Genomic DNA, 54,877 nt, shown 5'->3' on the forward strand with positions numbered 1-54,877 from the left:
CGCCACTTGGGGAATGCAGGCAGACATAAGGACCACGTCCGCGGTTTCAATCGCGATATCGGTACCGGTACCGATGGCAAGGCCCACATCTGCCTCTGCCAGCGCCGGTGCATCGTTTATCCCGTCCCCCACATAAGCGAGGCTGCCATATTCGGCCTTCAGACGACGCACCGTTTCAACTTTGCCTTCCGGCAGGACTTCGGCAACCACTTCGTCAATCCCGAGCTTTGCCGCGATCGCCTCGGCAGTCCGCCGATTGTCACCGGTAATCATTGCCACCTTGATGCCAAGTTCATGGAGCGCCGCAATGGCCGCCGGGGTTGAGGGCTTTATCGGGTCTGCGACGGCCACGATAGCAGCGAGCCGCCCGTCAATCGCCACATAGAGCGGCGTTTTGCCCTCATTCCCAAGCCGCGCGGCTGTGTCGGAAAACTCATCTACATCCAGCCCGAGCTTGATCATATAGCGGTCAGCGCCGACTTCGATCCGGTCCCCGTTGACGGTGGCGCGGACACCATAACCTGTATCGGATGCAAAGTCGGATACGCCAGGGATGGCAAGCCCCTCCTTCCGGGCGGCATCGACGATCGCGCGCGCGACGGGATGCTCGGACTTCGCTTCGACTGCTGCCATTCTCGCGAGAACATCGTCACGATCAAAACCTTTGGCCACCGCGATATCCGTCAGGGCCGGATGCCCCTCGGTCAGGGTTCCGGTCTTGTCCACGGCGACCACTTTGGCATCGCGGAGCAGTTGCAAGGCTTCGCCCTTGCGGAAAAGTACCCCCATTTCAGCGCCGCGACCCGTCCCCACCATGATAGAAGTCGGGGTGGCTAGACCCATTGCACATGGGCAAGCAATGATCAGGACCGCGACCCCATTCACAAGGGCAAAGGTCAGGGCTGGTTCCGGACCAAGCACCAGCCACACAAGAAAGGTCAGGGCCGCAGCCGCCATGACCACAGGAACAAACCACATCGTCACTCGATCGACCATTGCCTGAATCGGCAGCTTAGAGCCTTGCGCAGATTCGACCATCCGGATGATCTGCGAAAGCACTGTCGCGCCGCCCACTGCGGTGGCACGCAGCGCAAGCGCTCCCTTCTGATTTACCGTCCCGCCGACAACAGTGCTTCCGGTCGTCTTGCGTACCGGGATTGGCTCGCCGGTCATCATGGATTCATCAACGTAGCTTTCGCCCTCAATGACCTCCCCGTCGACCGGTATCCGTTCGCCAGGGCGCAGTTCCACAATATCGTCGTGCGCGACATCGGAGGTTGCGATCTCGACAGTCTGCCCGCTGCGCCGGACACGGGCAGTACGGGCCTGCAGTTGCACAAGCCGCTTGATGGCTTCTGACGTCTTGCCCTTTGCTTTCGCCTCAAGATACCGGCCGAGAAGGATCAGGGTGACGATGACAGATGCAGCTTCGTAATAGACATTCACCGTTCCGGCGGGCAGCAGGGACGGAAGGAAAGTTGCGACGACCGAATAGGCGTAGGCCGCCATCGTACCGACTGCGACCATCGAATTCATATCGGGCGCGAGGCGGAACAGAGCCGGAAACCCTTTCTGGTAGAATCGAAGGCCAGGAAAGAACAACACCAGAGTCGTGAGCGCGAACTGAAAGTACCAGCTTGTCTGTGTTCCGACAGTCTGCATGACCAGATGGTGGACAGCTGGGATGAGGTGTGAGCCCATTTCCAGCAGGAAAACCGGCAGTGTCAGAATGCCCGCGACCAAAAGGTCGTGCTTCAGGCCTGCCCGCTCTGCGTCCTTGCGTGCGCTTGCTTCGGCTTCGGCGGCTCCGGTGTCCCCGATCAGGGCTGCATCATAGCCCGCATTTTCCACCGCTTTCACAAGGTCTTCCGGGGATGCTGTCCCTTCGACCGTCGCCCGCTCGGTTGCGAGGTTGACATGCGCAAAACGGACACCTTTGACACCCGCGAGCGCACGCTCAACCCGACCAACGCATGAAGCACAGGTCATGCCCTCAATCGACAGTTCGGTGTTGGCCAATGGCACGCCATAACCGATATTCTCAACGGTCCTGACCAGAAGATCATATGTCACAGGATTGGAAAAACGGACTTCTGCCTTCTCTGTGGCAAGGTTCACATGTGCCTGTGATACGCCCGGGACCGCCTGAAGCGCCCGCTCTACCCGCCCCACGCAAGATGCGCAGGTCATCCCTTCAATCGGCAATACCACCGTCTGGGCGGTTGATGTCTCCGCCTTCATCTGAACGTTCATGTGGTATCTCCTTCATGCCGCGAATCGTGCGCCTCGCATTTGTGGCGGTTCCAACGGTGTCAAGGTCAACCTATTTTCTCATATTTTTTCGCATGGGCCCTCTTGACCTTCCAACGGTGGAAAGCCCCATATCGCTTGGCATGAGTGGCACAAAGGAGGTTCTCATGCAGCTCCACATCCGGAACATGACCTGCGGCGGCTGTGCACGTGGCGTCACCAAGGCCGTTGAATCAGTGGATCCGCAAGCGCAGGTGAAAGTTGATCTGCAAAAGCGGAACATCGACTTTGCATCGTCTCAACCGGCCAGTGCTTTCGTGGCGGCGCTCTCGGCGGCCGGCTATACCGCAGTGGCCTCGGCCTGACGCGACACCCTTGAAATCGAGATGCCGGGCGACGCAGTTGCCGGGCATCTCTTTTGCGATCACACTTTTCCGCAGATGCGGGGGAGAATAACGCCGTACAAGGGTGCCGTTCTGTAACAGCAGGGTGGTCGCCCTTTGTTTTGTTACATGGTGGCGTCTTCGTCCTTCTCTTTCACTTTCGCCCGGAATTTGCCCATGCCCCCATCTGATCAGAACCACCATGAGCCCCATGCGCATGCCCACCCGCCGGGAGGTCACCACCACCATCATGTCGGGCACGCAGTCAAAAACCACGGTCCGCAGCCCGCTGGTACGGTCTGGACCTGCCCGATGCACCCTGAGATCCGTCGTGACGGGCCCGGCAGCTGCCCAAAATGCGGGATGGCGCTGGAGCCGTTGATTGCCAGCGGCGAGACCGGCCCCTCCGCCGAGCTCGTTGACATGACGCGGCGGTTCTGGATCGGCCTTGTGTTGGCGCTGCCGGTGTTTTTCCTCGAGATGGGCAGCCATCTTGTTCCCGGGCTGCATCATCTGGTACCCCAGTCCTATTCGATCTGGATCCAGTTGGTGCTCGCAACGCCGGTGGTTCTGTGGTGCGGCTGGCCCTTCTTCGCACGGGGCTGGGCCTCGATCGTCAATCGAAGCCTGAACATGTTCACCCTGATCGCGATCGGCACCGGTGCGGCCTGGATCTACAGCATGGTCGCTGCCCTGTTTCCCAGCGTCTTCCCGGCGACATTCCGGGCGGCGGATGGTTCGGTCGATGTCTATTTCGAAGCGGCCGCCGTCATCACGGTTCTGGTCCTTCTGGGGCAGGTTCTTGAACTCAGGGCGCGCGAGCAGACATCGGGTGCTATCCGGGCGCTGATGGATCTGGCCCCCAAGACGGCGCGGCGGATCGCGCCCGATGGCAGCGAGGAAGACGTGGGACTCGATCAGGTGGTGATCGGTGATCTGCTGCGCGTCCGCCCCGGCGAGGCGGTGCCGGTCGATGGTGCGGTGGAAGAGGGCCGGTCTTCGCTGGATGAATCGATGATCACCGGCGAATCCATGCCCGTGACCCGGACAGTCGGCGACCATGTCACTGGCGGCACGATGAACCAGACCGGGGCGCTCGTGATCCGTGCTGAGCGGGTCGGGCAGGACACCATGCTGTCGCGTATCGTGCATATGGTCGCGGATGCACAGCGATCACGCGCCCCGATCCAGCGTATGGCCGATCAGGTTTCGGGCTATTTCGTGCCAGTGGTCATCGCCATCGCGCTGCTGGCCTTTGCCGCCTGGGCAGCCATTGGCCCCGAGCCGCGGTTCGCCCATGCACTGATCGCTGCGGTGGCCGTGCTCATCATCGCCTGCCCCTGCGCCCTCGGCCTTGCAACGCCGATGTCCATCATGGTCGGCGTTGGTAAAGGAGCGGGTGCGGGAGTTCTGATCCGCGATGCGGAAGCGCTGGAGCGGATGGAGAAGGTCGATACGCTGGTCGTAGACAAAACCGGCACCCTGACCGAAGGCAAGCCGGCGGTGACCGGGATCGTCGCCGCTCCGGGCTTCGCCGAGGCGGATATCCTGCGGCTGGCGGCAAGTGTCGAGGCCGTGTCCGAGCATCCACTCGCCCTTGCCATCGTCGCGCGCGCCGAGGCCGCCGGGGTCAGTATCCCTAAAGTTGCGGATTTCGACTCACCCACAGGCAAGGGCGCTTCGGGAACAGTGGACGGGCAGCGCGTCTTCCTCGGCAATGCCGCATTTCTGGCCGAGAACGGGGTGGATGCATCGCCGCTAAGCTCCGAAGCCGATGCGCTGCGCAAGGATGGAGCGACAGCGATCTATATCGGCGTCGACAGCCGTGCCGCCGGGATCTTTGCCATTGCCGATCCTGTCAAGGAGACCACACGAGCCGCGCTGAACGCACTGCACGAGGAGGGGATCCGCATCGTCATGCTGACCGGTGACAACCGGACCACGGCCGAAGCGGTTGCCCGGCAGCTCGGGATCGACGAGGTGGAGGCCGATGTCCTGCCCGATCAAAAGAGTGCGGTGGTCAATCGCCTGCGGGCCGAAGGGCATGTCGTCGCAATGGCCGGGGATGGTGTGAACGACGCGCCCGCCCTCGCCGCAGCTGATGTCGGCATTGCTATGGGACAGGGCACGGATGTCGCCATCGAGAGTTCGGGCGTGACCCTCCTCAAGGGGGACCTGATGGGGATCGTGAAGGCGCGCCGTCTGTCGCAGGCGGTGATGCGCAATATCCGGCAAAACCTTGTCTTCGCCTTCATCTACAACGCTGCGGGCGTGCCGCTGGCGGCGGGGGTGCTCTATCCGCTGTTCGGCCTTCTGCTGTCGCCGATTGTCGCGGCGGCGGCGATGGCGCTCTCTTCGGTCAGCGTGATCGGTAACTCGCTGCGGCTGCGTTCAAAGCGGTTTTGATCGCAGAAAAACCAGCGCGGACCGGGGTGAACCGGTCCGCTGTCTCTCTCAAGGCGCGGAAGACGTCCGTACCTTTGCTTCGGTCAAATAGTTTTGCCGGATTGAAGGCAGTGGAAAAGCTCCCGACACTTCATTCGATCCCGTTTTCTCTCTGCACCTCGCGCACATAGGCGATAATATCTGAAACCTCGGCTTCAGAGAGCCCCGGTTGTGGCGGCATGTTCCCGAACCGCCAATGGTGAGCACGCACACCATTGGACACCGCGAGTTGGAACGCATAATCGCCGTGATGAGGCGGTTCATAGATGCGATGGATCAGGGGCGGACCAGCATCCGTCCCGGCCCCGTTGACGCCATGACAGGCGGCACAGGTGCTGTCGAAGGCGGTGCCCCCCCGTGCAGCAGCCTCCGAGAATTGGGCCGGCACCCGGACGCCTGTCGCTGTGGCTGCGGTCGGTGCGGTGGTGGCATCCGGTTCGCGGCCTACCCAGAATGTGGCTCCGACTACGGCAAGTATGAGGCCTGAGAGGACCCACGGCATTTTTTGTGACTTCATATCCAGTTTCCGTTTAAGGTTCATTGCGCCGGATTTGCCCGACACAGCCGGGCCCTCGCCGAGGCTGATGCGATCTGTTTGCGTCCGACGACCGTCTAGTTATTCAACGCCTGATACCCGGCGCTGATACTTGGCCTCACGCTCTGGCCATGTGCTTTTGATGAATGCCAGCACCGCTTCCATGTCCTCGGGCGTCAGGGCACCCGCGAAGCCTGGCATGTCGCTTTCGTAGCCGTCTCCGACGACAGCGGCGGTGCCGAGCGCGATGATGGAGAGCAGCAAGGCATCGGAATGATGCCAGCTATGCCCGGTCTCATCATGTGGCGGAGCAGGCAGGCGGCCGTTGGCGGCAGGGCTTTGCCAGTCCGGCTGGCCTTCAAGCTGCGCGCCATGGCAGGGCGCGCAGTTTGCAGCATAGACCTGCCGCCCGCGCGACACAGCCGGGTCTGGCCGTGCGCCGGGATCCCAAAAGACCCCGACCCCGGCCAGAATGCCCAGCAGCGCAGCCCCGCCAATCAGACGATGACGCCTCACGCCTGGATCGAGAATGCCGTCATCATGCCTGTCGCCAGATGCGGCATGTGGTGGCAATGCAGCATCCAGTTCGCGGCCTCACCGGCGTCGACGGCAACGGTCACCATCGACATCGGCGGAACATAGACCGTGTCGCGTCGTGCACCCGCCATCCGCCGCCCGTTGACCTCTACGACCTGGAAGCTGTGGCCGTGCAGATGCATCGGGTGACCCATCATCGACATATTGTGGAACATCAACTCGACGCGTTCACCGCTTCTGGCGCCAATCAGGCGGTGATCGCCCCACACCGCGCCATCTATGGTCCAGCGATAGGGCTGCATGCTTCCGCCCAGCATCACCATATGGCTGCGATCGACCGACCGGGACGGCAGGGCATCACGGGCAAGCAGTTGACCTTCCTGCGCCAGATCCACGTCGAAGGCTGCGGCTTCCGTCTCGCCCGTTCCGGCGATCCGGCTGATGCTGGCCCCCGGGGCGGCGAGCACAATGCCGGTGCGCTCGCGTGCACCCTCCCTCAACGCAAGGATCGGCCAGGCCGCGTTTTCACCGGGCAGATCCAGCTCGATATCAAGGCGTTGGCCCATGGCCACGCCAAAACTGGTTCCCGCGCGCGGCCGGATTTCATGGCCATCGACCGCCACCAGCCGCCCTGCGACAGTGCCTGTGTCAATCCAGAAGACGGTTGCGGCTGCGCCGTTGATGATCCGCAACCTTACCCTGCCACCGCGCTCGACCTGGATGATTTCGGGATCGGCAAGCGTGCGGTCATTGGCCAGATAGGCATCCCAGTCATAGTCGTTGAGATCCATCTCCATACCGGACATGCCACCATGCTGCATGTCCGCCATGGTGCCATGTCCCATGGAACTGTGGTCCATCCCCTGCATTGGCGCCGGCGCAGCGCCGCCATGACCCTCTGCGTGACCGCCTCCGTGACTGACTCCATGTCCGCCGGTGATTTCCGCCATGACCTCTTCGGGGGACTTGAACGAGAAATCATGCAGCAGGATCACAACCTCCTGCCTGTCGGCACGGACATCTTCGGGGCGGCGCACGATCAACGGCGCTGCAAGCAACTGCATTTCTTGGATCGGGATATGACTGTGCATCCAGTGGGTTCCTGGCTGCGGCGCAAAGTCGTAACTCCGCTTCTCGCCGGGCGAGAGCGCTGCCATCGGCGCGTCCGGCACCCCGTCCTGTGCATTCGGAGGGATCTGTCCGTGCCAGTGGATCATCGTCGGCACCGGCAGATCGTTGCTCAGATCCACCCTGAAGCGCTCGCCGGGGTTCAGAACAAGGCCTGAGCCCTGCGGCCCGGTCAGGCCAAAGACCGTCGCCGCGCGCCCGTTGATGTCCAGGCTTCGCGTGGTCGCAGAAAGCCCGAGAGCGGTCTCCCCTTGCGCAAAGGCGCGGGAGTTGAATTGAAATGCGGCTGCCATGGCAGCACCTGCGGCAAGGAAGCCGCGTCTGGATACGAAAGGCATGATCTCTCCTCGGGATGTGATCCCGCTTTGCAAGAAAGGGAAAACGGCAGGAATCCCCTGCCGGTCACTCACAGGAGAGAGGAAATGGGAGGGCGACTATCCTCATCGGGAAGGGTTTCCCGGAAGTCGGCGCCGGGCCCCGCGACATATACATCGGTCCTCGGGGCGTATTGCGAAGCATCGGCCAGAACAGGGAAGGGGACCGGGAGCCCGGCGCATACCGCCTTGCACAGGGACACACCGACATTGCAGTCGCTTTGGTCGTCACAGAGCACCGCAGTGCTGCCGAAATGACCTTCCTCATACAGTGCCATGTGGTGATCGGTGTTGTCGGACATGCGGAGCTCATGCGCAGTCGCCGCGACGGGTGAGAGCACAAGAGAGAGCCAGGCAGCAAGGATCAAGACCAAGCGAAGCATGCCATCATGGTAGTTTTCCACTGCCACCTTGTCCATGCGACACTGCCGCCCTGCCGCACACTATAAAGCGAGGAGTCTATGACCGCGTCAGAGCGGCAGTTCAGAGGTGAGCTAGATCTTTTGCATAGGGATGTCGGATTTTACATTCTGAACACCCTTGATCCGGGTCAGATGATCGATCTGGAACTGCCGATAGTCATCGAGATCGCGGGCCACAACGCGCAGCAGAAAGTCGCAATCGCCCGCCATCAGGTGGCACTCGACAATTTGCGGCAGGGCGCTGACGGCATTGGTGAAGTGGTTGACGGTTTCGACATCCTGCCCGGTCAGCCAGACACGGGCGAAGACCGTCATACCCATCCCGATTTCCGCCGGGTCAAGTACCGCGACGTAGCGCTGAATGACACCAGCTTCTTCTAGCGCCTTGACGCGCCGCAGACAGGGCGAGGGCGAAAGCCCGACCTGGGCTGCCAGTTCGATCTTCTGCATCCGACCATCTTTCTGCAATGCGCGCAGAATACGTCGGTCTGTTTCGTCTAGTCTGGTCATGGAAGAGGCGGCGGCGGGAATCTGAACAGCCGGGATAAGTGGATTTTCCGCGTAACGGCAGCATGATGCTGCGAGCGAGGAGAAGACCAAGGCAAGACGACCGCGCCGGAACCACAGCCCGGCTTTCAAGGCGAAAGTAGCGGTAGCCGCGATCAAGGGCGAGAAGACCATGATCGAGCTGGCGCAGGAGTTCGACGTTCACCTGAACCAGATCAAACGGCCATAGCCTTCAAGCTGATGATGTCGGCCCAGAAGAAATGGCGAAAACTCGACGGCCACCACCGCCTCCCAGAAATCATACAGGGGGTTGAGTTCCGCGACGGCCTCCGTCAACTTCAAACCGCCGCCTGATCAAGCGTCACCAACTTTCGACCATAGCTCAGCGAAAATTCCGCTACACATCGGGCCGCCAAGATCCGATGAATGGATCTGGCACTCACTGATGTGAGTTCATAATTCTTATGATGGCCGGGCCACGTTAGAAGCCATGCGCAGAGGAAACGCTCGTAACACAGAGGCCGGTGAAAGGAGGCCAGTATGAATGCGCGTAGGTTTGACATTACCGCCGAAGAAATCGGCGTGGTGGTCGCTCGCTTTTACGCAGACATTCGCCACCATCCAGTTCTTGGGCCAGTTTTTGCGCGGCACGTCACGGATTGGTCAGAGCATGAAAGCAGGATCATGTCTTTCTGGCGTAACGCGATCCTGCGCGAACAGGGCTACGATGGAAACCCCATGTTCGTTCACAAAGAGGCAGGAGACATACGCGCTGAGATGTTTCCAATATGGCTGGACCTCTTTGATACAGTGCTGGCTGCTAACCTCACAATAGATCAGGCCCGCAATTGGTCAGCCCTCGCGCACCGGATTGGCAAGGGCCTCAGCTATGGGCTTGCGCAGGCTGGCGATCCCCCAAACCTCCGCCGCTGATAGAGAGGCTGCAGTTTCATCAACCAAATCTTCGACAATGCCAGAGCCGTTAAACCGGGCCCTTTTGAACTCTAAAATACCTTTCCCCCGATCCCCAAGAAGGGGGGATAGCCCCCCTGCCTGCCTAAACCGCGACCCCAAATAGTTTCCCGATAGCGGCGGTCACTGCCATCGCGGCACCGCCCCAGAAGACCACACGCAGTGTTGGTCGCAACAACTTGGCTCCGCCGGCCCAAGCCCCGAGAGCCCCGAGAACGGCAAGCGCGAGCAGCGTTGTCACAGTAACCACGACGGCGACAGTTTCTGCGGGTGAGACGAGCGCAGCAACCATCGGCACAGCCCCGGCCAAAGTGAACGTGAGCCCAGAGGCAAAGGCAGCCTGTAAGGGATTGGCGCTATGCACCTCAGAGAGGCCGAGTTCATCTCGCACATGGGCCCCAAGCGCGTCAGCTTCGGTCAACTCGCGCGCGACAAGCGCTGCCGTCGCGGGCGAGAGACCTCGGCTCTCCCAGATAGAAGCCAGTTCCGCCTCCTCCTCCGCGGGTGTCTCGCGCAGAGCCTGCGCCTCACGGGCGATGTCAGCACCTTCAATATCCGATTGTGAGCTAACCGAGACATATTCCCCCGCCGCCATGGACATCGCCCCGGCGGCCAATCCCGCGGCGCCTGCGATGAACACCGCCTCTGCGGAAGGATTGGCGACCGCCACGCCCACGATGAGCGCCGAGATCGAGACGATCCCATCGTTGGCGCCGAGCACCGCGGCCCGCAACCAACCGCTGCGGTTGACGAAATGTACTTCTTCATGGGCTGACTGATAGGTCATGGCCGTCCCGCTCCAATTTCATACTGTCGATCTGACCCTGTAGATTCCAGGCCGCGCCAAAGCTTCACCGCTCATCCGCGCTCGATGGATTGAAACGCTGACGAGGCCATCGACTTCCTTAAACTTCCGGTAACAATGTAGGGTGAACCGGATCATTGCAATTGATCTGGGTCATAGCCGACGTTGGACGGAATGAATTATCGGCTCCTCATGCGCCGAACCCGCCGCATGCGTGTCAACACAGGAAGCTTCCTATGCCCAGCACCGCCCCTGTAAGTCTTGAAGAACGCCTCATGCTTCCCCTCACGCTCGCGGCGAGTTTCGGCATGGCGGCCGCCTTCTTCGGCACCTTCGTGCTGCCGGGGATCTGGCTCACGGCAGGGCTTGCACTTGTCTATCTTGCGGCCGGGCTTCCGACGGGGCTGCGCGCGCTTGGTGCACTTTTCAAGGACCACGTGCTCGACATCGACCTGTTGATGATCATCGCGGCTTTGGCCGCGCTTGCGGTAGGCGCCCCACTGGAGGGGGCGGTTCTCCTCACGCTCTTCAGCATTTCTGGCACGCTGGAGCATCGCGCTATGGGCCGCGCCCGCCGCGCGATCGAGGCGCTGATGGCGCTGCGCCCCGAGACTGCACTGCGGCTGAGCGCCACGGGCGCGACAGAGGAAATCCCCGTCGCGGCGCTTCGCGAGGGGGATTTGCTTGTCCTGCGTCCGGGCGCGCGCGTGCCCGTGGATGGCGTGCTTGTCACCGGCGAAGGCACGGTCGACGAGGCGACGATCACCGGAGAGTCGATGCCCGTCTCAAAGGTGCCCGGAGCGAAGCTTTTCGAGGCGACGGTCAACCTCAATTCCGTGCTGACCATGCGCGCAAGCGCCACCGTCGAAAGCAGCACCGTGGCGCGGATGATCGACATGGTGACCGAGGCCCAAGCCGCCCGCGCGCCGTCCGAGACCTTCAGCGCCTGGTTCGGGCAGCGCTACACCGTGGCCGTGCTTTTGGGGGCCATGCTGGCCTTTGTGGTTCTGTGGGGGATGGGGGCTTCCGCCTCCGACGCCCTCTACCGCGCTGCGGTGCTGCTGGTGGCGGCAAGCCCTTGCGCCGTGGTGATCTCGGTGCCCGCCGCCATGCTGTCGGCGCTGGCGGCTGCGGCACGGGGCGGCGTGTTGTTCAAAGGTGGCGCGGCGCTTGAAGCCTTGGCAGAAGTGAAGAGCTTTTCCTTTGACAAAACCGGCACCCTGACCACCGGAGTTGCAGAGGTCACCGACCTCACCTCAGAGATCCCCGAGGGGCGCATGCTGGCGCTGCTCTCGGGTTTGGAGGCGCAGTCCGAGCATCCGATCGCCGCCGCGATCCGGCGCCGGGCAGAGGCCGAGGGGCTTGCCCCCGCCGCCATCCGGGATGTCGTGACCCATCCCAGTGAGGGCATCACCGGGATCGACGAAGAGGGGCCGATCTGGGCCGGAAACCAGCGCATGCTGGAGCGGATGGGGGCGCGGGTCGATACGGCCGGGGCGCAGCGGCTGAAGGCCTCGGCCCAAACCGTCACCTGGATCGGGCGTGGCGAGCAGCTGATCGGCGGCGTCACGGTGGCAGACCGCCCGCGGCCAAGCTCTGCCGCCGGGCTTTCGCAACTGCGTGCGGCGGGGGTGGCGCAGCTGGCCCTGATGACCGGGGATCGCCGCCCGGTGGCCGAACGGATCGGGCGGGAGCTCGGCTTTTCCGATGCGGAAATCCACGCCGAATTGTTGCCGGAAGACAAGGTCAAACTGGTTGCCGCGCTTGCCGAAAAGGGCCGGACGGCCTTCGTCGGCGACGGGGTGAATGATGCCGCTGCCCTTGCCCGGGCGGATGTCGGCGTCGCCATGGGGGTTGCGGGCAGTGAAGTGGCGCTGCAGGCCGCAGATGTGGCGCTTCTGTCCGAGGACATGACCCGCCTTGCCGCCGCCCGGACACTGGCCTTGCGTACCCGCCGGATCATCCGGCAGAACCTCGGCTTTGCCTTGGCGATGATGGTGCTTCTGGTGGTCTCGGCGCTATTTTTCGAGCTGCCTTTGCCGCTTGCCGTCATCGGCCATGAAGGGGGCACGGTTCTGGTGGTGCTAAACGGGTTGCGGCTGCTCGCCGATCCGATCCGCAATGATCGCGGCGCGGCGCGAAAAGCGGCCTCGCATCCCTCCTCCCAACCTCAAGAGGTTTCTCATGTATAACCACATCCTTATCACCACCGATGGCTCTGAGAACGCGGGCCTCGGCCTTGAGCATGGCATTGCACTTGCATCCAGCATCGGCGCTGCGGTGACGATCCTGACTGTGACGCCGCCCTTCCCGATTGCAGCAGCGGCGATGGGGGCCGGGGCATACACGCCAGCGGCGGTTCTCGAGGGCTATGATCAGGCGCAGCGCGAAACGGCAGAGCGGATCCTTGAGGCCGCCGCAGAGCGTGCGAGACATGCGGGCGTTTCTGCAACCGCCCTGCATGTGCCTGATGCCACGCCTGCTGATACTATCTTAGAGCGCGCCGAGGCACTCGGTTGCGATCTCATCTGTATGGCCTCTCACGGGCGGCGCGGGCTGAAGCGGATGCTACTTGGCAGTCAGGCAACCGAGGTTGTGACCCGTTCCGCAATCCCCGTCTTGGTCGTGCGGGCCTGACACCCCTTGGCCCGCTGCGAAGCGGGCCGGGCCGAATACAGAAGGTTGGGATGACCCGAACACCTGCAGAATTCTGGCGAGAGCATTAGATTTTCCTTCCTTTCGAGGAGAAAGAGAGTTCGCATGGAGCTCTGAAGCCTGCGGAAAAGCAAATGAGCGATGCGTGGCTATCAGATGCTACGAGCCCGCATGGTGTTCGCGGTAAGGCCAAGTCAACGCCGCGAGCTCGATTGTTCGTGGTGCACATCTGCTTCTCCTGATCTGTCCGCGACCGTTGCGCCAAAAGTCTCCTTGTCGTGTTCGAATGAATTCTGCAACAAGCCCGGCTGGCCCGGATCAACCGTTCCGGCGCGATCGAGGGGCGGCCAAAATCGACATAAAGGTGATCAAAATCTTCATCGAGGCTGGCCAGCGCATCGTTCACGACCTGCCGGATCTTTCGCAGCGGATGCCGAGCGGGGATGCGCTCTTCAAGATCGACATAGCTGAACAGCGACCCGTTCTTCTCGTCCGTTCCCCGCATAATTCACCTCCGACGCTGTCCTGCCGGAGGTGAATCATGCTCTGCAATCCACGTCGAGGACGGACTAAGCGATATGGCTTGAGGGGCTGCGTTCTTCTCTACTATAATAGAGGCGCTCGACGATCCTGTCTCCTCGAGCGCCTCTCGTGACCGTCAGCCAATCAATAAAAGGCCTTTAGCGGTCAGCGCAGCGACAGAAACGCCCCTTGCATCCACTTACAAACGGTCGATTATTGATGGCATATGAAATTGCAAATGGCCTGTTTTGATGCCCCTGATCGGCTAATCTCGTTCTCGACCGCATGGCGCGCGTCGCCCTCGCCGATAATCATGCCGGCCGCAAATGCGGCGAGTGCCGGAGAAAGGCCGGCGGTGGCCGCGACAATCGCGGAGCCTAGTGCTATGGTGAGCGCGAGGAGTTGGGCAAGTTCCGGATCGCCACGCGACGCTACCCAACGGGCAAGTATCTGCACCGGGCCACGGGCAATGAACAGAGCTGCAACCAATGCCGTTGCACCGGCGACGACCGTTATCACGGCATACCCTTCGGCGGCCCCGCTCATTGCATCGTGAAGAATCAGAAATGCGACGGCTGCCAAATCCTGAAACAGAAGCACTGCAATGGCGAGGCGCCCTTGGGCCGATCCTAGAGCGTTCACGCTTGCGAGCACCTTGAGGCACATGGCCGTGGACGACATGGCAACGGCCCCGCCGACAAGGATCGCGGCGACGGGCGCGAGGCCGAATGCCAGACTTCCCACGACCGCAGCGAGTATTGTCGTGATCGCGACCTGCGCGCCGCCGACACCGAAAACGTGATGCCTGAGCGTCACAAGCTTCTCGAACGAGAATTCGAGGCCGAGCGCGAACAGCAAGAGTATCACGCCAATCTCGCCGATGTTGGTGAGGGCGGTGCTTTGAGCAAGCAGGCCGAAACCGGCCGGCCCAATCAACAGACCGGTCAGGATGTATCCCACGATGCTGGGCACGCCGATCCGTGAGCACGTCGTGACGAACACGAATGCCACTCCGACCAGCAGGGCCGCACTTTCGAGAAATCCGGTCACGCTGTGCATTTGACTTATCCAAATCGCATGGCGCAGGGAAGGCCAGGAGCCAAAATCATCAGAGCCGGGATTGCGTCCATTGCGCAATCTGGGCGGCAGACATCGCGCCGCTCTGGCGCACGATTTCCTTGCCGCCTTTGAAGAGGATCATGGTGGGAATGCCGCGGATCTCGTAGCGGCCGGCGATCTGCTGTTCGGCTTCCGTATTGAGCTTGCCCAGGCGGACACGGGGTTCGAGCGAGCGCGCCGCCGCTTCGAATTGGGGCGCCATCATCTTGCATGGCCCGCACCACTCGGCCCAGAAATCGACGAGCAACGGCAGGTCGGCATTAGCGTGGCGGTCGAAATTCGCCGCCGTTAGCGTAACCGGATGGCCCTGAAAGAGGGCGCCGCCGCAGCGTCCGCAATTGGGATTGTCGCCCAGGCGCTCTTGCGGCACCCGGTTGGTGGAATTGCAGTTCGGGCAGATAACGGTCGTCATTTGGTTTCCTTTGCTGAGCAGGCCCGGTCTTCCGGGCGGTGGATGGTTCTCTCGACGTCAGTGGCCAGACAGGCCGCGGCGCGCCTCGCGTTCTCGCGGCACGGGCAGATATTCGACGCCGCTGCCCTGCCGCCGGACAGGCTGCGGGTAAAGCGTCATCAGTTCCAGGACTTCCTTGGGCATGTCCGTTCCGACGGGCAGGCCCAGCTCGCGTGCCTCATCGGCGGAGATCGGATAATCATGGGTCCAGGTGCCGGTCGCCAGTTTCGCCGCCACATCCGCCGCCCGGGCCTCATCCATTTTGTCCGAGAGAAGCCGCTTCGCGAAGGCCTCGATCTGCGCGATGGCCTTGCGACCGACATCGGCCATGATCAGCGTCTGGTCGTCGATCTCGGCGATGGGTTTTTCCTCGACGACCTTGATCAGCGAGGCGGCGGGCATCTGGCCGAGTTGCGGATCGACGGGGCCCAGCACGGAATGCTCGCACATCACGATCTCGTCGGCGGCAAGCGCGATCAAGGTGCCGCCCGACATCGCGTAATGCGGCACGAACACGGTGACCTTTCCCTTATGGCCCTGAATGGCCCGCGCGATCTGGGTTGCTGCCAGCACCAGCCCACCCGGCGTGTGCAGCACGATATCGAGCGGCACCTCGTCGTCGGTCATCTGGATCGCACGCAGGACTTCCTCGGAATCGTTGACGTCGATGTAGCGCATCAGGGGAAAGCCCAGCAGGTTCATGGTCTCCTGCCGGTGGATCAGCGAGATGACGCGGCTCGCGCGTTTCTTCTCGATCTGGGCAATCTTGCGGGTGCGCATCGCCTCCAGATATCTGCGCTGAAGCACCGGTTGCAGCGCAGAGAAGATGAAGAAGAGCCAGAAAAGCTGCGTTATGTCCATGGACCTTGTCCTCCTTGCCGTCGGCCGTCGGGCAAAAAGCCGTAGATGCCTTCGTCGCGGTAATAGTTGCGATAGCCGTCGGCGCGCCTTCGAAGGAATGGCGTGACGAGCCAACCGGCGACGAACCCGCCGATATGCGCCCACCAGGCGACGCCGCCCATGGCCTGATCGCCCAGCGACAGGATGCCGGGGATCACCTGCAGGCCGAGCCAGATCATCGCGAAGCCAAGGGCCGGGACCTCGAAGAACAGCGGCAGGGAGAGAACCGGCACCATCACCACCAGCTTCGCCGCCGGAAACATGCGCGCATAAGCGCCGATCACGCCCGCGATCGCGCCGGATGCGCCGAGCGCGGGAATTACGGAATCGGGGTTGGCCAGGGCATGCGCCAGGCTGGCCGCGATACCGCAGAACAGATAGAACAGCGTGAACCGGCCCGGCCCAAGCCGGTCCTCGACCGCGGGGCCGAAAATCCAGAGCGTCCACATGTTCAAGATGAGGTGAAGCCAGCCCCCGTGCAGGAAGATATTGGTCAGGAATGGGGTCCAGCCGGACGGGGCGATGAGGCTTAGCTGTCCGAAGAAGCGCGAAGGCACCAGCGCGAACTCGAAAAGGAACCTGTCTACCACGCGCGGCGGCAGGCTTGTCTGATAGAGAAACGCGAGGACGTTCGCAGCAATGAGCGCCCATATGATGACGGGCGGGTAACGGCGTGCGACGCTGTCAAGATAGGGAAACAGTGGCAGTCTCCGCGTTCATCGGGGTGTCTGGCGGTCGTGGCGGAGCAAGGCGCGCGCGCGCGCGCGCCTTGCCCCTCGCCGTCACGCTTTGGCCTTGGTCTCATCGAGGAAGCGCAGGCTGTAACTGGCCTCGCCCAGCCTTTCGATAAGCTCGAGCTGCAACTCCAGCCAGGCCTTGTGCCCTTCCTCGTCGAGCACGATTTCCTCGAACAGCATTCGCGATCCGATGTCGTTTTCCTCTGCCGCGGCGCGTGCCGCCTGGCTGTAGAAGGCAATCGCCTCTTCCTCGTCCTTGAGGTCGGCTTCAAACATCTCGCGCAGGGTCTTTGCCCGAACCGGCGGCTTGTCGAAAGCCACCTCGGGCTCACCCTTGAGAAACAGGATCCGCTCCAGAAAGCGGTCGGAATGGCCGCCTTCCTCGGTCTGTTCCTCGCGCATCTGCGCGGCGAGACCGACAAGGCCCCAGTCCTCCAGGACATGGGCATGAAGCTGATACTGGTGTGTGGCGCTGATCTCCATCCTGAGCGCCTTGTTCAGGTTATCGATGGTTTTGGCGTTGGACATTCCATCTCTCCTCGGTTGGGTTATGGTAAAGTATCAGCTCCGCAGGCGGGGCGTCACGTCTTGCGCCGCCCCGCCGCGACGGTCACGCCCGTCCAGGCCGGCGGATCAGAAGCGGGGAAGGATTCGAGCGAGGCTTCGAGGACCGGATCGAATTCGGCCTCTTCTTGGGACGACAGGTCCACCGTGCCTTTCTGCTCGACTGCGCGCCGGATTGGGTGGTCCGTGCGACCCCGATCCAGGCGGAACGGTATGCGAAAGGCGTTCGGGGCGTCGGCGCCGTTATAGAGGCGATGCCGCTCCTCTCCCCGCCAGGGGTTAGGCGTGGGGCGGCGCGGGGCGTCCTCACGCACGATATAGCGCCAGTCCTGCCGCTCGGCGAAGTCCACGGCGCTATCACGGTCGGGGAATTTCAGCCGGATCGGGCGATAGGGATCGTCGCTGGACGTGTATCCCATCAGCGGCTCGATCTGCGGCGGCCGGGACGGCTCGAACTCGAGGATCCAGTAGTTGGGCCGAGGCGCCGATGTCATCGCGGAACGGGCAGGACGGTAGATGATTGCCGTCGGCACGTCCCAGGATGGCAGATCGGTTCCAGGAATTTTCGGCGGGAATGGTGGGCGATTATGGCCGCGCATATCAGTTCTCCCGGGTGTCGGTAGATACGAGAAGGTGACGGTCGAGATCGCCGAGTTTTTCCATTCGCCTCGAATTCAGGCGAACGGCGCGTTCGGTGTTCTGCGAAGGAAAGGCAGCAGCGTGCAGGACGTCCGACCGCATCGCTATCGTGAGATCGGCGACGGCATTCATCACGCCCTCTCCGTCCCCGTCCGAGAGCGTGCCGTCAGCAAAACCGGACTGCAAGCTCTCCAGTACCTGCTCGAAGCTGGACACGCCCCCTGCACTCGCGACCACAGCCAGCTTGTGGCTGAGAACACGCAGTTCATCGATCAGCTTCGCATCGTGCCTTGCGGTTTCCACGATCTCTGCGACCTTCTCGATGCAGGCCATGTAAATGTCGCATTGCTGCTGGAGGATGATGACCCTTCCTTCCTTGCGAAGCTCGAGATCGGTCTGGCGATTGAGAAGCGCCGCGGTCAGAATGATCGTCACGACAGCGCCGAGGAAGATGAGTGTCATCTCCTGCGCGAAAGGCAGTATGTCTTCGGCAAGATACATCGAACGAAAAACGAAAACGATGCCGATGCCCAAGGCAGCAGCCGCAGCAGCAAATGCCAAGTCAGGCAGGCGGCTCGACATCAGCACCTCGCATTTTCGGTGTCAAGGGGGCATGCACGGCCTTGCATCGGCGCGCGCCTCTGCGTCCGGGTGCCGCAGGAAGATCGGCGTCGGACCGCTGCCGAACGGATTGAAGCCGGCGCTAAGGCAACGGTCGAAAATCGTTTCGTCCCATCGGGTGAAGTCGTTCTCGCCGCCGGCAAGGCGCCGGTCATCTGCCACAGCGCACATCACATCTGCGCCGACCGGGGCTGGCCGGCGATGGTGCCGTCATTCGGGCGATCCGCCTTGCGCAGCCGCAGCCCGAGGAGGATCATCATCACCCCGAAGATCGCGGCGTAGAAGCCGATCAGCCAGCCGAGCGCGAGGAAGCTTTCGAGCGGGCGCGTCAGCAGCATCCAGGTCACGACGACACCGAGAACGACCGAGACGAGGCCGCTCAGGATCAGCCAGATCTCGCCCTCGATTTCCTTGCGCAGGCGGATCGCTGCCGCGATCTCGAGGGCACCCGAGAACACGGACCAGAATGCGATGCTGGCCCAGAGGAATGTCGCAAGCACAAGCGTCGCGACAAAAGGCGAGACAACCACGACGACGCCCGTGGCGATGCTAAGAATGCCGCTGAACATCAGCCAGCCCCAGCGTTCGCCCTTGCGGATGTTACGTATCGCGGCGACGAGGCCGAACACGCCGTCGGCAAAGGCGAACGCGCCGAAGACCAGCGTGAGCGCCAGAAGCGCTTCCGCGGGCATGACGAAGGCTAGCACTGCGATGATCAATGCGAGCACGCCGCGTAACACGAATGCCCACCAATTCCGGGACAGGCTGCACAGCATGTCCTGCATCTTGTCGGTCGGGTTTTCAGAGGCTGTGGTCATTGGTCGATCTCCTATTCAGTTCGTGTCTGGTGTCGGAGCCGGCGTCCTCGCCGGTTAGGGCGGCGGCCACGCGGCGGCGATCCTCGATCGGCTGAGGTAGACGCTGCGTGTGAGCGATTTCCCGTTCGATGGAAGCGCGGCCTGATGGATCTCTGACCAACCCGGTTTCGGCAAGCCTCGCGCGTAGTGTCACGCCCGCATTTTCTGCGATCTCGGCGACCTCTGTCTCGGTCAGGCCGAAAAGGTCTGCCGTCTCCGCGATCGTAGCGTTGTCGAGGTGGAGCCGATAGAGAACGCGGCGTTCGACCGACGGAAGATCGGCGATTGCCCGGTGCAGCACCATGGCGATCTTATGCCGATCCGCTTGGCTCTCGGGGTCTGTGCCGCCGTCGTCGGCGAGGAGGTCCTCCAGCATCAGCACTTCGTCGGGCTGGTAGAACTCGAACATCGCCTGATCCGCCTCGGTCGGATCCTCCGCCGGGGCCTCGGGTTCCGCCTCGATGGAGGCGGCATCCTCAGGCACGGCGCGGCGGGCGGCGCGGGATTCTTCCTCGATGGTCTCAAAAGCCAGCCGTTTCAGCCAGTCGCCGACGGAAAACTCCGAAGGCCGATCCTCGAAGCGGGCCAGCCCCTTGAGGATCGTCGCATCGACGATATCGCCAACGCTCAGGTAGCCAGCCGGCACAGACCCGCTACACTCGAGATAGGTCAACTCGCGCCTGACGGTATCGTAGACCGTATCGAGATGATCCTCGATCAGGTCGAAGAAGAGTTGGCGCCGGTCCGCTTCCGCCGCATCCCGCGCGGGCGGCAGCGGGGCGCCGATCCGGCGCCGGCGGGCGGGACGCTTGTATTCAGGCTCGTGCTTGAGGCGCGCCACATGCCGATCGACCTGGTGGCGCAGGTCGGCAAAGGCCTTGCGCAGGACAGGCTCGATCTCGAATCCCTCTTCCCGCGCCGCGATCACGCCCGACGGCAGTTGCAGGCGCAGGCTGACTTTGATGCGCTTCTTGCCCCTCGTCTGCGAGGCAACGACTTCGAGCCGGACCAGATCCTCGCGAAAGCGCGCAAGGTGCGGTTCAAGTTGCCGCACTTCTTCCTCGATGACCTCAGGCGCGCGCTGTTGGCCGTGCCGGTCGAGATTGCGGAATGATCTAATGACGTTCATGCCGTGGACCTTCCTATAACTCTCCGAAGAGATGGCCCGGCGCGACCGATATCGCGCCGGGCCAGTCATTTGCGCTGTCACTCGGCGGACTTGTCGTCCTTGGACTGCACCTCATCCTCAACGCTGGGCTTTGGAACGTCCGTCTTGTTTTCGGCAACTTCGATGGACTCGCCGATCCCGGCTTGGGCCGGATCGTCCGGGCTGTCGTCACTGGTGTCCTTTACGATCTTTTCGAACACGACCCTCTGTTCGTCCTCCGACCAGGCGACGCGGACCTTGTCACCATCCTCGATCCGCCCGGAGAGCATCTCGCGGGCCAACTCGGTCTCCAGCTCCGACCGGATCAGCCGGCGCAGCTCGCGGGCGCCGAATTCGGGGCGGAAGCCGACCGCGCCGAAGTGATCCACGACGCTCACATCGAGTTCGAGTTCGACGCCCTGGGTAAGGGCGGTCCGCTTCACCCGGTTGAGCTGCAACTCGACGATCTGGCGGATCTCCGACTGATTCAGCGAATGAAAGACGATGATCTCGTCGATCCGGTTGATGAATTCGGGCCGGAAATGACCGCGCAACACCTCCATCAGTTCGGATTTCTGCTTGGCCTGGTCGAACTCCCTGCTGCCGCGTTTCGTGAGGTTGCGCTGGATGATGTCCGAACCGAGGTTCGAGGTGGCGATGATGATGGTGTTGGTGAAGTCCACCACGCGGCCCTTGCCATCTGTCAGGCGGCCATCGTCGAACACCTGAAGCAGGATGTTGTAGACATCTGGATGCGCCTTCTCGATCTCGTCGAGCAGCACCACCGAATAGGGCCGGCGGCGGACCTTTTCGGTCAGCTGGCCCCCCTCGTCATAGCCGACATATCCCGGAGGCGCGCCGACGAGCCGTGCCACCGCGTGACGCTCTCCATATTCCGACATGTCGATACGGATCATCGCGTCCTGATCGCCGAAGATCACCTCGGTGAGCGTCTTGGCCAGTTCCGTCTTGCCAACCCCGGTCGGCCCGAGGAACAGGAAGGTCGCGGTCGGACCGGAACCTTCGCGCAGACCCGCACGCGCCAGGCGCACCGCATCGGCTACGGCGCGGATCGCTTCTTCCTGGCCAATGACGCGCTCGTGCAGCTTCTCCTCGAGCTTCAGGAGCTTGTCCTTCTCCTCGGCGGTCAGCTCCGTGACCGGAACACCGGTGATCTTGGAGACGATCTGCGCGACATGATCGGCGCGCACCTCGGCGGTCGCCGAAGCTTGGTCGCGCTTCCAGATCTCCAGAAGCTCGTCAAGCTCCTTCTGCTTCTGCTCGAGTTCCTTCTTCAGTTCCGCTGCCCGGTCGAATTGCTTGCGGGCTGCGGCATAGTCCTGCTCGCGCTTGATCTGCGCGGCTTCGGCCTCCAGCTCCTGCACGTCCACGGGCCGCGCAGTGGCCGAGATCTTCACCCGCGCCGCGGCCTGGTCGATCAGGTCGATCGCCTTGTCGGGCATGAAGCGACCGGTGATATAGCGATCCGAAAGCTCCGCGGCGGCGATGATCGCCTCGTCGGTGATCGTCACCTTGTGGTGGCTTTCGAGCGTGTCGCGCAGCCCGCGCAGAATCATGATCGTCTGTGCGACAGTGGGCTCGTCCACATAAACCGGCTGGAACCGTCGCTCGAGCGCCGCGTCCTTCTCGATGTATTTCTGATACTCGTTGAGCGTCGTCGCACCGATCAGGTTCAGCTCGCCCCGCGCCAGCGCCGGCTTGAAGGTGTTGGCAATGTCGAGACCGCCTTCGCCGCCGCCCTGGCCGGCGCCGACGATGGTGTGGATCTCGTCGATGAAGAGAATGAGGCTGTCCTTCTCCTCGGTGATCTCCTTGAGGATCTTTTGCACGCGCTCCTCGAACTCGCCGCGGTACTTGGACCCTGCGACCATCGAGTTGATGTTCAGTTCAACCAGCCGCTTGTCGCGTAGGGCCTCGGGCACCTCGCCGGCCACGATCCGCTGGGCGAGCCCCTCGATGATGGCGGTCTTGCCGACGCCGGGCTCGCCGATCAGCACGGGGTTGTTCTTCTTGCGCCGCGCAAGAACCTCGATCGTCGTCTCGATCTCGCGGGCGCGACCGATCACCGGATCGAGCTTGCCCTCGCGCGCGACCTTGGTGAGGTCGCGGCTGAACTGGTCGAGATCGGGGGTGTTCGACGGAGTCTCGACGCGGCCTTCCTCGGCACCCTTGCCGACCACCTTCGTCACCTGCTGGCGCAGCGCCTGCGGCGTCAACCCCAGCTTGCGCAGCATCGCCGCGGCCAGGCCTTCACCTTCCTCGGCAAGTCCGATCAGAAGGTGCTCGGGACCGACATAGGAATGGCCGAGTTCGTTCGAGGCGATGAAGGCCCGGTTCAGCGCGTCCTTCAGGCGAGGGCTTACGCCGATTTCGCCCTCCGTCTTGGCGTCTCCACGCTTCGCTTCCTTCTCGATCTGGCGCCGCAGATCATCCACATCGACCTTGAACTGTTCCAGGATCGTCTTGACGACGTCAGACGGGGTCAATGCCAGAAGCAGATGTTCGGTGTCGACCTCGCTGCGCCCGAATTCCCCGGCCTTCTGTGCTGCATCCTGCAGCAGCTTGTTGCCCTGTTCGCTCAGCCGGTCGGCGATGGTGCGTCCGCCGCCGCGCCGCGATCCACGCCGCGGCGCGCCCTCGCCGAAAGTGGCGTCGACGACAGCGTCATCGCCATCACCCATAGAGCCGAGCGTGCCGCCTCGCAGCGGACTGTCACCAAAGAGGCTGCCGAAACCGCTCTCGCCGAAGAATTCGTCAAGAAGGGAACGCCGCCCGAACAGGGACTCCAGCGGCGAGGCGCTGCGTCCCGACCGGCGCGCTATTTCGCTGTAGTGCTGATCGCACAGCTCCATGTTCTGAACCCTGCCGTTCACCGAGGCGCGCACGCGCGCCGTCGCCGGGCGACCGCAAATATCGCAAGCTCCGTTTGCCATTCGTCTTCTCCGTTTTCATTATCCAGTCAGGGTTGTTCGCCGATCATCTGCGCCAGTGACAGTGTCACGCAGCGACCGCTTCCGTTCTTTTCACCTTGGACGCAATTGCCACCAGATCGGGCTCGTCCAGTGTCTCTCGTTGCAGGAGATCTTGCGCCGATTGCTCGAGAAGATCCAGATTGGTTTCAAGAAGGGTGAGGGTGCGCTTGAAGACGCCATCCACGATGTCGCGCACCTTTAGGTCCATTCGCTCGGCCGTGGCCTCGCTGTAGCGGCGGTTGAGCCAGGACGCCTGATCGCCGGTGCCGAGAAAGCCGGGCCGATCGGTGTCATAGCTGACATGCCCGAGGTCTTCGTCCATCCCGTAACGCGCGACCATGGCGCGGGCGATATCGGTCGCCTTGACCAGATCGTCCGCCGCCCCAGTCGAGACATGATCGTAGATGATCTTCTCTGCCGCGCGCCCGCCAAGCAGGACTGCGATCTTGTTTTCGAGTTCCTCCCGCGTCATCAGGAAGCGGTCCTCGGTCGGGCGCTGGATGGTGTAGCCGAGCGCGCCAATCCCGCGCGGTATGATCGAGACCTTGTGCACCGGGTCCACCCCCGGCAGAGCCATCGCGACCAGCGCGTGCCCCATCTCGTGGTGCGCCACGATCTCGCGTTCGCGCGGATTGAGCACGCGGTTCTTCTTTTCCAACCCGGCGATGATGCGTTCCACCGCATTGTTGAAGTCGTCCATCGTCACCGCATCAGCCTTGCGGCGCGTGGCGAGCAATGCTGCCTCGTTGACGAGATTGGCAAGATCCGCGCCGGAAAAGCCGGGAGTAAGCGCTGCGACCTTCTCGGAATCGACGTCTGGGGCGAGCTTCACCTTTTTCATGTGAACGCCGAGAATCTGCACACGTCCCTTCTTATCCGGCCGATCCACCAGCACCTGCCGGTCGAAGCGTCCCGCACGCAGCAGCGCGGGGTCGAGGATCTCTGGTCGGTTGGTGGCGGCCAGGAGCACGATGCCAACCGAAGGGTCGAAGCCGTCGAGCTCGGTCAGAAGCTGGTTCAGCGTCTGCTCACGCTCATCGTGGCCGCCAGCGATCTGGCCGGAGGAGCGCGCCCGCCCGAGAGCGTCGAGTTCGTCGATGAAGATGATCGCCGGCGCGGATTTCCGAGCCTGCTCGAAGAGGTCGCGCACCCGCGCGGCACCGACGCCCACGAACATCTCGACGAACTCGGAGCCCGAGATCGAAAAGAAGGTCACGCCGGCCTCGCCTGCCACTGCGCGCGCTAGAAGCGTCTTGCCGGTGCCCGGCGGCCCAACGAGCAATATGCCTTTGGGGATATGTGCGCCCAGCTTTCCGTATTCGGCGGGGTTCCTGAGGAACTCTACGACCTCCTCGAGCTCGGCCTTGGCCTCGTCCACACCGGCCACGTCGGCGAAGCTGACGCCGGTTTCTTTTTCCATGTAAACCTTGGCCTTGCTGCGGCCGACCTGCATGAACCCGCCGAAACCCTGTTTGTCGGCGAACTTACGGAACAGCAGCATCCAGATTCCGAAGAAGACAAGCGCTGGCGCCACCCAGGAAATCAGCGTGCCGAGAAAGGTGTTCTGAGGAACGCCCGTGATCTCGACGCCGGAGCGGTCGATCCGCTGCAGGATCGCGGGATCCACGACCGTGGTGACGAACTGGCTCTTGCCGTCGACGGGGTCGGTGAAGGTGCCGGTGATGGTGTCCGCGCCGACCGCAACGGAGGCGACCCTGCCATCCTCGAGATAGCTCTCGAACTGGCTGTAGCTGATCGGTGCGACGGATTGCCAGCCGGCGATCAGGTTCTGGATGAAAAGCACGGCTATGAAAGCCACCACCCAGTACCAGATGTTATATTCGGTCTTCCTTTCCATGCCGCTTGTCCCTTTCACTGGCGCCCGAGCCGCGCCCTGATCCGCTCGAGCAGCGCCAGCAGGATGCGCCTTTCGTCTGCCGACAAATCCTGCAGGATTTCATGTTCGAGCGCCGATTGCCGCGGCGCGAGTTCCTCCAGCATCGCCCGGGCCTTCGACGTTGCGGCGACGATCTGCGACCGCCTGTCGTCGAGCGAGGGCGACCGCTCGACCCAGCCGCCCCGGACCATGCGATCGACGAGCTGGCCCGCAGTGGCCGGGCCGACCTCAAGTCGGTCGGCCAGATCGCCGATGGTCAGCCCGGGCGCATCCTCGACATGCGCCGCCGCCATCCAGGACAGGCGGGTCAAGCCGCTGTCGCGGATGTCTTGGTCGATCCGCTGCTGGATGAGCTGCGCGACCCGGTGGATCGTCGTCCCGATCAGCGCGATGTCCGAAGAGATCATAGGTATCCTTCCTCCGGTTGCATGAGACACAGGATAGACCGCACTCCATCCGAAGTGCAATGCTCGCATCATATATGCTTGCATAATAAATGGAACCGCTTATCTTGATGAGCGGTCTCCGAACCCACATCCGGCCGGCACCGTTGCCCGGTCCCTCCATGCCGATGGTTCGGGGGCATCGATCAGCAACAGGAGGCCAGTAATGCTCTACCCGACATATCTGCGCCGCAGCGATCCCTTTGCGCTGATGCGCTCCATGATGCGCGATCTCGACCGCGGTTTCTGGCCGCCGGCCCGCGCGGCGTTCCCGGCGGTGAATGTCTGGCAAGGCCCTGAGGCCGTTGCCATCGCCGCTGAACTTCCCGGCATCGAACCGGGCGACATTGAGATTTCGGTTAAGGACAACGTCCTGACGCTTTCGGGCGAACGCAAGGTGCCAGAGGTTCCCGACGGTGCGCGCTGGCACCGCAACGAACGCGGTTTCGGCAGGTTTTCCCGCACTATCCGCCTGCCGTTCGCGGCCTCGGATGACAAGGTCGAGGCGAGGATGACAAACGGCGTATTGCGGATCGTCATCTCCCGGCCCGAGGAAGAAAAGCCGAAGAAAATCGAGATCAAGGCAGCCTGAGAAAAGCTGGAACGATGAGCACCAACATCACGCAAGCCGCCGAAAAGACGCCGACCGATTCGCCCGAGACCACCGGCAGCGGACGCATCTACCGCCCGTTGACCGATATCGTCGAGACCGATCAGGGTGTCTCCATGATGCTTGGAATGCCTGGGGTCGCCGCCGATGCGGTCGAAATCACGCTCGAAAATCGTGTGTTGACGATCCGCGGCAAGGTTGACCCGGTGCGGCCGGAAAACCTCGAACTTGCCTATGCCGAATATGGCGAGGGCGATTTCGAGCGTGCCTTCACGCTTTCCGAGGACTTCGACCTCGATAGGATCGAAGCCGAGATGCGTGGAGGTGTCCTCACCCTGACGCTCCCCCGAGCCCCTGAAGCGCAGCCGAAAAAGATCGCCGTCAGGGGCGCCTGAAAACCGAAGGAGACCATATCATGCAGATCAAAGACCTCATTCCCTGGGCGCGCAAGGACGGCGCGCCAGATGCCAAGAGCAGCGAAGACAACCCGATCGCGACACTCCAGCACGAAATGAACCATGTGTTCGAGAACTTCTGGAACCGTGTCGGTCATTTCGAATGGCCCTTTGGCAGCGGCGAAGCGAAATCCGACGTGGTCGAGACCGACAAGGCGATCGAAGTATCGATCGAGCTGCCGGGCATGGAGATGAAGGACATCGAGGTGACGGTCAACGATGACATGTTGACTGTGAAGGGGGAGAAGAAGATCGAGCGCCAGGAGGAGAAAAAGGGGTATTACCTGTCCGAGCGCAGCTACGGCGCGATCTACCGGACAATTCCGCTCCCTCCCGGTGTGGATGGCGAAAAGGCGCAGGCATCCTTCAAAAACGGGGTTCTGACGATCAAGCTGCCCCAGACTCCCGAGGCGCAGGCGAAGGTCAAGCGCATCGAGGTCAAGAACGGCTGATTTGCCACATTGGGTGTCGCCGGTTTGCGGCGTCCCCTCCGCTCCGTGCGATATCGCACCGTCTGGAGAAGCCCCGGGGAGCTTGTCTCTCCGAGGCGGCCTTCGAGAGGCAATCATGAAAGACTTGCAACGATCCGGGCTGACCCGTGAACAATGGTCGGCGATGACGCTCTACGAGAAGTTCGAGCAAGTTGTCATCTTCGTCCTCAGCGTCATCATTGCGGCGATCGTCGTGGCGTCGGTCTGGGCGCTGATGCGCGAAGTCGTGAACCGCTTGCTTCTGGGGGCATTCGACACTCTCGACTACGCCACCTTCCAGGTGGTGTTCGGCATGATCTTCACCGTGGTGATCGCGCTCGAGTTCAAGCGCTCCCTTCTTGTTGCGACCGAACGCAGCTTCGGGATCCTCCAGGTCCGCACGATCGTGCTGATCGCGCTGCTGGCCATCGCGCGCAAATTCATCATCCTGGACGTCGGCGAGACGGAATCATCCAAGATTGCCGCACTCGCGGGCGCGGCGCTTGCGCTCGGGGTTGTCCATTGGCTGGTGCGCGATCAGGACCGGCGCGAAGTCCGGGACCGTGAGGAGCCATGACAGGGGTCTCTGCCCGCCATCGCTTGCTCAATCTGGCGCAGTCGGCGCTGCTTCTGGGGCTCATGGCGGCAATCGCCTGGGTGTCGGTCACTGCGATCCTCGGGCCAGAAACGGGGGCGATGGTGGCCCTCGGCATGGTCGCGGGCCTCATCCTGGCGCCCGCTCTGCCCCGCCGCATGATCCTGTCCGGCTATCAGGCGCAGCGGCTGACAGGGCGCGATGCTCCCGGGCTCGTCGGTGCGCTGGCCGAGCTCGCCCGCCGCGCCGGTCTGCCACGCGCCCCGGCGCTCTATCGTGTGCCGAGCTCGCTGCCAAATGCCTTCGCCATGGGCACGCCCGAGGACAGCTCGATCTGCGTTACCGACGGGCTGCTCGAGCTGCTCGACGGACGTGAACTCGCCGGGGTGCTGGCCCACGAGATCGGCCACATCGCCAATCGCGACCTGTGGGTCATGGGTGTAGCCGACATGATGTCGCGCCTCGTTTCGCTGGCAAGCTGGCTCGGACAGTTGCTTCTACTCCTCAACCTGCCTCTGGTCCTGGCAGGCATGGTCCATGTGCCTTGGCATGTCGTGATTCTCCTTGTCTTCGCACCCACCCTCATGGCGCTGGTCCAACTCGGCCTTTCGCGGACGCGCGAGTACGACGCCGACCGCGCCGCCGCAGAGCTGGCCGGCGATCCGGAGGGGCTCGTGCGCGCGCTCGTCAAGCTCGATCGCCGGGTCGGTCGGTTCTGGGAGGAGATCCTTCTGCCCGGCCGCCGCATTCCGGAGCCCTCGTTGCTCAGGACGCATCCCCCGACCGAAAGCCGCATCCGCCGCCTCCGGGACCTGGTCACGGGTCGCACGACCCCGATCCCCCCCCTTGTCGGCTACCCGACCGCAAGGATACCGCTGGGAGGGACACCACCTCGGTTCCATCGCCTTGGGCTCTACTGGTAGGCCTGCAGGGAAGCTGGATCGCCCAGGAGAACGGCGACCTGTCAGAAGGCAGGTCTTCCAGAGAAGGTTGGATATCAGGCCCATCCACTCCACCAGGTGCGGAGGGCAGAGAAGCGAAAACGCATCAACCTCTCCGCGATCCATCAGTTCGCGCAGGATCAGACCCGCTTCGATGGTCTTGCCGATGCCTTCATCGTCGGCGATTAGCAGACGCGGGACCTGAAGCCGAAGGGCCATGAGCAGCGGGACCAGCTGGTAGGCCCGCGGCTCAAACGCAAGCTGTGCGGCGGATCGGAACGGACCTGCCCCTCGGCGGAGGGTCAGCCTCAACGCATCGGCAAGAAGCGCCGCCTTGAACTGAACTGTCGTGCGGGCATTGTCAGGCAGGTCGAAACGAGCGGCTTCGACAGGTGTCAGCTCGAGATCCGGAGCAAGAACGACGATATCATTTTCACTGCCCGAGAGGGGGCGCAGGGCGAACAGGCGGTCGTGTCGCGAATGTGGTGGAAATTGCCGAGCAGCGGGCTCCGAGTATGTGACATTGGCTCCAGTCAGGCCGCGAGGTCAAGGGACATCGGCACGAGAGGCTGAGAAAGGGTTTCCCAGCCATCGACCTTTCGCATCTGGATCTGCCCTGACGCCAAGAGCGCCCAGAGCAGCATCGGCACGGTCTCGGCGCAGGGCAGCACGGTCTGGGTCTTGATGCGGCGGCGGAACTCCTCGTTCAGACGCTCAATGGCGTTGGTGGTCCGTGCGGATTTCCATTGCGATGGATCGAGGCGAGTGAAGCTGAAGAGGCGATCACCGGCCTCCTCAAGGCTATCGGCCACGGCCCGGCACTTGAGCTTCCACTTGCGGAGGAAGGCCTTGCGGCGCGTCTCGATCTCGGCGGCGCTGTCGGCGTAGATCATGTCGCGGTAGTCTTCGCTCAGCTCGTCATGCAGGCGCTTTGGGGCGTGGCCGAGCAGGTTGCGGTGGCTGCCGAACCGTGCAGCGTTGAATGGCCAGATCCTCGCCCCAGAGTGCCACAAGCGCGGCTTCAAGGCCGGGGGCGCCGTCAACGATTACGAACTCGGGCCGCCTCAGGCCCCGCGCGTCCAGATCGGCGAGGAATTGGCTCCAGGCAACCGTGCTTTCGCCGCACATGTTCCTGATTGAGAGGAGCACCTTTTGTCCGTCGCGCCAAACACCGATCGCCGCCAGCCCCGAGATGTTGGTGGCCTTGCGGTCCAGCCGGGTCTTTATGACGGTGCCGTCGAGGATGAGCCGCACGATATCCTCCTCGGCCAGGTCGCGGGTGGACCACGCGTCCCAATCGAGCTTCACCTTGCGCCAGGCCCGGCTGACCACGTCCTTGCTCACCGCCCCCTCGAACAGTCCGAACAGCGCCCCCCTTGACCCGGCGCGTGTTGGTGCCGGCCAGGTAGACCGCCGCGATCAGGGCCTCGGCCTTCTTTGTCAGCCGCCTGTAGCGGGGCAGTGCCTTCGAGCGCCATTCGGTGATCTTGCCGCCCTCGTTCTCGATCCGGGCACGAGGAACCCGCACCGTCTCAGTGCCGAATGTGCCGGTCAGCTGCCGATCGCGATGCCCTTGGCCCGCTCGTTGCCGCGGCCGTAACGGAGCCGTCCAAGAAAGTCGGCCAGTTCCTCTTCGAACATGGACTCAATGGTGGCACGGACATTTGCCCGAAGGCGATCCTCGATCGGATCATACGCCCCTGCGTCGGGCAGTAGCGAAAAGGATGAGCTGTCGGTATTCTGCTTCATGGCGTGATCTCCCTGGCGGTTGCCGCCGCCGGTTGGGTGGGTGTTGGTTCACCCGGAGATTACGCCGCCAGCCAATTTCCACCACTTCCGAGACACGACCAAGCTGCGAGGGCGAATACGGTCGCCCTCGCAGCCAACTTCACGCCTCGGCGCGGGTCTGGTGACTGGGGTTTTCTTTCGAACTCAGATCGCCCGCTCTGAATGGAGTAGAAATCGCCGCGATGAGCTCTGCGTCCTCGCCGATGCCCGCATTTGGTGTAGTCAGCAGAGTGTCGCCGTAAAAGATCGAGTTCGCACCGGCGATCAAGCACAGGATCTGTGCCTCGCGGTTCAAGCTCGAGCGCCCTGCCGACAGCCGCACAATCGAGGCGGGCATCACCAGTCTGGCAGTGGCGACCATACGGACCAGTTCCAGCGGGTCGATGGGGGCCCGTCCGGCCAGCGGCGTTCCCGCGACCGGCACCAACGCATTGATCGGCACGCTTTCCGGATGCGGCACCATCGTCGCCAGCGTCTGCAACATCGAGGCGCGATCCCGCACGCTCTCGCCCATGCCAATGATACCGCCACAGCAGAGCTCGATGCCGTAACTACGCACCGTCGCCAGCGTATCCAGTCGGTCCTGATAGGTGCGGGTGGTGATGATCTTGCCGTAGAATTCGGGGCTGGTGTCGAGGTTGTGGTTATAGGCCGTGAGGCCAACCTCTGCGAGGCGCTCGGCCTGATGGGGTTTGAGCATGCCGAGGGTGACACAGGCCTCCATCCCGAGCGCCCTGACCCCCGCCACCATCTCGACCACGGCGTCGAAATCGCGACCGTCGCGCACCTGTCGCCAAGCCGCCCCCATGCAGAAACGCTCCGCCCCGGCACTACGCGCGGTGGCGGCCATGTCGATAACTTTCGCCGGATCCATAAGACGCTCACGGGTCAGCTCCACATCGCGGTGATGCGCCGATTGCGGACAATAGGCACAGTTCTCAGGGCAACCGCCAGTCTTGATCGACAGCAGGCTGGCCTTCTGCAGGCGGTTCGGGTCGTGGTGCGCGCGATGCGCGGCATTCGCCATCCCGACAAGCTCGAGCAGGGGCAGCTCATGCAGTGCAAGGATTTCATCGGTTTTCCAGTCGTGGCGCAGCGCACTGCTTGCGGATGTATCCAGCCTCACTTGAGCCCCCGCAGTCGCGCCATCCCCTGAGCCGCAAGCCCTACAACAGCGATCTTGGCGAGATCTCCGGCGAGGAAGGGCAGGACTCCGACGGCCATAAGCTGCTCCGATGGCACAAAGGCCGACAGCCAGATCAGGCCAAACCCGTAGACCACGCCAAGCCCGGTCAGCATCGCAAATGTCTGGCCAAGCCAACCCCGTCCCACAGCTAGCCATCCGGTTACGCCCGAGGCGAGCAGATAGCCGACAAGGTAGCCGCCGGTTGGACCGGCAATATAGGTCAGACCCAGACCGCGCGCAGGCGAGCCCGCGAATACCGGCAAGCCGGCGGCACCCGCCGCGAAATATACGGCGAAGATAGCCACTGCCATGCGCGGGCCGAGCAGGAGGGCAAAGGCCATGACCGCCATCGTGTGCAATGTCATCGGGACCGGCCAGAACGGGATTTGCACCTTGGCAGAAATCGTCATCAACGTGACGCCCGCAATGCCGATGGCCAGCGGGCGAAATACGCGGGCCAGGGGCGTTACAGTGCCAGAATACGGTGTGATTGTGGGCATTGGACCCTCCAAATTATCTATAATATGACGAATCCGTCGTTGCATAGGCACATGGATGGGGGTCTTCTGCAAGACCCCTCGCACTATTATAGATAATTATCGGAGCAGCTATCGCCCCCTTGGCCCCGTCCACTGCACATGGCGCGCAAGTATGGCGCAAGCGTTCATGGTGTCGCCAGCGCGAAGAGCGGCCAGGATAGCGCGGTGATCGCGATCGGTTGGGGCTTCCCATTCTGCCCGCCAGCCCGAAAACAGAAAGCGCGCGCTGGCGGCATGCAGATCATCAATACTGCGCATCAGGCGCGGCATATCGCAGGGCTCGAGGATCAGCCGATGAAAGCGCCGGTTGGCTTCCTCCCAACTCTGCACATCTGGGGCGTGGTCACCAACCCGCGTTGCTTCCTCAGCTTTATCAAGAATTGCCTTGGTCAGATTGGGCGCAGCATTGCGGAGCGCCATTGTCTCAAGTGCCGCGCGCATTCCAGCGACCTCTCTGACCTCCTTGGGGCTGAAGCCGGCAACCCGCACGCCACGACGCGGCTCGCTGATGGCAAGTCCCTGCGCCTCCAGGCGACGAAACGCCTCTCGCACAGGGACATGGCTGGCGCCAAATTCTGTGGCGATGTGATCCTGACGCAGTTTGTCGCCGGCACAAAGCGTGCCTGCAATAATCCGATCTGCAAGGATGCGGCTGATTTTGTCAGCCAAGGTTTCTTTGGTACTATCCGTCATTAATTATAGATAAAATGAGATTCTCACTTTGTCGATGGTCTTCACAAGGCAGAATCGTCTAGGCCGCCAGATCGGTAGGCAGCGCCCCCATTCCACCTTGCTGTCGGACAACATGAGCCGCGCTCCTGGGATCGGCCAGGGCAACGAGGCCCCTGTCCAATAGGATTTTGGCCCGCTTCCTCAGCGACACGCGCCAGTTCCTTCAGCGCCGAGAATGCCCGCACCACCCCGGCGACGGAGTTCCGATCGGTGATGGTGATGGCCGCAAAGCCAAGCTCGGCCGCGCGCTTCACCAGTTCCTCGGGATGCGAGGCACCACGCAGGAAGGTGAAGTTCGAGGTGACGCAAAGCTCGGCGTGAGGAATCACAGGAACACCCCCTGCGCATACCAGTTCCGAGATCCGGATTGTGGGGTGCGGAACAGCCAGAGCCGCGGCCCCTCATTGGTCTCTATCCGCCAATAGTCCCGCACACCGCTGCGCCATGCCGGATCATCGAACCACCATTCCGGGGTGATCTGCTCGGGGCCATGCGCCCGAAGGGTGGTGAAACCCATCCGGCGCCAGCTGAAGCGGGCGGGAGGGCTGCCAGAGACCTGGGCCAGAGCTTCCGCCGGGAAGAGGGTGATGGGACGGCGGGGGCGGCGTTTCGGGGGAAACGCTTCCGATGCCGTATAGGCAGCAGGGACGGTCAGGAAGCTGCGTTCTGGAATGCGACTGCTGGCGGGCAGAAAACGCTGCACCGCATCGAAACCCAGCCGGTTGCCGATCCGCGAGATCAGGTCGGAAAGCTCATCCTCCGCACGCGCCTGCGCGTTGCCGATCTGCTCGGGAGCCAGCGGTTCGGTCACCGTGGCGGAGAGGCGCAGCCCGTCGATCCCGAAGCCGGAATCCACCTTATCCCCCCCCTTGAGGAACAAGGCCGAGATCCGAGCCGGGTCCCGCATTGCGCGGGCTATACCGACGTTAACCAGGGCAGCCGAACGATCTACGCGTGCAGTTCCAGCCGGACAGCCCGGGCCCCCATCTGGGCCGATGTCAGCTTGTCGCAAAGCCGGATCAGAAGACGGTCCAGCACCCCCATCACATCGGCCGTGAGCCCGATCGGCTCGGGCAAGGTCATCCGCACCCCGAAATGCGGCGCATCCGCTTCGGCTGCGACAGGCTCGGCCTGGGTCCCAAGCGCCTGATCGAGACGGCGAAGAAGTTCAGCGCCGAACCGGCGCGCCAGTGGTGCCCGGGGCACAGCGGTCAGGTCGGCGATCTTGTGCAGTCCGAGGCGGGTCAGACCGTCGGCGACCGGAGCTTCAATCCGCAGCGCGCTCACTGGCGTCGGGCCCAGCCGAGAGAGCAACCCGCCTTCCGGGATCACCCCGCCACCACGGCGAGCAAGTGCCCAGGCTCCGCCCCGGGTCTCGGCAATGGCGCTTTTCGATGAGACCCCTGCCCTTTCGAGACGAGCCTCAAGATCGGCCAGAAGCACGACCTCGCCACCGAAGAGATGCGGCCCGCCCGAAACATCGACGATCAACCCATCCGTTCCGTCTTTCGCGGCATGAGGCCCGTAACGGCTGGCCCACCTCCGCAGGCCTTCAAGCGCCCTGCCCTCCCGGATCAGATCGGCGGGCCGCGTGGAGAGCGAGGGCACACCGCACGCGCATCGGTCAGCGGCATGCCAGGGTGGAGCCCGACGGCGCTTGCGGTGCTGTTGAGGCAATGCAGATGTTCCGCGTTCGACGCCCGGAGCGTCAACGCGAAAGGCCCCTCAACGGGGCGGACCCTCAGGCTGATGTCGCTCGCCAGCCTGGGGAACCAGATGGACAGCAGCCGTCGTGCCATTCCAACTCACATCATAGATTCCGATTGTTCCTCTTTTGTTCTTATTAAGGATCCAGCGATGACGAGTCGAGTCCAGAGGCGAGGGTAGCGGATCACATTTCCAGCGGGTCTCGGCGGCACTGCTTCCCCTGCCCTCCTGGATCAGCATCAGGCCAGTGGTGCCTCCGGCCTCGGCTGCCAGCTGGAGCCGCCTGCCCGCGGTCAGTGAGATTGGTTTCTCTGGAGCGGCGATCACCAAAGATACTGGCCGCGCCCGTAGCGCTTCTTCGACCGTCCAGAGCAGATCGGTCTCGCCCCTCGCCTCGATGAAGTGCAACCGCTCGGCAACACCGTCTGGCAGGGATCCCGGCATCGGCCGGTCGCGATCATGCGCCAGCACGATCCAGAAGACCGGCCCTGGCAATCTCGTGGTCTGGAACAGCGCAAAGCCGGTTCGGCCCCGGCCCTCGACTTCGTGGACGCGGCCCTTCACCAGGTGAAGCAAATCATCACTTCCAGCCTGCAGACGGTCACGCAGGTTCCGCACGTGTGCCCTCGGCGGCTATTTCGAGAAGACCATTGGCCAGCGGCCGTTGAAGCTTCAAAGCCTCGCTCGTATCCGCGGTCAGCCAGCAGCGCCATTCATCCGGGCGCGTGAGGATCACCGGCATGGCTTTGGGATGCACTGGTCGAACTGCTTCATTTGGCTCACAGGTCAGAAAGCCGAAGAGGTCAGTTGTCACCTCTCCCTCCTTCAGCTTTCTGACCGAAGTCAACTCGGTGTGGATGCCAGCGAAGAAGGCGATCGGGCGGTCCTTGCCGAGGGCAAACCAGACCGGGTTGTTGCGAGGTGCGCCGGGTCGGGCGTCGAGTTCGGAAAAGCTGGTGAATGGAACGAGACAGCGATGTTCCACGCCAAGCCATCTGCGCCAATGGGGTGAGCTGACATTGCGGATATTTGTGACGCCGGGGTCTGTGCGCTTGCCGGCCAGACAGACGGGTGGCGTCGGCATCCCCCATCGGGCCGTGGTCAAAGTCCAATCCCGTCCTTCACCGCGGGGAATGATCGGCGCGGCATAGTCGGGGAAGATGCCGGATGCAGGCGCGAGATTGCCTGCGGTATCGATCAGATCCTCACCGTCTTCGAGCACGCCCCGAAAGACCTGACGCATCGCGTCCTGGCTTTTGGTCTGAGCGTAAAGATTGCACATCACTCCACCTCGCAGCGTTTCCGCATGAGAACAATCAACGAACCTATCCGATTCCTCACGAACGGTCTATCCTGCTGTTTCAGGGCCACCCGATCACAGTCAGGGATCACGCCCGCAGGACGGATCTCACATAAGCATCAGGGTTGAGGATGGTTCCGATCTGCTTTGCCATGCGGTTTTCAAGCCTGAGAAGTTCCCAAAGCCCGAGCTTGCTTGCAGCGCTGGCGAGGATCTCCTGGCTTACTCTCAGCATGCTTCCGAATTCGAAAGCGATGCGTTTGGCCTCTTGGGCGCTTGTTGGCTCTTCATAGAAAGCGCTGACCTCGGTCAGGGCTCTCCAACTTGGAAGGTCATCGACTTCTCGCTTTCTTTTTTTTGTATCTGAGTCTTGCTCTATGTGGCGGACATTCTGTCCGTCAGAGGCGGGCTTTTGTTCGGTTGGCGGCAGGCCGCAAGTTTTTGCGGTGAGGGCCTGAAAGGCTTGGAGAACCGCTTGGTCTGGAGCGCGGTCCGTGGTGGTCTCCGCGCAGGATTTAGCATCAGCGGCTTCCGCTTTGGAGTGCAGGCGCTGCTCAACCTCTTCAACTTCGTATTGGACGACTGCTTGTGGGGCTGCATGTGACGAGAGGACAGCGGTCAGTTGCGAGAGAGCTGCCCGAGCCTCCACGAGTGTCAGTGAGGTACGCCGCACGAGGTTGCGTAGTCCGTCGATGAAGGTGGCGACAGTGTCGCTCAAGTGGAGTTCGGCGCAGGCCGCGCGAAGTCTGAGGATCTGGGCCCGCAGCCCGCGCAATTCGTCTGCCTCCTCGCGGCGGCGCAGGGCAAGGGCGAGCAACTCGTCGGACTGCGCGAAGAGGGGCGATAGGTCTAGCCCGAAGGCGCCGATCGGTTTGCCGTGCTGCATCACAGGGAAGCGCTTACCATTTGCACTGTCACGGCGCCGGATCAAGCCGGCGGCTTCGAGTGTCTCCAGATGCCGCCGCAACTGGCGGTCGGTGAGGCCCTTGGCGCGGAAGCACAGGGTTTCGTTGCTGGCATAGACCGTGAGCAGGGTGGTCGGAGAAACTGGCATTTCTCGGCCATCTGCGCTCTTGCAGGGAAGACAGCTCAACAGAGCGTCCAAGACAATGACCGCGCCTTGCCGGATGCCGAGATCGCGGCTGCATGTGTTGACCGCGGCCATGATGTCACGACGAGAGATAGGTCGGAATGCTGGCTGCAGGGTGATCGAGCCCATGCCGGGGAGCGAGTGCTCCGCAGATTTGGCACAGTTCGCCTGCGCCCCGGCCGCAAGGACCGTGGATGTGATGTGCTTCATAATGATCAGCAGACAAAACTATCCCGTTCGCTCGGAAGCGTTGCTCTTGATTCGTGATTCGGGGGCTGCTAGATTCAGGGTGTCTAATCGAGAATGCGCTTCGGCGCGGCAGCCTCCGGAGCTTCACAGCTTCGGGGGTTTTGTTTTGTTAGCCTTTCCTCCTTTCTGCTCTGCCTCGTTTGGTTATTCGTCGTCCTGCGGAGAACTTGATCTGAACTCCGCGTAGGATTGTTTGATGAAATCCTGAAGCCGGGTGTCCAGCCAGGAAGCGAACTCGGCAGTTGCTCCGCTTCGCTTTACGGTTAGCGTCACCGAGCTGCGTCCAGAACGGATCGTGACGCCGTCGACTGGGGTGCTCTCGGCGATGTCGTCATGTCGTGCACCGCGCTTTGTCGCCTCGCGAATGAGATGGTCCAAGCGCTCGTCGGAGGTCAGGCGTTCATTTGCGGTCCTCAGGATTCGATCAGCCGTCTTCTCGGTCAGCTTCCCAGCGATGAAGAGTTCTGCCAGCGCAGTCCATTTTGGTCGTCCGGACCTCTGTGCGGCACCAATGAGCGAACCGACGTCTGCAGGTACGGCCTGGGTGACTTTTGTTAGGTGGGAAAGACCTGCGGAGGACAGGTTAAGCACCGCCTTCGCTGTTGTTGGTTGATGGCCGGCATCGAGGATCGCTTGGGCGAACCGGGCCCGCTCATAGAAGGATAGGTTCCTTCGGGCAGCGTTCTCGAGGCCCTTAGCTATGAGCGCTGTAGCGTCATCCAGATCTTGGACGTTGGCTCTGACTTTAATGCCCAGATCACGACACGCGGCGAGCCGGCGTCGTCCGTAAATGACCTCGTAGCGACCTTCTGCCTTCGCCCGACGGATCAGTATTGGCACCTGCTGTCCCTGATCCCGGATGCTGTTCGTAAGGCTCTCGAGGCCGTCATTCGCTTCATCATCGTTTACAGCTGTAAACGGTGTAAGCCGGTCAACAGGTCCCCAGTCGTCGATCAAATTAGGTTCAATCTCGCGAATTGCGGCGAGAGATCCCTGCAGGGCGCCGAGTGCAGGCGCGGTGATCTTGGTCGACCGCTCGGATGGCGAGGTGGTGGAGCGCGCGATCGTACTGGCGATGCCTGTCATCCCGCTGAGTGATTTGCGAGCCATTACTTACGCCCCCAGGTTTGCCGGACCATCGTCTCGATCTCGCGGCCGATAGCGTCCATCGAGCCCCGAGCCCTGTCATATGTTGCCCTGGTCATATCTGAGCGAACTACCTCATAGAGAGACTGTTTGAGCATGGTCGCGTCACTGATTGCCGTGCTCTTGAGAGCGGTGGCTGACATGACGCGATCCTGAAACAGGGCCCGCATGAACGAGGTGATCTGCTGAGATGGGATGTCCGTGGGTTCATCGCGGGTGATGAGAAGCTTAAAGTGATCGTAGTTGAGCTCCGCGCCGGCATCTTCGATGACGCCCATGTAAGCACCTGCCAGTTCAAGGAACTGCGCAGTGGACGAAACGTCCAACATCGATGGGGTCATCGGGACAATTATCGAGGTCGCGGCGGCCATACCGGAAATCGTCAGGAAGCCAAGTTGCGGAGGGCTATCCATCAGGACCAGGTCGTAGTCAGCCTCGACCTGGGCGAGTGCATCGCGGATCCGGAAGTAAAAAGGCCTTTCGGGGTTGGAATGAACCGCGGATTCCGTCTCGAACTCTGACAGGACAAGCCGGGAAGGGGCGATCGCGAGCCCGGGGAAATAGGTTTGCACGATCACGTCTGCCATCGGCGAAGGGTTTTCATATTTGATCGCATCATAAATCGTGAGCCCATCGAACTCGATCTCGGGGCTGATACCACACATGGACGTCAGCGAGCCTTGGGGGTCGAGGTCAACGACCAGTACCCGGTAGCCTTGCAATGCGAGGTAGTGGGCAAGGTGGATCGTCGTCGTGCTTTTGCTCGACCCTCCCTTGAAGTTCATCAGCTGCCAGACTTGAAGCTTTTCGCCCTCCATCCGGCGTGGCAAGTAGTGACCCTTCTTCCGGGAGGTTCGCTCAAGAATCTCGCGCGCCTGCAGTATCTCCTGACCGGAGTAGTAGCGGCGTCCTCCACGGTTGGTTGCGGGTTCTGGCAGAACGCCGTCTGCATGAACTTTCCGCATGAACTGCCCGGAAACATCCAGCAGTTCCGCAACCTCTGGGGCCGAGAACTCGCGAAGTGTCTTGGTGTTGTCTGGAGCGAACGCAGCAAGGAGATGCTCCCTGATCGCGGCGTTCAGTCGCTCAGAGATGTCAGTAGCGAGTGCTGACGGGCGATCCGCGGATAGCGGTGTCACGGGAATCATCTGGTTGCCTCAAATCCGAAAATGTGGCCTTTTTCACGCCACTTGATGACAATGGCGGTGATTCACGGACTTATGTCAAGAGTTTCCTGCATATAGTGTCTATGCTGGCGCACAGAGACTAGATGCATGGCGAGGCTGCCCGAACATTTTACAGTTGTAAACGGTCGCCGCAGATTGCTGAGCTTCTAGGCATGGCTGCCGTCCTGCTGGGGTATGTCAGGAAGGCAAACAAGAGTAAGCGAATCTCCTTAAACCCGCCGCCTTGGACGTGGCCTCTCGACGTTTCTGGCCGCTGCCGAGGCCCCGCTTACCGTACCTGAAGGCTCCGGTGCTCCTTTGGGGCAAGTTGTCTCGGTCTCGAAGGTTTCTGCCAACCCAGATCAGCCCAGAAAGAAATTCGACAGCGAGTCACTGGCTCAACTAGCGGAATCAATCCGGCAGAAGGGAGTGATTCAGCCACTGGTAGGAAGACAGCTACATCAAACTGGTGGCTACCAGATTGATGCAGGAGAGCGCCGTTGGCGTGCGGCCCAATTAGCCGGCCTTTCGGTGGTGCCGGTGGTCGTCAGAGACTTCGACGATGATGAAGTGCTTCAAGTGGCGCTGATAGAAAACATTCAACGGGCAAAATTGAGTCCTCTAGAAGAGGCCGAGGCGTATCGACTGCTGATCTACCGATTTGGGCATACTCAAGAGCAGCTCGCAGATGCGATATCCAAGAGCAGGAGCCATATCGCCAATCTTCTCCGCTTGCTGTCGCTGTCTGAGCCAGTGCTAGAGATGTGTTGCGTGACAAGCGGCTGCCGAGGGGGCAGGCATGTGCGCTGATAACGTCGAAGCTGCCCATTGAGCTCGCACAGTAGGTAGTGGAACAAGGTCTATCGGTTGGCGAGGTTGAGCTTCTCGTCAAGCGCGAGGATCTGCGTCCAGTCGTGAAGCAAAACGTCGGCGGGCAAGTTCAAAATATCAGCCCTGAGCTGCTGCATCGTGTATCGATTGCCATGGGTATGCCTGTCGGCATCTCCCTGACGCGCGGTGGACGGAGAGGAAAACTTGTCGCAAGCTTTGACAGCACCGCTGATGTCGAGCGACTCTGCGAATTGCTCGAGCGTGCAGGGTCTCTGGAGCCGTAGTCGCATCCCGGACGTTTAGTTATAGACCTGCTGCTTTGGTCAGGTTCACCCTGAACCTATCGCGGCGGCGCTGATACCTGCGGGTCATCTCGGCGCTGGCGTGGCCGAGCTGCTTCTGGACATGACGCTCGTCGACCTCGGCTGAGGAGGCGAGACCGGCGCGAAGGCTGTGGCCGGAGAAGAGGGCAGGGCGGTCCTTCTCGGGCAGATCGCCCCGCAGTCCCGCTGTTTGAGCGGCCCGCTTGACCAGCCTTGCGACCTCGCGGTCATTAAGGCGGAACGCGCCGGGTTCCTTTCCGCCGCCGGTGACACGACGGAACAGTGGTCCCTGGCTGATACGCGCGAACTTCAGCCAGTCCTCCAGCGCCTTGACCGGGCAGGTTGCGGGTGACGACCCGCGACCGATCTCGACCTCGCGCCAGCCGGTTTTGCCGCGCAGAGTGACGAGCAACCCGCCGGGCAGAACCTCGATCCAGCCGCGCCCGTCCTCGGTCTGATCCCGGCCCGCGTCCAGCCCGGTGATCTCGGACCGTCGCAATCCCCCGGCAAAGCCGATCAGCAACATGGCCCGGTCCCGCAGGCCCCGCAGGGTGCCCCGATCGCAGGTTTCCAGCATGGCCAAAAGATCCTCGGGCAGGATCGCCTCCTTCTGGCGCGGCGGGGCGGCATGGCTGTTGCGGATGCCGGCAAGGACCGTCGCGATATGACGGTCGCGCCGGTCAAGGTTCAGGCCCCGTTGGGTGTAGGCCCAGACCAGCGCCGAAAGGCGGCGCTCGATGGTCGAGACCGCGTTCTTGCGTCCGCCAACCGATTTCGCGCCGGAAGCGCAGGCGGTGATATAGAGGCCGACGACCTGCGGGTTTGGCGTCAGCGCGTCCAACCCCTCGCGCCGGCCCCATCCGGCGAAATGCTTCCAGTCGGCAGCATAGGCCTTGCGGGTGTTGGCCGAACTTGCGGCCGCAGCATAGCCGCGCGCCCGCTCAGTGAGATCTCGCAGGGCAGGGGGCTGGTGGTCGAGCTGGGCAGGGGAGGGGGCGCCCCTCTTCGCGTCTTCCAGATCGGATGCCTCATCTGTCATGGCCATCTCCTTGGGCGGCACGCGCCGGCGTGTGCGCGCTGAGGCGCGATGCCGCCGGAAAAGCGCAGACAGAAGCTCGCGTTCTGCACGGCCTCGCTGGCGCGTCTTGGGTGGGATTTCGGGGCATTTTCTGGGTCCTGGAGCGCATTTCGCTATAGAAGAACATAATGACCGATAATGCAATCTTATTGGACATTATACACGCGTGACAAGCGCGGCGGATAAATCGAATTATACTGGTATAAAGCGCCGCTACTTGCTAGCCTCTCCGCATGTCCCGTGCCGTGAAATCTCCCCCGCCTGCCCCAATCCCTCCGGCCGTGCCGCGATGGATACGGCACGCCGTGGGCCGCGATAATCCTGAAATTGCAATGTTTTTTTCCGGAGCAGCGCTCGCCACTTTGGATCCCTTCGTGCGTTCTGATGATGTCGTTGGGATGCTCTGGCGCAAGCGGTTGGCGCTTACCGCTGCTGCGGCGATCTCAGGGTTTGAGGGTCGCCGGGAAGGGGAAGCCGAATTACGCGATGCCCTGGCTTTTTGTAAATCTGGCGATGACCCAGGTCCGGCCGGGCGGATGCTGATCGGCTGGCGTGCTTTGGGCGAGGCGCGGGCCCTGCGCTCGGCAGAATGGCCGGCGCGGCTGCCCGGCTTCTTTGATCTGTCGCCCGAGCCGGTATCAGTGCTCTTGCAGGACCTTGGAGCGCGGTTTGTTGGTCGCGCCCATCCGCTGCGCTTTGCGGCTCAGGCGGCCAGGGAGGTTCTTGCCCTGGGCCCGGCCTATCGCGGTCTCGCCCTCTGGCTGGCGGATGCGGCTTTGGCCCGGGCGCTTGGACAGGATCGTCCTGTGCCGTTGCTCGCGCCCCATCTGCCGCGTTCGGCTTTTCGTCTAGAGGGCGAGGCGTGGCTTGCTGCCTGCGCGAGCGCCTGGGGCAGGGGAGCGGTTGCGGCTATTGATCTCCACGTCGATCTGGCCCGCCGTGCCGATGCCTTGCGCGCGGCAAACCTGCGGCGGCCAGGAAAGGACACGGCCGCTATCATCACCGCCCTTCAGTCCGAGGATGCGCTGGCGGCACAGGCGGGGAAGGATGCCAGTGATCGTGCGGCGCGGCGCTTGCTCGGCAGGCTGACATCGCTCGGGCTGGTGCGCGAGCTGACCGGCCGCCCGACGTTCCGGCTGTATGGGTTATGACCATGGCCCCGAAATCATCTGAGCCGCTGGACACCGAACTTGCCGATCTGCCACAGGCCTTGCGCTGGCGGGAGTGGATGGCGCGGGTCGAGGCCGTGCTGTTCGCCGCCTCGGAGCCCATGGGCCGGGAGGTGCTGACGCGTGTGGTGGGCCGGGACTGTGCGCTTGATCTCCTGATCGAGGATATTTCTGCTGAACTGGCGGGTAGGCCTTACGAGATCGCGCGTATTGCGGGAGGTTGGCAGTTTCGCACCAAACCGCAACACGCGGCGGCGATCCGCGCTGCCCGCAAGGAGGGGGAAGGGGGTCGCGATTTAACCCCGAACGAGGCCCTCGTCTTGACCATCATTGCCTATATGCAGCCGGTGACCCGTGGTGCGATCGCGCGGTTGATGGGTCGAGAGGTGAGCCGCGATCTGATTGCACGTCTGCACCGTCAAAACTTGATCGCCCGTGGTCCGCGCAGCCCGGAACCGGGCGCGCCCTATACTTACGTCACCACGCCGGGTTTCCTGGTGCAGTTCGGGTTGGAGACCCTGCGCGATCTGCCCGATATCGAGGCGCTGCAGGATGCCGGGCTGCTGAAGCCGGTGGCCGATGTCGATATGGATCTGCCGATTGCCGCTGAGCAGGAATGATTTCACCTGCTCAGTGCTCTATCTGTTCAAGGCCGACGGGAGAGGAGAGCCGTGACCTGCTGCGTGCTGTCCAGCCAGGCGGCCACGTCTGGACGGCGCCATTCTATGATCCTGCGAATGCGCTGGTGATCTTCATGCAGATTTCGAGCGAAGATGGGCTCGTGATGCGCGATCCGGTTTCTCAGCTTCCGGACCTCGTCGATGTCATCGAACAATCTGGCGCGGGCTTCTGACAGCGTCAGTGCTTTGTCATATCCCGGAAATGTCGCCGCGAGGTGGGGATCCCAGATCCGAGGCTGCTGGCCTTTCAAGAACAGGAAGCGCCAAAAGGCGAACTTCAGCTCGGCGACGACCTTTCCCGCTGTGGGAAGCTTCGCTGCGCAGTCTGTCAGATCTTCTCTGGGCCTGTAGCCCCTCGTTGGTGCTGGGAGCGTGTAGACGAAACCGCGGTTAAGATGCCAGTTGCCTCCAAAAACCGCCTCAATCGCCTCGACTGCTCCGTTTCGGATCGACAGCTCGCAGTACTGTAGCATGACGTAAAAAGCGGCAGACACATCGGTGTTCCAGCAGTAGAGATCCATCGCCCTCTGACGATCGCCCGCGGTTTCACGCAGATAGGTGCTGAACCGGGGAGGTGACAGCACGGCCTCAAGCTCAAAAATCAGCTGGTTCGAAAATCGTGTCTGCATGGGACGTTGCGGTATAGTGATATTGACCAGAAGACCATAGTGACCTATCTAGATCAGGTAAGGCTTTGAGGTTCGCGGGCATCTGCCTTCCCTCATCGTCGTAAGATCTGCAGAAAGCCCGTCGCGTTCGCGGCGGGTTTTCTAATTTGGGCACTATGTGCGGACTGCCATGCTGTAGGTTGCGCCCTGCCTGCGATTTAGCAGGCAGGGCAAGGGCAGCGGCTGGTCAACGAGTTTTATAATCCAAACCGGCGATGTGACTTCAGAATTTATGCCGCCTTGGGAGACAGATGTCTGTAGGCTTTATTTGTCTGGCCGCAGGACGAGACTGGCCTTCCCTGGATCATAGCGAAATTCTGTGATCGTTCCGTCTTTAATCTTCTGAACGGCCTCATCAATCACGAAGAGCGGCACTAGGAACCATTCGCGCGGAGTTACGGGTCTTCCGAACCGATCGGCAATCTCGATATTGAGCTGAGCGTTTCCGAAAATTCGGTGGATGAGGTTCTCGAGCCGAGTCTGGTTGATGTTGTAGAGCTCATAGGTCGCTACGACCTCAACTGGGGCCATGAGGAATGTGGGCTGTAGCTGCGCACCTGCTATCCACATGGGAGGCGTTCGAGGCCACGAAGGATGCGCGGTCGGTCGATCCGGACGAGGGCGAAGCTACTGCCGAGGCCTGACGTTACGCATGATGAACCGAGATTTGGGCATGGGCGGCAGTTCTCCGGTTTCCAGATCCAGATCCAGATCCTGATCCGGCACTTCGTAGTCGATGGCGTTCACGAAGAAACTGCAAAACGCCTTCATCTGGCTGATCGCGATCCACTCGCCCGGACAACGGTGGTTCCTGTGGTGATCGCCACCGCCCTGCGGAATGAACTCGTAGGGAGTGACCTCCCGATCGTGAAACCGCTCGGGCCGGAACTCTTGCGGCGCGTCCCACGAACGAGCGTCGGTATTCGTGCCGTAGAGGTCGAGCAGAACCCTGTACCCTTTGGGAAAGCGATATCCGCGCCACTCGAAATCGCTCTTCACCCGTGCCGCAACCGCGGGAAAGAACGGATACAGACGGCGGACCTCTTGCACGAAAGGTTCGAGCTGTCCCTCGTCGTCCTTCAGCTTTTGCCGCCACTCGGGATGCCGATGTAAAGCATGCGCCGCCTGAACTATGAACACGGATACCGCGACGGTCGGGCGCAGGACATTCAACAGCTCTACGGCGGCCACCCTGGGGGTCAACAACTCCCCATCGAGATCGCGCCATGTCGCGATGATATGAAGGGCACTTTCCTGCGTCGGCTGAAGCTCACCATCGCGGACCTGTTGGATTAGCCGTGCTGCCCATTTTTCCAGGCGGTGGCGCGCCAGACGCGCGCGCCAGTGTTTGGGGCCAAGGGCCCCGGCGTCCTGAAAAAGCGCTGTAAGCTGCGCCCTTCGGGTCGCCACCTCAGCTTCATCAAGCGGCACCCTGGCCCAGGCGCAGACAGCTCTTGTGAGCATTTCGCGCACTTCGTCATAGAGGACGACCTCGTTCCTCGCCTCCCAGTCCGGCGCATATTTGTCCAACATGTGAAGCGACGTGCCCTGAAGCGCGGCGATCCGCTCGGTCCCCATGAGTGACATGAACATCTTCTTGCGGTGCTGGTGGGCAGCGCCGTCCAATCCCTGAACGCCGCCTTCGCCCAGCAGGGTCTTCTGTATGCGGCCCGGCATCGAGCCCGCGCGGATCAGTTTATCCTCGGAATAGAAAACTTCCGCTGCCGCCGCGCCGGTCATGCAGATCGTCTCTTGAAGGAGGATGCGGGTTTCGAACAGGTCTGTGTCGAGTGCGCGGCAGGTCTCCGAGATGAACCCATATGGGTTGCGCAGCAGGGCGAGTGTGCTGTCAAAGCCTTTCGCAGATGGTATGCCGAACATGGGTTACACCCCCGTTGTGTTTTCCTTGCGTTCACTCTGACCAGGCTTGTCCTTCGCAGAGCGGAAGCTGTCCCAGAACAGCAGGGCTGCGCCGCAGAAAATCGTTACGTCCGCGAGATTGAAGGACGGCCAGTGGTATGATCCGTAATGGAAGTCGAGAAAGTCAGGAACGGCCTGATAGCGTACGCGGTCAAGAATATTGCCGAGTGCGCCGCCGATGATCAGACCGAGAGCGGCAGCTGTCAGCCTGTCCGGCGCGCGCCATAACCAGATCAATAGCCATGCCACGATCACGCCAGCAAGCGCGATGAGACCCCACCACGGTACGAACCCGCCGAGCATACCGAAGCTGACCCCATCGTTCAGAACCCGCACGAGGTTAAGAAAGGGTAAAACCTCGACCCCGCTCTCGAGCGCCGGTGTGGTCAGGGCGAGCGCCTTGGTGCCCTGATCGAGACCGAGCGCTGCGATTGCGCAGAGCCCACCGAGAACGCGACCGTTCATGCCGTCGCCTTCAGATCGCCCCGCGCGTCGCGGATGATGGCCCAAGCGGAGTGCAGGAACAGTCCGGCGATACCGAAGGCGACGATAAGGTCGGGCCACGCGCTGCCCAGCCACGCCACGAGACCGGCGGCGATGACGACCGCCGCATTGCCGATAGCGTCGTTGCGCGAGAACAGCCAGACAGCCCGCATGTTCGCGTCGCCCTTGCGGAATCGCAGCAGCGGCAGAACGGAGACGACGTTCACGACAAGGGCGATCATACCGAGCAGGCCCATGAGACCTGCATCCGGCGTCGTCTGTTCGAAGACCCGGACGATGGTCGTGCCGAGGACGCCAAGACCGAGGAGCCCGAGGAAGATGCCCTGGATCAGAGCCGACCGTGCCCGCCAAGCGAGGCTCCAGCCGATGGCCAGCAGGCCGAGGAAGGTGATCGCGCCATCGCCGATGAAATCGAGCGCATCGGCCTTCACGGCCTGCGATCCGGAAATGAAACCGCCGATCATTTCGAGGACCCCGTATCCCACGTTCAGGATCACGACGATCCAGAGGGCACGGCGGTAGGCCGGGTCCTGATGGGCAGGATTCGGCGGAATGTCTTCATCGCCCTCGATCCGGTCGAAGCCATAGCCTGTCACCGCGACTGCCTTTTCGATGTCCGGCAGGCGCACTTCGGGTGCAGTCAGTGTCATGATGTGCGTCGCGGCCGACACTTTCACATCGCCGGGCGCGACCCCGGCTGCCTGTGCCGCCCGCTCGATCTGCGCGGCATCCTTGGCGCAATCCATACCGGAAACCCGGTAACGGACGGGCGGGACATCTGCCGTCGATCCGGCATTTTCGGTGTTGGCCATGGTCGCGCTATTCCTGCTAGGATGAATCGAAGAACAACATATCAGCGAGGAGTGATATGGCGCAATTGGTCGATGACCGCAAGAGCGCAACCATCGAGCGACGGGCGAAGCTGTTCCGCGGCTTCGCGGACCCGAGCCGCCTGGCCATCCTCGGTGCACTTTGCAACGAGCCATTGGCCGTTCACGAGCTCGTCGAGCGGACGGAACTATCGCAACCCAACGTCTCCAACCATCTGAGGTGCCTGCTGGAGTGCGGGCTTGTCGCCAGCGATCGCGATGGGCGTTTCATCCGCTACCGTATCAGCAGCCCGCGCATCACGGTTCTTCTGAGCGATGTGGACGCACTTCTCGACGTGGTCGCAGAGGGCGTTGAGGCGTGTGACAATTATCGTGAGGCGTGAGTCAGAACGGACGGCCGGTCGACTCGGCGCAGATCGGTTGGAAAGATGTTGTCCGTGTGCAGGGTCCGACCGGAATCCTGCTGAGGTTCGACAAGCTGGCTTCGGAAGAGACACCATTCATGTATCACCGCCACATCCTCGAACACGAGGATGCGGGCATGATGGGGCAGTTTACGGTCACATAACAGGACCCCATCCGCTCGACACCGGGCGTCGTCAAGAGCTTACGTCTTCTTGCGGCGTTCTATCAGGTGCCGGTGTCGCCTTGTTGAAACGCATTACGGAGTATGTCTAGACCCGAACGGAGAACACCTCGCTAAGCTGCGGGTCCGCCGAAGCGGCCGTCCAGTCGCTCGGCAGCATTCGTCAAAAAGGGCTCGAACCGGGATTTCGCTGCGCTCTCCATGAACGTCCGCTCTCACCCTCATGCGAGCTTTTAAGCAAAAGCTCGCATGAAGATGACGCGCACGAAGTAGCAGGGGTTGACGCATTCGGCCCTTTGCGGACGATCGGCCCGTCACCATGCTGCGCGACAGCGTCCACCGAAGCAGCCCCTCAGGCACCGCGCAGCGAAACCCGTGATGAGCTGGCAACGATGCGGAACTTACTGCCATTCAACACCAAGCAAATGCGAGCTTTTTGGATTCTGGATGTTTTCGAGCAAACAGCCCACCCCCATACTAAAAGCCGTATTTTCTTCTACGCGTTGAAAACGCCTGCTCTCCGCCTTCGAGAAGCTCCTTTATCAGCTCCTGGACTTCTTCCTTGTCGATGGAACCGCACAGCTTTTGCTCGATCTTCGTCCGGTCAACCCCATCTTCAACGACTGGTGTGAGGCCAATGATCTGATCAGCGTCACCCAAAACTGGGATGTTTGGATTGTGGCTTGAGAACAAGAATTGGCGCTTCTTCTTGGCGGCACGCATCTTCTCAACTACAGGTCCTGCTATGAACTGGTTGTCGAGGTCGTCTTCGGGTTGGTCGATGATCAACGGTGAGTCCGATTCCAATAACAAGAGCATTAGAACCGCGGTCGCCTTTTGACCGGCAGACAGTCGGTCGAGTTCCTTCCAGTTTTCTACCCCGCCCCTACCAACATTTAGTTCAATGACAGCCTCCGGCGGTATCCGTGTTTCCTCTACGAGCAACGCTAGGCCTTCCCCCCCAGCGGCGATCTTCTGAGAGGATGAATCCGTGAATCCAAATTCTTCGCTGAGCGCTTGAGCCCCTTTGCGAATCGTTGCGGCGAGTTTCGAAGGTAATAAGTCCTCAAACTCTTTTAGCTTTGTTATGGCTTGACTGATCTGCCCTTCAGTTCCATCCCGCAAAACTTGTTCAAGTGGTCCGAGGTCGGAACTGGGGCGAATACTTGCGCGGACTGTGCCTTCGAGCTTGCTGCTGACCTTCTTCGCGGCCTTCTCAAGGTCACGATAGGCTTTCCTGTCGGCCTTCTCCCACTCATCGACAATGTTCTGTCGTACTTCATGTTCGGAAGCCAATTCAGAAGCCGCATACTCCTTGTCCCTCTGTTTTGGCTCGAGTTTGGCAACCTGCTGTTTTACAGTCAGGTAAGCATCAGGATCGAAGCCATCACCCTGCAATTCTTTCTTTATTGACCTGTAGGTCGCTTCAACAGCATCAGCCTTTGGTTGCCATTCAGAGCGGATCGCCGCCAAATCTGTGGCAGCCTTTTGAGCCGCTTTTTCCAGTACGCTTGCCGCTTGCACTTTGGCCTGGTGGATATCCTGCGCAATCGCTTCGATTTTGGCCAAGTTTTCTCTGTGCGGCAAATCCGCTTCTTCTTCTGACGGTAAAACGCTTGATGCCGTTTTTCCGACCGGCTTCAAGGCTTCTCCCGATTGTTCAAATCCAGTTATGGCCTTAGAAAAATCGTCCAGTATTCTCTGTTCATGCTGGACAGATGCCTGTTCTTTCAGGCGCGTCGCAAGCTCGGTCTCTTCGAAGCGTTTGAGCTGTTCCTTGAGCCCCGGCAGTGCGGCCAGAGCAAGGTCCAGTTCGGCGATTGTTTCGCTTAGGGTTGTGACCTTCTTTCGAGAGGCTCGGAAACGTTCCCTGATCCCGTCCTCACCGACGGTCGCTTCGCTATCCGTACCAACAAAGCGCTCAAGTAGCCCGGCAAGCTGACCTTTATGCCTCGTAATCTCAGAGATCTCGTGTTGGCCGTAAATCTCCAAGTCAGAAATGATGTCCTTGGGCTTCAGGTCGGCAACGATTTCCCCTGACTGATTTCTTACTCGCGCTTCCTGCTTGTAGGCGCGCTCAATCAGGTAGTAACCTGGCGACGGGCTTGGCGAATAAATTAAGACTGAAACTGCTGAACGAGAGCCCAATAGATATTTGATCATCGATTCATGGCTCTTGGCAGCATCCGCACCCACCGGTGGTACGTCGAAGACGAAGCGCAGGCTTTCAACTATTGTGGACTTGCCAGCACCACGACCACCAATCATCACATTCAATCCAGCATTCAGCGCAACATACTGCCCATCAAGTAACCCGCCATCCCAGCAAACTGCGACAATTCTCGTGAATTCGGATGGCGCATCGTCAGAATTGAGCATGATCCGGCTTTCGCCATCGAGAAAAGCTTGTCGCAAACCTTCTATCGATATATCCGTCATCTTCAGCAAGCTGGTGCTGCCGGATTTAGCGAAGTCTTCCGGTGCTGACACGTCAGACGCGTTTACGAAGCTAACAGGCCTATCCCGTTTGTGTGCTCCGTCTTTGTTAAGACAAATTTGTCGGTATTCCACAGGCACGTCACGAAGCGGCCCGGGGATAGCTGACGCCAAATGCAGCGGTGACTTCCATGCATTCATTCTAGTTTGGCCAGAGAGCGCCTTTAGCAACCCACTGTTTTGGGTCACGTGCGCCGAAATTGTGATGCCGCCACGGTCATGAACGACCGCAAGTATATCCTCAAATCCTTTGCGCGAAATTGGTGAAGGATCTTCGCGATTCCGAATATCGCATGCGCCCACATTTGCGTTCATATCTGTGCTGGATGATCCCGGGGGGAAGAGACACAGAATGTGTACACCATCAGCGGAATTTGCTTCGAAGCCCGGGAAAACCGCGATGCCGGATTCTTCCAGTTTCACTCGCAGGCTCTCCGAATGGTCAAAACGGAAATGATCTGTGAGCGCTACGACCTGCACACCATGCTCTTGGCATGCCTTGACCATCGCGTCATTGTACTGGCCTTCGTCTGCAAAACCACTGTTTTTGGAGTGACGAATTCCATACGCGAACGGGTTAACCTGAAAGGCGCATTTCACGTATCGGCTGCCAGATGAGGCTTTCAATGCATCCTTGATGCCTTGTGGTGTTGCTCCGTGGCCAGCCAGTGTGATCAGCATAGGGTCAAGAACGTTTTCCATTGAATGACTTCACTTCACCTACTTAGCGGGAACCAGACGCGCCACCATTGATCACGCGAAAGCGCTATGCATGTAAAGGTCGCATTCCGAAACTAAAACGAACGTCCACTTTGGCGCATGAGCCTTCTTCGTCTTGCTCCCGCCGCGAATGTCTGGATACCGCCCTCAGGGCTGATCCGACGGCGAGCTCGCTGCAGGCGGCTCGAACGGCCGCTCCGGCGATGTTGCTGCGGCTGCCGTGCCGCAGCGCCGTCGGGCTGCTTTCCGCCCTTTCTAGCGGTCAGGGTCGCTGAACTCTGCTGACATAACGTCTGGAACATGTGGTTTCTGCCGACATTCGACATTGATATCTCGGCCGGAAGATCATTGCGGACGAAGCCCGAGACGCGGTTTTGTCTCATCGCTGGATCACTCCTTCTGCTACGGCCATTCCGTGCACAGCCAGCTGTGCCTGGAACACCGAACAGCCGAACCTGCTGCGCAGATCTTCTACTCGCTTCTCATAGCGATCCACCCCGAGTTTCCGCTTCAGATCACTTTCGTGGAAATATCGATTGATGAACGGCGCTGGCGCCATCAGGCGCTGCAATTTGTCAGCCTGTCGCGTGATTGGTTTGCCGCTTGCGAGGGAAGGGTCGGACCCGGAAACGTCACCACCTCGCCACTTCCGCATGAACCCCAGCAGATACCCGGCTGGCACGGCGTCATGACCTCGTCCACGGTTGAACTCCCTGAATCGTTCCCAGATGTGCCGGCTGTCTGCGGCGCGACAAGGCAGGGCGGTCTTGGCCTTTCCGATCAAAGCCAGCCAGCGTGCCGCTTTCTCAGGCTCTTCACGATCAACCACTATCGTTCCTGAGAATACATTTTTGTTTGAATCTCTTATATAAGGGGTGGTGTCAGCTGTGGTTGACACTTCGCCATCTGCATCAGGTTGGTCACAGCACCCGAAGCGGAAGAGCCATGGCGCAAACCGGCCCTTACCCCGCTGACGCAGTAGGCGCAGCCCTGAGGCTGCCAGTTCTGCCAGAAGAGCGTGCAGGTGCTGTCGCGATACCGTCATGCGATCGGCCAGATCACCGAGGGTAAAGGCTGCTGTGCCATGCGGCAGGCCATTGTAGCCGTCCTTCCAGGCAATGGCGTCAAGGATGACAGTCGCAAGCTTGTGCGCGGCACAGGAAAGTTCGGTGTGGGTGATGCGGCGAAGGATGGCGCCAGTGGTGAGTTCCATGATCGTCGTCTCCGATACGACGCGCCAAGCTCACATCAATACAACATCATCGCAATCAAAAGACCATTATTGGTTGCGCAACCTCAAAGGATGGTCTAGAACACTCTGGCTAGGTGAGTGTTCTTTGAGGTTTTGGTGTTGGACCTTTGGTCTGGCGTCGTCTTCAAAAAGGGGATCGAACGTCCCCGACACAGAGAGCCGCCGGGGCCGCAAGGCTCCGGCGGCTTTTCAATAGCGGACCTCTTCCGATCCATAGTTCCCGGCATGGTCACGCCAATCCACGAAGACCGAGCGCCAGGAATAGCTGCGGCAATGCTCCGGCACCGCGAGATCAGATGCCTCCGGGACAGCGGCCACCGAGGATCTGGCCCAACCGTAGTCGCCTTGCGTGCCATAGGAGCCGAGACGGGTGGAATCGCTGCGGATGCAGTCGCCATCGCGGTTTTGATGCTGGCTGAACTGGATGTGATAAACCCGGATGCTGCGCACGAAGTCGAAAGCATCGCCGGAGATGTCGATATCGGCCTGCTCCAGGGCCTGCGCGAGGGTCAGACCCGGCACGTCGATAGGGATGGGCAGGGTACTTTCAAGCGGCTCGCGGAACGCAATGTCATAGAGCCGCTCCATCGGGCTGAGCGGCGCATCGCCACCGAGGGATGCGCCCATCGGGCAGCGCCAGATCTGCAGCGGTGGCTCGACCGGCCAGGGCGTGATGCGGCGAATGAACTCGGCGCGGGCCCGCGCGCAGGGGACAGAGGCTGGCCATCCGCCGGCGAGGCACAGAAGGATGGCGCAGTCGATCTGGTAGGTCTGTGCCTGGACGGAGGAAGGGCTCGAGACTGCGGCGGTCAGGGCCAGAGAGGCTGTCAAAACGGTGGTTCGAAGGGCAGGGGACATGGAGGCGACTCGCTCAGTTACCCTCTATCGCTACGATACACCATTATTGAATGCAATATTCTTGCATTGCTTGTCGTGTGGCTGGCGTATCCGATCTTCGCCTCAGTGTCCCACAACGCTCTGGAAGCGACCGTAATCCTGACTGACCTCCTGTGCCTCAGAGAAGGCCCGGGCGCGCTCGGCATCGAGGCAGCGGAAATACTCCTGCACCGCGGTGATGTAGCCCTCGAAGTCCTCCCGGATCAGATCGGCATAGGCCCGTACATCGGCCGGGTCGCTTGGCAACCATGGCCGTTCAGGGGGATCGCATGATGCTAAGGCGGCGGAGCAACTCACCATGATGGCGACAAGGCAGGATATCAGGCGCAGCTTCACCATGTTTCGGACGAGGCCCCATCATTGCTTTGATTTGCCACAGTCTTGGGCTATCCACCTTTATGGAGCGATGATCTGCCGTCAAGGCATCAAATAATCATTGCCATCAATAATAGTGTAATGATACGGCTATGGTGATTTGATTCCCCATGGCCTGACCCATTCTATGGAGAGGAGCCGCGGGGAGACCATGTTAGAAGACGCCCCGAATGTGGTTACAGAAGACGGATTGCGACAGCTGCTCGCCCAGGGCTATTTGGCCGAAGTGGTCTGTCGGACCGCGGCCGAGAAGCGCCTCAACGCCTGGTACGGCTCTTGGTATGTGCGGGCGATCGGGCCCGCTGGCGGCGATGAGAAGATTGTCGTCACCAGCCGCAATTACATCAGGGCCCGTGAGTTTAAGACCGTTGCCGGGCTTGTTAGCTTCCTCTCGGATATCGGAATGCGCACGGCGCATATTCCTCTCGACGAGGGCGGCCGCTCTCTCCACCAACTGCCGGAGCCTGCGCCCGCGCAGCAGGGCTGAGGCTTCATCCCTTCTTCTGGCCCTCTGCGTCCTTGCCGCGTTCGCTCCGGCCGGCGCGAACGCAGAGGGCTTTGTCTTTCGGGTGGCGCTGGACGGCCAACTGGCCACGGTGTCATCCGATACTGGCTTCATGCGCCAGTTCGGCGCCGAGAAGCCGGAGCGGCTCTTCCTCTTTTCAACACCG

At 61.5% G+C, this 54,877-nt stretch carries 57 protein-coding genes and 5 pseudogenes (1 of these 62 cut by a window edge); 20 read left to right on the forward strand and 42 right to left on the reverse strand.

Translation table 11 applies throughout. From position 1 onward, the window contains the following. Nucleotides 1-2,253, reverse strand: a 2,253-nt coding sequence (locus CDV49_RS10840) for a heavy metal translocating P-type ATPase (RefSeq protein WP_143413156.1), incomplete at its 3' end; no start/stop codon positions are given. A 164-nt stretch (nucleotides 2,254-2,417) separates the two neighbouring features. Between CDV49_RS10840 and CDV49_RS10845 the strand changes: the two genes are divergently transcribed. Both CDV49_RS10845 and CDV49_RS10850 read left to right on the forward strand, forming a co-directional pair. After that, nucleotides 2,418-2,615, forward strand: a complete 198-nt coding sequence (locus CDV49_RS10845; protein WP_035714813.1) for a heavy-metal-associated domain-containing protein — start codon at nucleotides 2,418-2,420, stop codon at nucleotides 2,613-2,615. A 195-nt stretch (nucleotides 2,616-2,810) separates the two neighbouring features. Then, nucleotides 2,811-5,039, forward strand: coding sequence for a copper-transporting P-type ATPase (locus tag CDV49_RS10850; RefSeq protein WP_140418256.1), 2,229 nt, complete (start codon nucleotides 2,811-2,813; stop codon nucleotides 5,037-5,039). Nucleotides 5,040-5,169: 130 nt separating this feature from the next. Here CDV49_RS10850 and CDV49_RS10855 read toward each other — a convergent pair whose 3' ends face one another. The 5 genes from CDV49_RS10855 to CDV49_RS10875 all read right to left on the reverse strand — a co-directional run bounded on the left by CDV49_RS10855 (nucleotide 5,170) and on the right by CDV49_RS10875 (nucleotide 8,584). Further along, on the reverse strand, nucleotides 5,170-5,640 hold the full coding sequence (locus tag CDV49_RS10855; protein ID WP_248700129.1) for a c-type cytochrome: 471 nt from the start codon (nucleotides 5,638-5,640) through the stop codon (nucleotides 5,170-5,172). A gap of 54 nt (nucleotides 5,641-5,694) precedes the next feature. Further along, the gene (locus CDV49_RS10860; protein WP_035714805.1) at nucleotides 5,695-6,129 is read right to left on the reverse strand and encodes a c-type cytochrome; all 435 of its coding nucleotides are present in this window, start codon (nucleotides 6,127-6,129) and stop codon (nucleotides 5,695-5,697) included. Next, the gene (locus CDV49_RS10865; protein WP_035714802.1) at nucleotides 6,126-7,616 is read right to left on the reverse strand and encodes a multicopper oxidase family protein; all 1,491 of its coding nucleotides are present in this window, start codon (nucleotides 7,614-7,616) and stop codon (nucleotides 6,126-6,128) included. Before CDV49_RS10865 ends, CDV49_RS10860 begins: the two co-directional genes overlap by 4 nt. 68 nt (nucleotides 7,617-7,684) lie before the next feature. Beyond that, entirely contained in the window at nucleotides 7,685-8,071 is a 387-nt protein-coding gene (locus tag CDV49_RS10870) for a hypothetical protein (RefSeq protein WP_035714800.1), read from the reverse strand. Between the two features lie 75 nt (nucleotides 8,072-8,146). Then, nucleotides 8,147-8,584, reverse strand: coding sequence for an Lrp/AsnC family transcriptional regulator (locus tag CDV49_RS10875; RefSeq protein ID WP_035714825.1), 438 nt, complete (start codon nucleotides 8,582-8,584; stop codon nucleotides 8,147-8,149). A 91-nt stretch (nucleotides 8,585-8,675) separates the two neighbouring features. Here CDV49_RS10875 and CDV49_RS20885 point away from each other — a divergent pair. The 3 genes and pseudogenes from CDV49_RS20885 to CDV49_RS10885 form a co-directional block, all read left to right on the forward strand. Then, a pseudogene (locus CDV49_RS20885) lies at nucleotides 8,676-8,798 on the forward strand (IS3 family transposase); the annotation flags it as partial. A gap of 5 nt (nucleotides 8,799-8,803) precedes the next feature. After that, nucleotides 8,804-8,935: pseudogene (locus tag CDV49_RS20180) on the forward strand (IS256 family transposase); the annotation flags it as partial. Between the two features lie 186 nt (nucleotides 8,936-9,121). Next, nucleotides 9,122-9,514, forward strand: coding sequence for a group III truncated hemoglobin (locus CDV49_RS10885; protein WP_035714797.1), 393 nt, complete (start codon nucleotides 9,122-9,124; stop codon nucleotides 9,512-9,514). 124 nt (nucleotides 9,515-9,638) lie between these two features. Here the strand turns inward: CDV49_RS10885 and CDV49_RS10890 are convergent, their stop codons facing one another. After that, entirely contained in the window at nucleotides 9,639-10,340 is a 702-nt protein-coding gene (locus CDV49_RS10890) for a VIT1/CCC1 transporter family protein (RefSeq protein WP_020952702.1), read from the reverse strand. Between the two features lie 254 nt (nucleotides 10,341-10,594). Here CDV49_RS10890 and CDV49_RS10895 point away from each other — a divergent pair, with 254 nt between their 5' ends. Next, a complete protein-coding gene (locus CDV49_RS10895; RefSeq protein ID WP_051911451.1) occupies nucleotides 10,595-12,550 on the forward strand; it encodes a heavy metal translocating P-type ATPase in 1,956 nt (651 codons plus the stop codon). Further along, the gene (locus CDV49_RS10900) at nucleotides 12,543-12,995 is read left to right on the forward strand and encodes a universal stress protein (RefSeq protein ID WP_035714791.1); all 453 of its coding nucleotides are present in this window, start codon (nucleotides 12,543-12,545) and stop codon (nucleotides 12,993-12,995) included. Before CDV49_RS10895 ends, CDV49_RS10900 begins: the two co-directional genes overlap by 8 nt. 325 nt (nucleotides 12,996-13,320) lie before the next feature. Here the strand turns inward: CDV49_RS10900 and CDV49_RS10905 are convergent. From CDV49_RS10905 to CDV49_RS10970, 13 genes and pseudogenes are all read right to left on the reverse strand, one after another. Then, nucleotides 13,321-13,518 (reverse strand): annotated as a pseudogene (locus CDV49_RS10905) (IS5/IS1182 family transposase); the annotation flags it as partial. A gap of 230 nt (nucleotides 13,519-13,748) precedes the next feature. Continuing rightward, complete coding sequence (locus tag CDV49_RS10910) at nucleotides 13,749-14,594, reverse strand: cation:proton antiporter domain-containing protein (RefSeq protein ID WP_248700128.1); 846 nt, start codon at nucleotides 14,592-14,594, stop codon at nucleotides 13,749-13,751. Between the two features lie 49 nt (nucleotides 14,595-14,643). Then, nucleotides 14,644-15,066 (reverse strand): thioredoxin TrxC, encoded by a 423-nt coding sequence (gene trxC, locus CDV49_RS10915; protein WP_035714786.1) that lies wholly within the window; start codon nucleotides 15,064-15,066, stop codon nucleotides 14,644-14,646. Between the two features lie 57 nt (nucleotides 15,067-15,123). Continuing rightward, a complete protein-coding gene (locus tag CDV49_RS10920; protein WP_035714783.1) occupies nucleotides 15,124-15,966 on the reverse strand; it encodes an SDH family Clp fold serine proteinase in 843 nt (280 codons plus the stop codon). Further along, nucleotides 15,957-16,562 (reverse strand): rhomboid family intramembrane serine protease, encoded by a 606-nt coding sequence (locus CDV49_RS10925; RefSeq protein ID WP_248700130.1) that lies wholly within the window; start codon nucleotides 16,560-16,562, stop codon nucleotides 15,957-15,959. Before CDV49_RS10925 ends, CDV49_RS10920 begins: the two co-directional genes overlap by 10 nt. A 225-nt stretch (nucleotides 16,563-16,787) precedes the next feature. Continuing rightward, the gene (locus tag CDV49_RS10930) at nucleotides 16,788-17,270 is read right to left on the reverse strand and encodes a bacterioferritin (RefSeq protein WP_035714779.1); all 483 of its coding nucleotides are present in this window, start codon (nucleotides 17,268-17,270) and stop codon (nucleotides 16,788-16,790) included. 53 nt (nucleotides 17,271-17,323) lie between these two features. Beyond that, nucleotides 17,324-17,905: an NADH dehydrogenase ubiquinone Fe-S protein 4 gene (locus CDV49_RS10935; protein WP_035714777.1), complete on the reverse strand. Its 582-nt coding sequence runs from the start codon at nucleotides 17,903-17,905 to the stop codon at nucleotides 17,324-17,326. 1 nt (nucleotide 17,906) lies between these two features. Further along, nucleotides 17,907-18,527: a hypothetical protein gene (locus tag CDV49_RS10940; RefSeq protein WP_035714820.1), complete on the reverse strand. Its 621-nt coding sequence runs from the start codon at nucleotides 18,525-18,527 to the stop codon at nucleotides 17,907-17,909. Nucleotides 18,528-18,736: 209 nt separating this feature from the next. Further along, on the reverse strand, nucleotides 18,737-19,384 hold the full coding sequence (locus tag CDV49_RS10950) for an HdeD family acid-resistance protein (RefSeq protein ID WP_051911449.1): 648 nt from the start codon (nucleotides 19,382-19,384) through the stop codon (nucleotides 18,737-18,739). After that, entirely contained in the window at nucleotides 19,368-20,552 is a 1,185-nt protein-coding gene (locus tag CDV49_RS10955) for a sigma-70 family RNA polymerase sigma factor (protein WP_051911448.1), read from the reverse strand. Before CDV49_RS10955 ends, CDV49_RS10950 begins: the two co-directional genes overlap by 17 nt. A gap of 77 nt (nucleotides 20,553-20,629) precedes the next feature. After that, complete coding sequence (locus CDV49_RS10960; protein ID WP_035714771.1) at nucleotides 20,630-23,524, reverse strand: ATP-dependent Clp protease ATP-binding subunit; 2,895 nt, start codon at nucleotides 23,522-23,524, stop codon at nucleotides 20,630-20,632. A 64-nt stretch (nucleotides 23,525-23,588) separates the two neighbouring features. Beyond that, a complete protein-coding gene (gene ftsH / locus CDV49_RS10965; RefSeq protein ID WP_035714769.1) occupies nucleotides 23,589-25,421 on the reverse strand; it encodes an ATP-dependent zinc metalloprotease FtsH in 1,833 nt (610 codons plus the stop codon). Nucleotides 25,422-25,435: 14 nt separating this feature from the next. Further along, nucleotides 25,436-25,867 (reverse strand): MarR family winged helix-turn-helix transcriptional regulator, encoded by a 432-nt coding sequence (locus CDV49_RS10970; RefSeq protein WP_035714766.1) that lies wholly within the window; start codon nucleotides 25,865-25,867, stop codon nucleotides 25,436-25,438. Nucleotides 25,868-26,069: 202 nt separating this feature from the next. Between CDV49_RS10970 and CDV49_RS10975 the strand changes: the two genes are divergently transcribed. From CDV49_RS10975 to CDV49_RS10995, 5 genes are all read left to right on the forward strand, one after another. Next, the gene (locus CDV49_RS10975; RefSeq protein ID WP_035714763.1) at nucleotides 26,070-26,495 is read left to right on the forward strand and encodes an Hsp20/alpha crystallin family protein; all 426 of its coding nucleotides are present in this window, start codon (nucleotides 26,070-26,072) and stop codon (nucleotides 26,493-26,495) included. Nucleotides 26,496-26,509: 14 nt separating this feature from the next. Then, nucleotides 26,510-26,908: an Hsp20/alpha crystallin family protein gene (locus CDV49_RS10980; protein ID WP_035714761.1), complete on the forward strand. Its 399-nt coding sequence runs from the start codon at nucleotides 26,510-26,512 to the stop codon at nucleotides 26,906-26,908. A 20-nt stretch (nucleotides 26,909-26,928) separates the two neighbouring features. Further along, the gene (locus CDV49_RS10985; protein WP_028713487.1) at nucleotides 26,929-27,420 is read left to right on the forward strand and encodes an Hsp20/alpha crystallin family protein; all 492 of its coding nucleotides are present in this window, start codon (nucleotides 26,929-26,931) and stop codon (nucleotides 27,418-27,420) included. Between the two features lie 115 nt (nucleotides 27,421-27,535). Further along, nucleotides 27,536-28,015 carry a phosphate-starvation-inducible PsiE family protein gene (locus CDV49_RS10990; RefSeq protein ID WP_035714756.1) on the forward strand — a complete coding sequence of 160 codons (480 nt, stop codon included), beginning with the start codon at nucleotides 27,536-27,538 and terminating at the stop codon, nucleotides 28,013-28,015. Then, entirely contained in the window at nucleotides 28,012-28,956 is a 945-nt protein-coding gene (locus CDV49_RS10995; protein ID WP_035714753.1) for a zinc metalloprotease HtpX, read from the forward strand. Before CDV49_RS10990 ends, CDV49_RS10995 begins: the two co-directional genes overlap by 4 nt. 551 nt (nucleotides 28,957-29,507) lie before the next feature. On the opposite strand, the pseudogene CDV49_RS11005 reads toward CDV49_RS10995, so the two are convergent. From CDV49_RS11005 to repA, 12 genes and pseudogenes are all read right to left on the reverse strand, one after another. Then, nucleotides 29,508-30,723: pseudogene (locus tag CDV49_RS11005) on the reverse strand (IS256 family transposase). Nucleotides 30,724-30,862: 139 nt separating this feature from the next. Beyond that, nucleotides 30,863-31,882, reverse strand: coding sequence for a biotin synthase BioB (bioB, locus tag CDV49_RS11010; RefSeq protein WP_035714096.1), 1,020 nt, complete (start codon nucleotides 31,880-31,882; stop codon nucleotides 30,863-30,865). A 2-nt stretch (nucleotides 31,883-31,884) separates the two neighbouring features. Further along, on the reverse strand, nucleotides 31,885-32,448 hold the full coding sequence (locus CDV49_RS11015; RefSeq protein WP_035714005.1) for a biotin transporter BioY: 564 nt from the start codon (nucleotides 32,446-32,448) through the stop codon (nucleotides 31,885-31,887). A 108-nt stretch (nucleotides 32,449-32,556) separates the two neighbouring features. Further along, complete coding sequence (locus CDV49_RS11020; RefSeq protein ID WP_084684238.1) at nucleotides 32,557-33,180, reverse strand: GntR family transcriptional regulator; 624 nt, start codon at nucleotides 33,178-33,180, stop codon at nucleotides 32,557-32,559. Nucleotides 33,181-33,359: 179 nt separating this feature from the next. Next, a pseudogene (locus CDV49_RS11025) lies at nucleotides 33,360-33,545 on the reverse strand (PHP domain-containing protein); the annotation flags it as partial. Next, the gene (locus CDV49_RS20990) at nucleotides 33,545-34,075 is read right to left on the reverse strand and encodes a hypothetical protein (RefSeq protein ID WP_306424946.1); all 531 of its coding nucleotides are present in this window, start codon (nucleotides 34,073-34,075) and stop codon (nucleotides 33,545-33,547) included. The gene CDV49_RS20990 and the pseudogene CDV49_RS11025, both read right to left, overlap by 1 nt. 92 nt (nucleotides 34,076-34,167) lie before the next feature. Further along, nucleotides 34,168-34,710, reverse strand: coding sequence for a Y-family DNA polymerase (locus CDV49_RS20995; protein WP_306424947.1), 543 nt, complete (start codon nucleotides 34,708-34,710; stop codon nucleotides 34,168-34,170). Between the two features lie 234 nt (nucleotides 34,711-34,944). Next, nucleotides 34,945-35,544 (reverse strand): ImuA family protein, encoded by a 600-nt coding sequence (locus tag CDV49_RS11035; RefSeq protein ID WP_051911372.1) that lies wholly within the window; start codon nucleotides 35,542-35,544, stop codon nucleotides 34,945-34,947. After that, nucleotides 35,528-36,208 (reverse strand): SOS response-associated peptidase, encoded by a 681-nt coding sequence (locus CDV49_RS11040; protein ID WP_035714009.1) that lies wholly within the window; start codon nucleotides 36,206-36,208, stop codon nucleotides 35,528-35,530. Before CDV49_RS11040 ends, CDV49_RS11035 begins: the two co-directional genes overlap by 17 nt. Before the next feature lie 106 nt (nucleotides 36,209-36,314). After that, entirely contained in the window at nucleotides 36,315-37,526 is a 1,212-nt protein-coding gene (locus tag CDV49_RS11045) for a helix-turn-helix domain-containing protein (protein WP_051911374.1), read from the reverse strand. Nucleotides 37,527-37,709: 183 nt separating this feature from the next. Next, a complete protein-coding gene (gene repB / locus CDV49_RS11050) occupies nucleotides 37,710-38,675 on the reverse strand; it encodes a plasmid partitioning protein RepB (protein ID WP_035714011.1) in 966 nt (321 codons plus the stop codon). Further along, on the reverse strand, nucleotides 38,675-39,859 hold the full coding sequence (gene repA, locus CDV49_RS11055) for a plasmid partitioning protein RepA (protein WP_035714014.1): 1,185 nt from the start codon (nucleotides 39,857-39,859) through the stop codon (nucleotides 38,675-38,677). Before repA ends, repB begins: the two co-directional genes overlap by 1 nt. Before the next feature lie 336 nt (nucleotides 39,860-40,195). Here repA and CDV49_RS11060 point away from each other — a divergent pair, with 336 nt between their 5' ends. Next, nucleotides 40,196-40,687: a ParB/RepB/Spo0J family partition protein gene (locus CDV49_RS11060; protein ID WP_158212556.1), complete on the forward strand. Its 492-nt coding sequence runs from the start codon at nucleotides 40,196-40,198 to the stop codon at nucleotides 40,685-40,687. A 38-nt stretch (nucleotides 40,688-40,725) separates the two neighbouring features. Next, nucleotides 40,726-40,992, forward strand: coding sequence for a hypothetical protein (locus CDV49_RS20185; protein WP_131389347.1), 267 nt, complete (start codon nucleotides 40,726-40,728; stop codon nucleotides 40,990-40,992). A gap of 19 nt (nucleotides 40,993-41,011) precedes the next feature. Here CDV49_RS20185 and CDV49_RS11070 read toward each other — a convergent pair whose 3' ends face one another. After that, nucleotides 41,012-42,070 carry a site-specific integrase gene (locus tag CDV49_RS11070; RefSeq protein ID WP_226937282.1) on the reverse strand — a complete coding sequence of 353 codons (1,059 nt, stop codon included), beginning with the start codon at nucleotides 42,068-42,070 and terminating at the stop codon, nucleotides 41,012-41,014. Nucleotides 42,071-42,414: 344 nt separating this feature from the next. Here CDV49_RS11070 and CDV49_RS11075 point away from each other — a divergent pair, with 344 nt between their 5' ends. Together CDV49_RS11075 and scpB are read left to right on the forward strand one after the other, a co-directional pair. Continuing rightward, the gene (locus tag CDV49_RS11075; RefSeq protein WP_169743202.1) at nucleotides 42,415-43,260 is read left to right on the forward strand and encodes a DUF1403 family protein; all 846 of its coding nucleotides are present in this window, start codon (nucleotides 42,415-42,417) and stop codon (nucleotides 43,258-43,260) included. A gap of 2 nt (nucleotides 43,261-43,262) precedes the next feature. Continuing rightward, the gene (gene scpB, locus CDV49_RS11080) at nucleotides 43,263-43,898 is read left to right on the forward strand and encodes an SMC-Scp complex subunit ScpB (RefSeq protein WP_211253711.1); all 636 of its coding nucleotides are present in this window, start codon (nucleotides 43,263-43,265) and stop codon (nucleotides 43,896-43,898) included. Nucleotides 43,899-43,924: 26 nt separating this feature from the next. Here the strand turns inward: scpB and CDV49_RS11085 are convergent, their stop codons facing one another. From CDV49_RS11085 to CDV49_RS11105, 5 genes are all read right to left on the reverse strand, one after another. After that, on the reverse strand, nucleotides 43,925-44,587 hold the full coding sequence (locus tag CDV49_RS11085; protein WP_035714437.1) for a hypothetical protein: 663 nt from the start codon (nucleotides 44,585-44,587) through the stop codon (nucleotides 43,925-43,927). Between the two features lie 303 nt (nucleotides 44,588-44,890). Next, nucleotides 44,891-45,196 (reverse strand): GIY-YIG nuclease family protein, encoded by a 306-nt coding sequence (locus tag CDV49_RS11090; RefSeq protein WP_084684252.1) that lies wholly within the window; start codon nucleotides 45,194-45,196, stop codon nucleotides 44,891-44,893. 57 nt (nucleotides 45,197-45,253) lie between these two features. Continuing rightward, nucleotides 45,254-46,507 (reverse strand): cytochrome P450, encoded by a 1,254-nt coding sequence (locus CDV49_RS11095; RefSeq protein ID WP_035714442.1) that lies wholly within the window; start codon nucleotides 46,505-46,507, stop codon nucleotides 45,254-45,256. A gap of 3 nt (nucleotides 46,508-46,510) precedes the next feature. Continuing rightward, entirely contained in the window at nucleotides 46,511-47,011 is a 501-nt protein-coding gene (gene lspA / locus CDV49_RS11100) for a signal peptidase II (protein ID WP_035714444.1), read from the reverse strand. Continuing rightward, a complete protein-coding gene (locus CDV49_RS11105; RefSeq protein ID WP_035714447.1) occupies nucleotides 47,008-47,862 on the reverse strand; it encodes a cation transporter in 855 nt (284 codons plus the stop codon). The genes lspA and CDV49_RS11105 overlap by 4 nt, the downstream gene beginning before the upstream one ends. Before the next feature lie 56 nt (nucleotides 47,863-47,918). Here CDV49_RS11105 and CDV49_RS11110 point away from each other — a divergent pair, with 56 nt between their 5' ends. Both CDV49_RS11110 and CDV49_RS11115 read left to right on the forward strand, forming a co-directional pair. Beyond that, a complete protein-coding gene (locus CDV49_RS11110; protein ID WP_035714448.1) occupies nucleotides 47,919-48,263 on the forward strand; it encodes an ArsR/SmtB family transcription factor in 345 nt (114 codons plus the stop codon). Next, complete coding sequence (locus tag CDV49_RS11115) at nucleotides 48,260-48,448, forward strand: multicopper oxidase domain-containing protein (protein WP_035714453.1); 189 nt, start codon at nucleotides 48,260-48,262, stop codon at nucleotides 48,446-48,448. The genes CDV49_RS11110 and CDV49_RS11115 overlap by 4 nt, the downstream gene beginning before the upstream one ends. A 495-nt stretch (nucleotides 48,449-48,943) precedes the next feature. Here the strand turns inward: CDV49_RS11115 and CDV49_RS11120 are convergent, their stop codons facing one another. The 4 genes from CDV49_RS11120 to CDV49_RS11140 form a co-directional block, all read right to left on the reverse strand. Then, nucleotides 48,944-51,664 carry a TrlF family AAA-like ATPase gene (locus tag CDV49_RS11120; RefSeq protein WP_140418208.1) on the reverse strand — a complete coding sequence of 907 codons (2,721 nt, stop codon included), beginning with the start codon at nucleotides 51,662-51,664 and terminating at the stop codon, nucleotides 48,944-48,946. Nucleotides 51,665-52,061: 397 nt separating this feature from the next. Then, nucleotides 52,062-52,895, reverse strand: a complete 834-nt coding sequence (locus CDV49_RS11130) for a hypothetical protein (protein WP_035715005.1) — start codon at nucleotides 52,893-52,895, stop codon at nucleotides 52,062-52,064. A gap of 228 nt (nucleotides 52,896-53,123) precedes the next feature. After that, nucleotides 53,124-53,792, reverse strand: a complete 669-nt coding sequence (locus CDV49_RS11135; RefSeq protein ID WP_035715006.1) for a hypothetical protein — start codon at nucleotides 53,790-53,792, stop codon at nucleotides 53,124-53,126. Between the two features lie 102 nt (nucleotides 53,793-53,894). Continuing rightward, on the reverse strand, nucleotides 53,895-54,131 hold the full coding sequence (locus CDV49_RS11140; RefSeq protein ID WP_084684279.1) for a hypothetical protein: 237 nt from the start codon (nucleotides 54,129-54,131) through the stop codon (nucleotides 53,895-53,897). A 226-nt stretch (nucleotides 54,132-54,357) separates the two neighbouring features. On the opposite strand from CDV49_RS11140, the gene CDV49_RS20890 reads away from it, so the two are divergent. Next, nucleotides 54,358-54,693 carry a hypothetical protein gene (locus CDV49_RS20890; RefSeq protein ID WP_035715009.1) on the forward strand — a complete coding sequence of 112 codons (336 nt, stop codon included), beginning with the start codon at nucleotides 54,358-54,360 and terminating at the stop codon, nucleotides 54,691-54,693. An 82-nt stretch (nucleotides 54,694-54,775) separates the two neighbouring features. Further along, nucleotides 54,776-54,877, forward strand: the start of a protein-coding gene (locus CDV49_RS11145) for a lytic transglycosylase domain-containing protein (protein ID WP_254915515.1). The gene runs 480 nt beyond the window's last position; 102 of the gene's 582 nt are visible here — the first part of the coding sequence; it begins with the start codon at nucleotides 54,776-54,778; its stop codon lies off the right edge, out of view.

This window comes from Haematobacter genomosp. 1, assembly GCF_002196855.1.
GTDB lineage: Bacteria > Pseudomonadota > Alphaproteobacteria > Rhodobacterales > Rhodobacteraceae > Haematobacter.

What these genes read in the sequence shown, in the direction of transcription:
- CDV49_RS10845 (WP_035714813.1), top strand. Translation starts at nt 2,418, where the DNA reads ATGCAGCTCCACATCCGGAACATGACCTGCGGCGGCTGTGCACGTGGC.
- CDV49_RS10850 (WP_140418256.1), top strand. Translation starts at nt 2,811, where the DNA reads ATGCCCCCATCTGATCAGAACCACCATGAGCCCCATGCGCATGCCCAC.
- CDV49_RS10865 (WP_035714802.1), bottom strand. Translation starts at nt 7,616, where the DNA reads ATGCCTTTCGTATCCAGACGCGGCTTCCTTGCCGCAGGTGCTGCCATG.
- CDV49_RS10870 (WP_035714800.1), bottom strand. Translation starts at nt 8,071, where the DNA reads ATGGACAAGGTGGCAGTGGAAAACTACCATGATGGCATGCTTCGCTTG.
- CDV49_RS10875 (WP_035714825.1), bottom strand. Translation starts at nt 8,584, where the DNA reads ATGACCAGACTAGACGAAACAGACCGACGTATTCTGCGCGCATTGCAG.
- CDV49_RS10885 (WP_035714797.1), top strand. Translation starts at nt 9,122, where the DNA reads ATGAATGCGCGTAGGTTTGACATTACCGCCGAAGAAATCGGCGTGGTG.
- CDV49_RS10890 (WP_020952702.1), bottom strand. Translation starts at nt 10,340, where the DNA reads ATGACCTATCAGTCAGCCCATGAAGAAGTACATTTCGTCAACCGCAGC.
- CDV49_RS10895 (WP_051911451.1), top strand. Translation starts at nt 10,595, where the DNA reads ATGCCCAGCACCGCCCCTGTAAGTCTTGAAGAACGCCTCATGCTTCCC.
- CDV49_RS10900 (WP_035714791.1), top strand. Translation starts at nt 12,543, where the DNA reads ATGTATAACCACATCCTTATCACCACCGATGGCTCTGAGAACGCGGGC.
- CDV49_RS10910 (WP_248700128.1), bottom strand. Translation starts at nt 14,594, where the DNA reads ATGCACAGCGTGACCGGATTTCTCGAAAGTGCGGCCCTGCTGGTCGGA.
- trxC (WP_035714786.1), bottom strand. Translation starts at nt 15,066, where the DNA reads ATGACGACCGTTATCTGCCCGAACTGCAATTCCACCAACCGGGTGCCG.
- CDV49_RS10920 (WP_035714783.1), bottom strand. Translation starts at nt 15,966, where the DNA reads ATGGACATAACGCAGCTTTTCTGGCTCTTCTTCATCTTCTCTGCGCTG.
- CDV49_RS10930 (WP_035714779.1), bottom strand. Translation starts at nt 17,270, where the DNA reads ATGTCCAACGCCAAAACCATCGATAACCTGAACAAGGCGCTCAGGATG.
- CDV49_RS10935 (WP_035714777.1), bottom strand. Translation starts at nt 17,905, where the DNA reads ATGCGCGGCCATAATCGCCCACCATTCCCGCCGAAAATTCCTGGAACC.
- CDV49_RS10940 (WP_035714820.1), bottom strand. Translation starts at nt 18,527, where the DNA reads ATGTCGAGCCGCCTGCCTGACTTGGCATTTGCTGCTGCGGCTGCTGCC.
- CDV49_RS10950 (WP_051911449.1), bottom strand. Translation starts at nt 19,384, where the DNA reads ATGACCACAGCCTCTGAAAACCCGACCGACAAGATGCAGGACATGCTG.
- CDV49_RS10955 (WP_051911448.1), bottom strand. Translation starts at nt 20,552, where the DNA reads ATGAACGTCATTAGATCATTCCGCAATCTCGACCGGCACGGCCAACAG.
- CDV49_RS10960 (WP_035714771.1), bottom strand. Translation starts at nt 23,524, where the DNA reads ATGGCAAACGGAGCTTGCGATATTTGCGGTCGCCCGGCGACGGCGCGC.
- ftsH (WP_035714769.1), bottom strand. Translation starts at nt 25,421, where the DNA reads ATGGAAAGGAAGACCGAATATAACATCTGGTACTGGGTGGTGGCTTTC.
- CDV49_RS10970 (WP_035714766.1), bottom strand. Translation starts at nt 25,867, where the DNA reads ATGATCTCTTCGGACATCGCGCTGATCGGGACGACGATCCACCGGGTC.
- CDV49_RS10975 (WP_035714763.1), top strand. Translation starts at nt 26,070, where the DNA reads ATGCTCTACCCGACATATCTGCGCCGCAGCGATCCCTTTGCGCTGATG.
- CDV49_RS10980 (WP_035714761.1), top strand. Translation starts at nt 26,510, where the DNA reads ATGAGCACCAACATCACGCAAGCCGCCGAAAAGACGCCGACCGATTCG.
- CDV49_RS10985 (WP_028713487.1), top strand. Translation starts at nt 26,929, where the DNA reads ATGCAGATCAAAGACCTCATTCCCTGGGCGCGCAAGGACGGCGCGCCA.
- CDV49_RS10990 (WP_035714756.1), top strand. Translation starts at nt 27,536, where the DNA reads ATGAAAGACTTGCAACGATCCGGGCTGACCCGTGAACAATGGTCGGCG.
- CDV49_RS10995 (WP_035714753.1), top strand. Translation starts at nt 28,012, where the DNA reads ATGACAGGGGTCTCTGCCCGCCATCGCTTGCTCAATCTGGCGCAGTCG.
- CDV49_RS11015 (WP_035714005.1), bottom strand. Translation starts at nt 32,448, where the DNA reads ATGCCCACAATCACACCGTATTCTGGCACTGTAACGCCCCTGGCCCGC.
- CDV49_RS11020 (WP_084684238.1), bottom strand. Translation starts at nt 33,180, where the DNA reads ATGACGGATAGTACCAAAGAAACCTTGGCTGACAAAATCAGCCGCATC.
- CDV49_RS11040 (WP_035714009.1), bottom strand. Translation starts at nt 36,208, where the DNA reads ATGTGCAATCTTTACGCTCAGACCAAAAGCCAGGACGCGATGCGTCAG.
- CDV49_RS11045 (WP_051911374.1), bottom strand. Translation starts at nt 37,526, where the DNA reads ATGAAGCACATCACATCCACGGTCCTTGCGGCCGGGGCGCAGGCGAAC.
- repB (WP_035714011.1), bottom strand. Translation starts at nt 38,675, where the DNA reads ATGGCTCGCAAATCACTCAGCGGGATGACAGGCATCGCCAGTACGATC.
- repA (WP_035714014.1), bottom strand. Translation starts at nt 39,859, where the DNA reads ATGATTCCCGTGACACCGCTATCCGCGGATCGCCCGTCAGCACTCGCT.
- CDV49_RS11070 (WP_226937282.1), bottom strand. Translation starts at nt 42,070, where the DNA reads ATGACAGATGAGGCATCCGATCTGGAAGACGCGAAGAGGGGCGCCCCC.
- scpB (WP_211253711.1), top strand. Translation starts at nt 43,263, where the DNA reads ATGGCCCCGAAATCATCTGAGCCGCTGGACACCGAACTTGCCGATCTG.
- CDV49_RS11085 (WP_035714437.1), bottom strand. Translation starts at nt 44,587, where the DNA reads ATGCAGACACGATTTTCGAACCAGCTGATTTTTGAGCTTGAGGCCGTG.
- CDV49_RS11090 (WP_084684252.1), bottom strand. Translation starts at nt 45,196, where the DNA reads ATGTGGATAGCAGGTGCGCAGCTACAGCCCACATTCCTCATGGCCCCA.
- CDV49_RS11095 (WP_035714442.1), bottom strand. Translation starts at nt 46,507, where the DNA reads ATGTTCGGCATACCATCTGCGAAAGGCTTTGACAGCACACTCGCCCTG.
- lspA (WP_035714444.1), bottom strand. Translation starts at nt 47,011, where the DNA reads ATGAACGGTCGCGTTCTCGGTGGGCTCTGCGCAATCGCAGCGCTCGGT.
- CDV49_RS11105 (WP_035714447.1), bottom strand. Translation starts at nt 47,862, where the DNA reads ATGGCCAACACCGAAAATGCCGGATCGACGGCAGATGTCCCGCCCGTC.
- CDV49_RS11110 (WP_035714448.1), top strand. Translation starts at nt 47,919, where the DNA reads ATGGCGCAATTGGTCGATGACCGCAAGAGCGCAACCATCGAGCGACGG.
- CDV49_RS11120 (WP_140418208.1), bottom strand. Translation starts at nt 51,664, where the DNA reads ATGGAAAACGTTCTTGACCCTATGCTGATCACACTGGCTGGCCACGGA.
- CDV49_RS11130 (WP_035715005.1), bottom strand. Translation starts at nt 52,895, where the DNA reads ATGGAACTCACCACTGGCGCCATCCTTCGCCGCATCACCCACACCGAA.
- CDV49_RS11135 (WP_035715006.1), bottom strand. Translation starts at nt 53,792, where the DNA reads ATGTCCCCTGCCCTTCGAACCACCGTTTTGACAGCCTCTCTGGCCCTG.
- CDV49_RS11140 (WP_084684279.1), bottom strand. Translation starts at nt 54,131, where the DNA reads ATGGTGAGTTGCTCCGCCGCCTTAGCATCATGCGATCCCCCTGAACGG.
- CDV49_RS20890 (WP_035715009.1), top strand. Translation starts at nt 54,358, where the DNA reads ATGTTAGAAGACGCCCCGAATGTGGTTACAGAAGACGGATTGCGACAG.